This window comes from Rhizobium sp. 10N427 (genome assembly GCF_056394605.1).
Genome location: NZ_JBFTID010000012.1, coordinates 1 through 56,779, shown reverse-complemented (window position 1 = coordinate 56,779; position 56,779 = coordinate 1). Strand labels below are relative to the sequence as shown.

At 61.8% G+C, this 56,779-nt stretch carries 51 protein-coding genes (1 of these 51 cut by a window edge); 31 read left to right on the top strand and 20 right to left on the bottom strand.

The window, feature by feature from the left end:
• On the top strand, positions 1-1,299 hold the 3' portion of the coding sequence (locus AC1DIJ_RS22275) for a DUF1254 domain-containing protein (RefSeq protein ID WP_112389974.1). The gene continues 108 nt to the left of window position 1, outside the view; the window shows 1,299 of its 1,407 coding nt (coding positions 109-1,407); its start codon lies off the left edge, out of view; its stop codon occupies positions 1,297-1,299.
• A 35-nt stretch (positions 1,300-1,334) separates the two neighbouring features.
• On the opposite strand, the gene AC1DIJ_RS22270 is transcribed toward AC1DIJ_RS22275, so the two are convergent.
• Both AC1DIJ_RS22270 and AC1DIJ_RS22265 read right to left on the bottom strand, forming a co-directional pair.
• Positions 1,335-2,639, bottom strand: a complete 1,305-nt coding sequence (locus AC1DIJ_RS22270; protein ID WP_112389973.1) for an aspartate aminotransferase family protein — start codon at positions 2,637-2,639, stop codon at positions 1,335-1,337.
• Positions 2,636-3,688 carry a phosphotransferase gene (locus AC1DIJ_RS22265; RefSeq protein ID WP_148194323.1) on the bottom strand — a complete coding sequence of 351 codons (1,053 nt, stop codon included), beginning with the start codon at positions 3,686-3,688 and terminating at the stop codon, positions 2,636-2,638. The genes AC1DIJ_RS22270 and AC1DIJ_RS22265 overlap by 4 nt, the downstream gene beginning before the upstream one ends.
• 110 nt (positions 3,689-3,798) lie before the next feature.
• Between AC1DIJ_RS22265 and AC1DIJ_RS22260 the strand changes: the two genes are divergently transcribed.
• A complete protein-coding gene (locus AC1DIJ_RS22260) occupies positions 3,799-5,016 on the top strand; it encodes an ROK family transcriptional regulator (RefSeq protein WP_112389971.1) in 1,218 nt (405 codons plus the stop codon).
• 2 nt (positions 5,017-5,018) lie between these two features.
• Here AC1DIJ_RS22260 and AC1DIJ_RS22255 read toward each other — a convergent pair whose 3' ends face one another.
• The gene (locus AC1DIJ_RS22255; protein ID WP_112389970.1) at positions 5,019-6,044 is read right to left on the bottom strand and encodes an SIS domain-containing protein; all 1,026 of its coding nucleotides are present in this window, start codon (positions 6,042-6,044) and stop codon (positions 5,019-5,021) included.
• Between the two features lie 28 nt (positions 6,045-6,072).
• Positions 6,073-6,963 carry an N-acetylglucosamine kinase gene (locus AC1DIJ_RS22250; RefSeq protein ID WP_112389969.1) on the bottom strand — a complete coding sequence of 297 codons (891 nt, stop codon included), beginning with the start codon at positions 6,961-6,963 and terminating at the stop codon, positions 6,073-6,075.
• 139 nt (positions 6,964-7,102) lie between these two features.
• On the opposite strand from AC1DIJ_RS22250, the gene AC1DIJ_RS22245 reads away from it, so the two are divergent.
• The 7 genes from AC1DIJ_RS22245 to AC1DIJ_RS22215 all read left to right on the top strand — a co-directional run bounded on the left by AC1DIJ_RS22245 (position 7,103) and on the right by AC1DIJ_RS22215 (position 14,190).
• Positions 7,103-8,353, top strand: coding sequence for an extracellular solute-binding protein (locus AC1DIJ_RS22245; RefSeq protein ID WP_112389968.1), 1,251 nt, complete (start codon positions 7,103-7,105; stop codon positions 8,351-8,353).
• Between the two features lies 1 nt (position 8,354).
• Positions 8,355-9,290: a carbohydrate ABC transporter permease gene (locus tag AC1DIJ_RS22240; RefSeq protein ID WP_112389967.1), complete on the top strand. Its 936-nt coding sequence runs from the start codon at positions 8,355-8,357 to the stop codon at positions 9,288-9,290.
• Positions 9,291-9,319: 29 nt separating this feature from the next.
• Complete coding sequence (locus AC1DIJ_RS22235; protein ID WP_112389966.1) at positions 9,320-10,150, top strand: carbohydrate ABC transporter permease; 831 nt, start codon at positions 9,320-9,322, stop codon at positions 10,148-10,150.
• A 20-nt stretch (positions 10,151-10,170) separates the two neighbouring features.
• On the top strand, positions 10,171-11,223 hold the full coding sequence (locus tag AC1DIJ_RS22230) for an ABC transporter ATP-binding protein (RefSeq protein WP_477831554.1): 1,053 nt from the start codon (positions 10,171-10,173) through the stop codon (positions 11,221-11,223).
• Between the two features lie 9 nt (positions 11,224-11,232).
• Positions 11,233-11,997, top strand: coding sequence for an SDR family NAD(P)-dependent oxidoreductase (locus AC1DIJ_RS22225; protein WP_112389964.1), 765 nt, complete (start codon positions 11,233-11,235; stop codon positions 11,995-11,997).
• 112 nt (positions 11,998-12,109) lie between these two features.
• Positions 12,110-13,114: a GlxA family transcriptional regulator gene (locus tag AC1DIJ_RS22220; protein ID WP_112390083.1), complete on the top strand. Its 1,005-nt coding sequence runs from the start codon at positions 12,110-12,112 to the stop codon at positions 13,112-13,114.
• A gap of 113 nt (positions 13,115-13,227) precedes the next feature.
• A complete protein-coding gene (locus tag AC1DIJ_RS22215; RefSeq protein ID WP_112389963.1) occupies positions 13,228-14,190 on the top strand; it encodes a GGDEF domain-containing protein in 963 nt (320 codons plus the stop codon).
• A gap of 4 nt (positions 14,191-14,194) precedes the next feature.
• On the opposite strand, the gene AC1DIJ_RS22210 is transcribed toward AC1DIJ_RS22215, so the two are convergent.
• Positions 14,195-15,208 carry a LacI family DNA-binding transcriptional regulator gene (locus tag AC1DIJ_RS22210; protein ID WP_112389962.1) on the bottom strand — a complete coding sequence of 338 codons (1,014 nt, stop codon included), beginning with the start codon at positions 15,206-15,208 and terminating at the stop codon, positions 14,195-14,197.
• Positions 15,209-15,429: 221 nt separating this feature from the next.
• Here AC1DIJ_RS22210 and AC1DIJ_RS22205 point away from each other — a divergent pair, with 221 nt between their 5' ends.
• From AC1DIJ_RS22205 to AC1DIJ_RS22185, 5 genes are all read left to right on the top strand, one after another.
• Entirely contained in the window at positions 15,430-16,569 is a 1,140-nt protein-coding gene (locus AC1DIJ_RS22205) for a sugar ABC transporter substrate-binding protein (RefSeq protein WP_112389961.1), read from the top strand.
• Between the two features lie 78 nt (positions 16,570-16,647).
• Positions 16,648-18,186 (top strand): sugar ABC transporter ATP-binding protein, encoded by a 1,539-nt coding sequence (locus AC1DIJ_RS22200; protein WP_112389960.1) that lies wholly within the window; start codon positions 16,648-16,650, stop codon positions 18,184-18,186.
• Positions 18,183-19,178, top strand: coding sequence for an ABC transporter permease (locus AC1DIJ_RS22195; RefSeq protein WP_112389959.1), 996 nt, complete (start codon positions 18,183-18,185; stop codon positions 19,176-19,178). Before AC1DIJ_RS22200 ends, AC1DIJ_RS22195 begins: the two co-directional genes overlap by 4 nt.
• Positions 19,175-20,158, top strand: coding sequence for an ABC transporter permease (locus AC1DIJ_RS22190; RefSeq protein WP_112389958.1), 984 nt, complete (start codon positions 19,175-19,177; stop codon positions 20,156-20,158). Before AC1DIJ_RS22195 ends, AC1DIJ_RS22190 begins: the two co-directional genes overlap by 4 nt.
• Positions 20,159-20,533: 375 nt before the next feature.
• The gene (locus AC1DIJ_RS22185; RefSeq protein ID WP_112389957.1) at positions 20,534-20,890 is read left to right on the top strand and encodes a hypothetical protein; all 357 of its coding nucleotides are present in this window, start codon (positions 20,534-20,536) and stop codon (positions 20,888-20,890) included.
• Here AC1DIJ_RS22185 and AC1DIJ_RS22180 read toward each other — a convergent pair.
• Positions 20,874-21,425, bottom strand: coding sequence for a ribonuclease H family protein (locus tag AC1DIJ_RS22180; RefSeq protein WP_112389956.1), 552 nt, complete (start codon positions 21,423-21,425; stop codon positions 20,874-20,876). The genes AC1DIJ_RS22185 and AC1DIJ_RS22180 overlap by 17 nt on opposite strands.
• A 139-nt stretch (positions 21,426-21,564) precedes the next feature.
• Here AC1DIJ_RS22180 and AC1DIJ_RS22175 point away from each other — a divergent pair, with 139 nt between their 5' ends.
• The 4 genes from AC1DIJ_RS22175 (at position 21,565) to AC1DIJ_RS22160 (ending at position 27,966) form a co-directional block, all read left to right on the top strand.
• Complete coding sequence (locus tag AC1DIJ_RS22175; protein WP_405049668.1) at positions 21,565-21,834, top strand: hypothetical protein; 270 nt, start codon at positions 21,565-21,567, stop codon at positions 21,832-21,834.
• A gap of 152 nt (positions 21,835-21,986) precedes the next feature.
• Positions 21,987-24,959 (top strand): autotransporter outer membrane beta-barrel domain-containing protein, encoded by a 2,973-nt coding sequence (locus tag AC1DIJ_RS22170; RefSeq protein WP_112389955.1) that lies wholly within the window; start codon positions 21,987-21,989, stop codon positions 24,957-24,959.
• Between the two features lie 116 nt (positions 24,960-25,075).
• Positions 25,076-25,897, top strand: a complete 822-nt coding sequence (locus AC1DIJ_RS22165; protein ID WP_112389954.1) for a bifunctional allantoicase/(S)-ureidoglycine aminohydrolase — start codon at positions 25,076-25,078, stop codon at positions 25,895-25,897.
• A 74-nt stretch (positions 25,898-25,971) separates the two neighbouring features.
• Positions 25,972-27,966 carry an ABC transporter ATP-binding protein/permease gene (locus AC1DIJ_RS22160; RefSeq protein ID WP_112389953.1) on the top strand — a complete coding sequence of 665 codons (1,995 nt, stop codon included), beginning with the start codon at positions 25,972-25,974 and terminating at the stop codon, positions 27,964-27,966.
• 63 nt (positions 27,967-28,029) lie between these two features.
• Here the strand turns inward: AC1DIJ_RS22160 and AC1DIJ_RS22155 are convergent, their stop codons facing one another.
• From AC1DIJ_RS22155 to AC1DIJ_RS22135, 5 genes are all read right to left on the bottom strand, one after another.
• The gene (locus AC1DIJ_RS22155) at positions 28,030-29,424 is read right to left on the bottom strand and encodes an amidohydrolase family protein (RefSeq protein ID WP_112389952.1); all 1,395 of its coding nucleotides are present in this window, start codon (positions 29,422-29,424) and stop codon (positions 28,030-28,032) included.
• Between the two features lie 107 nt (positions 29,425-29,531).
• On the bottom strand, positions 29,532-30,392 hold the full coding sequence (locus AC1DIJ_RS22150) for a LysR family transcriptional regulator (RefSeq protein WP_112389951.1): 861 nt from the start codon (positions 30,390-30,392) through the stop codon (positions 29,532-29,534).
• A gap of 69 nt (positions 30,393-30,461) precedes the next feature.
• On the bottom strand, positions 30,462-30,746 hold the full coding sequence (locus tag AC1DIJ_RS22145; RefSeq protein ID WP_112389950.1) for a hypothetical protein: 285 nt from the start codon (positions 30,744-30,746) through the stop codon (positions 30,462-30,464).
• A 76-nt stretch (positions 30,747-30,822) separates the two neighbouring features.
• The gene (locus tag AC1DIJ_RS22140; RefSeq protein WP_112389949.1) at positions 30,823-32,649 is read right to left on the bottom strand and encodes a bifunctional diguanylate cyclase/phosphodiesterase; all 1,827 of its coding nucleotides are present in this window, start codon (positions 32,647-32,649) and stop codon (positions 30,823-30,825) included.
• Between the two features lie 164 nt (positions 32,650-32,813).
• Entirely contained in the window at positions 32,814-33,836 is a 1,023-nt protein-coding gene (locus AC1DIJ_RS22135) for an NADP-dependent oxidoreductase (RefSeq protein WP_112389948.1), read from the bottom strand.
• A gap of 174 nt (positions 33,837-34,010) precedes the next feature.
• Here AC1DIJ_RS22135 and AC1DIJ_RS22130 point away from each other — a divergent pair, with 174 nt between their 5' ends.
• From AC1DIJ_RS22130 to AC1DIJ_RS22080, 11 genes are all read left to right on the top strand, one after another.
• Positions 34,011-35,003 (top strand): MsnO8 family LLM class oxidoreductase, encoded by a 993-nt coding sequence (locus AC1DIJ_RS22130; RefSeq protein WP_112389947.1) that lies wholly within the window; start codon positions 34,011-34,013, stop codon positions 35,001-35,003.
• A gap of 20 nt (positions 35,004-35,023) precedes the next feature.
• The gene (locus tag AC1DIJ_RS22125; protein WP_112389946.1) at positions 35,024-36,373 is read left to right on the top strand and encodes an LLM class flavin-dependent oxidoreductase; all 1,350 of its coding nucleotides are present in this window, start codon (positions 35,024-35,026) and stop codon (positions 36,371-36,373) included.
• 18 nt (positions 36,374-36,391) lie between these two features.
• Complete coding sequence (locus AC1DIJ_RS22120) at positions 36,392-37,591, top strand: M20 aminoacylase family protein (RefSeq protein ID WP_112389945.1); 1,200 nt, start codon at positions 36,392-36,394, stop codon at positions 37,589-37,591.
• Positions 37,592-37,598: 7 nt separating this feature from the next.
• Positions 37,599-38,144: a GNAT family N-acetyltransferase gene (locus AC1DIJ_RS22115; protein ID WP_112389944.1), complete on the top strand. Its 546-nt coding sequence runs from the start codon at positions 37,599-37,601 to the stop codon at positions 38,142-38,144.
• An 18-nt stretch (positions 38,145-38,162) separates the two neighbouring features.
• Positions 38,163-39,941, top strand: a complete 1,779-nt coding sequence (locus tag AC1DIJ_RS22110) for an amino acid ABC transporter permease/ATP-binding protein (protein ID WP_112389943.1) — start codon at positions 38,163-38,165, stop codon at positions 39,939-39,941.
• Between the two features lie 89 nt (positions 39,942-40,030).
• A complete protein-coding gene (locus tag AC1DIJ_RS22105) occupies positions 40,031-40,975 on the top strand; it encodes an ABC transporter substrate-binding protein (protein WP_112389942.1) in 945 nt (314 codons plus the stop codon).
• Positions 40,976-41,045: 70 nt separating this feature from the next.
• Complete coding sequence (locus AC1DIJ_RS22100; RefSeq protein ID WP_405049669.1) at positions 41,046-41,978, top strand: ABC transporter substrate-binding protein; 933 nt, start codon at positions 41,046-41,048, stop codon at positions 41,976-41,978.
• Between the two features lie 9 nt (positions 41,979-41,987).
• A complete protein-coding gene (locus AC1DIJ_RS22095) occupies positions 41,988-43,061 on the top strand; it encodes an LLM class flavin-dependent oxidoreductase (protein WP_112389940.1) in 1,074 nt (357 codons plus the stop codon).
• A gap of 2 nt (positions 43,062-43,063) precedes the next feature.
• Complete coding sequence (locus tag AC1DIJ_RS22090) at positions 43,064-43,660, top strand: 2-hydroxychromene-2-carboxylate isomerase (RefSeq protein ID WP_112389939.1); 597 nt, start codon at positions 43,064-43,066, stop codon at positions 43,658-43,660.
• Between the two features lie 141 nt (positions 43,661-43,801).
• Positions 43,802-45,121 carry an LLM class flavin-dependent oxidoreductase gene (locus tag AC1DIJ_RS22085; protein ID WP_477831553.1) on the top strand — a complete coding sequence of 440 codons (1,320 nt, stop codon included), beginning with the start codon at positions 43,802-43,804 and terminating at the stop codon, positions 45,119-45,121.
• A 79-nt stretch (positions 45,122-45,200) separates the two neighbouring features.
• Positions 45,201-46,589: an FAD/NAD(P)-binding protein gene (locus tag AC1DIJ_RS22080; RefSeq protein WP_112389937.1), complete on the top strand. Its 1,389-nt coding sequence runs from the start codon at positions 45,201-45,203 to the stop codon at positions 46,587-46,589.
• Here AC1DIJ_RS22080 and AC1DIJ_RS22075 read toward each other — a convergent pair.
• From AC1DIJ_RS22075 to AC1DIJ_RS22065, 3 genes are read right to left on the bottom strand one after another with little or no spacing between them, the layout of a single operon-like run.
• Positions 46,575-47,066 carry an Lrp/AsnC family transcriptional regulator gene (locus AC1DIJ_RS22075; RefSeq protein WP_112389936.1) on the bottom strand — a complete coding sequence of 164 codons (492 nt, stop codon included), beginning with the start codon at positions 47,064-47,066 and terminating at the stop codon, positions 46,575-46,577. The two genes, AC1DIJ_RS22080 and AC1DIJ_RS22075, sit on opposite strands and share 15 nt — an antisense overlap.
• Positions 47,067-47,111: 45 nt before the next feature.
• On the bottom strand, positions 47,112-48,182 hold the full coding sequence (locus AC1DIJ_RS22070) for an LLM class flavin-dependent oxidoreductase (RefSeq protein ID WP_112389935.1): 1,071 nt from the start codon (positions 48,180-48,182) through the stop codon (positions 47,112-47,114).
• A 55-nt stretch (positions 48,183-48,237) separates the two neighbouring features.
• Positions 48,238-49,083, bottom strand: a complete 846-nt coding sequence (locus tag AC1DIJ_RS22065) for an NADPH-dependent oxidoreductase (protein WP_112389934.1) — start codon at positions 49,081-49,083, stop codon at positions 48,238-48,240.
• 152 nt (positions 49,084-49,235) lie between these two features.
• Between AC1DIJ_RS22065 and AC1DIJ_RS22060 the strand changes: the two genes are divergently transcribed.
• Positions 49,236-49,454, top strand: a complete 219-nt coding sequence (locus AC1DIJ_RS22060) for a hypothetical protein (RefSeq protein WP_148194322.1) — start codon at positions 49,236-49,238, stop codon at positions 49,452-49,454.
• 25 nt (positions 49,455-49,479) lie between these two features.
• The gene (locus AC1DIJ_RS22055; RefSeq protein ID WP_112389933.1) at positions 49,480-50,376 is read left to right on the top strand and encodes a fructose bisphosphate aldolase; all 897 of its coding nucleotides are present in this window, start codon (positions 49,480-49,482) and stop codon (positions 50,374-50,376) included.
• A gap of 68 nt (positions 50,377-50,444) precedes the next feature.
• Here the strand turns inward: AC1DIJ_RS22055 and AC1DIJ_RS22050 are convergent, their stop codons facing one another.
• From AC1DIJ_RS22050 to AC1DIJ_RS22025, 6 genes are all read right to left on the bottom strand, one after another.
• On the bottom strand, positions 50,445-51,266 hold the full coding sequence (locus tag AC1DIJ_RS22050; RefSeq protein WP_112389932.1) for a carbohydrate ABC transporter permease: 822 nt from the start codon (positions 51,264-51,266) through the stop codon (positions 50,445-50,447).
• A complete protein-coding gene (locus tag AC1DIJ_RS22045) occupies positions 51,263-52,135 on the bottom strand; it encodes a carbohydrate ABC transporter permease (protein ID WP_112389931.1) in 873 nt (290 codons plus the stop codon). The genes AC1DIJ_RS22050 and AC1DIJ_RS22045 overlap by 4 nt, the downstream gene beginning before the upstream one ends.
• Positions 52,136-52,188: 53 nt before the next feature.
• Positions 52,189-53,514: an extracellular solute-binding protein gene (locus AC1DIJ_RS22040; RefSeq protein ID WP_112389930.1), complete on the bottom strand. Its 1,326-nt coding sequence runs from the start codon at positions 53,512-53,514 to the stop codon at positions 52,189-52,191.
• Positions 53,515-53,557: 43 nt separating this feature from the next.
• Positions 53,558-55,102 (bottom strand): putative N-acetylmannosamine-6-phosphate 2-epimerase, encoded by a 1,545-nt coding sequence (locus tag AC1DIJ_RS22035; protein WP_112389929.1) that lies wholly within the window; start codon positions 55,100-55,102, stop codon positions 53,558-53,560.
• 46 nt (positions 55,103-55,148) lie between these two features.
• Positions 55,149-55,898: a GntR family transcriptional regulator gene (locus AC1DIJ_RS22030; RefSeq protein WP_477831552.1), complete on the bottom strand. Its 750-nt coding sequence runs from the start codon at positions 55,896-55,898 to the stop codon at positions 55,149-55,151.
• A gap of 134 nt (positions 55,899-56,032) precedes the next feature.
• Positions 56,033-56,386, bottom strand: coding sequence for a hypothetical protein (locus tag AC1DIJ_RS22025; RefSeq protein ID WP_112389927.1), 354 nt, complete (start codon positions 56,384-56,386; stop codon positions 56,033-56,035).
• Positions 56,387-56,779 lie beyond the last annotated feature (393 nt).

Sequence of the window (56,779 nt, the reverse complement as noted above, 5' to 3'; positions counted from 1 at the left end):
GTCCAGGCCGTCGTCTGGGGCATGCCTGCCGTCAACTACGATCTGATGCGGCAGGAGATGCTGAACAAGACACCGGGCAAGGTCGGCCAGGTCATCTATTGGGGCGAACCGCTCGACTGGAAGAACCAGACGCTGACGCCAAATCCCGATGCGCTTTACTTCATGGCGTTCTTCGACACGAAAGACGGGCCTTTCGTTCTCGATCTTCCTGCAGCAGAGGCGAAGGGTTCCTTCAACGGCAATATTGTTACGGTTTGGCAGCAGCCGCTTGAAGATGCCGGTCTGCTCGGCGCGGACAAGGGAAAGGGCGGAAAATTCCTCATCCTACCGCCTGATTACAAGGAAACACCGCCTGACGGATACATCCCGCTGAAATCCAATGTCTACGGCGGCTATATACTGTTCCGCTCCAATATGGCGAGCCATGACACCGCCGATGTTGAGGCCTCCATCGAATATGGAAAAAAGATGAAGGTCTATCCGCTCTCGGCAGCGGCCAATCCCCCTCAGACCGTGTTCAGCGATGTGAAGGACATCGTTTTCGATTCGACGATCCAATGGGACGCGCGCTTCTTCGACAATCTCAATCGTGTCGTCCAGGAGGAGCCGTGGATCGCGCGTGACCGGGTCATGATCGATCAGCTGAAGTCGCTCGGCATCGAGAAAGGCAAGCCCTTCAAACCGGATAGTCACGTCAAATCGTTGCTGGCAAAGGCCATGAAGGAAGCGCAAGCCCTGCTTCAAGCAAAGTACGATGACGGTTTTGCGCCGTTTTTCAGCGAGACCAGCCGTTGGACCTTTCCAGGCTATGCCGACGTCGTCACGGCCGCCCAAAGGGATTTCGACGAGGCGGATTCCTATCCTGTCGATCATCGCGGGGTGATCTACACGATGGCCTATATCGGCATCAAAAGACTGGGCGCCGGTCAGTTCTACTCGATCTCCATCCGCGACAAGGACGGCCGCGCCTTCGACGGGCGCCACACCTACAAACTGAACGCGCCGGCAAATGTGCCTGTTCAGCAATATTGGTCGGTGACCGCCTATGACCGCAAAACCCATGCGCTGATCAAGAACGTTTCGCGCGCCAGCCGATCCTCGCAGATTCCGGATCTCGCAAAGAATGCCGATGGTTCCATCGATCTGTATTTCGGGCCAAGGCCGCCGAAGGGCAAGGATGCCAATTGGGTCCCCACCGATCCGAAAAGGCACTTTGAATTGATGTTCCGCGCCTATGGGCCAACCAAGGATTTCTTCGACAAGAAATGGGTACTGTCCGATGCCGTCAGACTTCAGTAGGCCGCCGCCCGACCTTCTTGCCGTAGCGGGCCCGTTCACATCGCGCCTAGCGTCTGCTCCAATGCGTCCAGAAACTGATCGGCGTGATCACGGGCAAAGACCAGCGGCGGGCGGATCTTCAGAACGTTGGCGTCAGGGCCGCTGGCGCTAATCAGAACCTGTCTCTCCCGGAGACCGTTGACGATGCGCGCTGCAAGCGATGCCGACGGCCTGCCGTTCTCGACGATATCGGCCCCGATGAAGAGCCCTGCACCGCGGATATCGCCGATCCCCGGAAAGCGGGTCTTCAACGCTTCGAGTCCGTGCAGGAAATGGGTGCCGACGTCGCGGGTATGGGCAATGAGATCCTGCTCCTCAATGAAGCGTAACACGGCCATGCCTGCGGCGGCGGCGACAGGATTTCCGCCGAACGTGTTGAAGTAGCGCGAGTTCTTGCCGAATTCGGCGATCACCTCGGGTCTGGCGATCAGTCCGGCGACGGGATAGCCGTTACCCATCGGCTTGCCCGTCGTGACCAGATCGGGCACGAAGCCGTGGCGCTGGAATCCCCACATCGCCTCGCCTGTTCGCCCGAAGCCAGGTTGCACTTCATCGGCAACGAAAATGCCGCCTGCCGTCCGGATCGCCTCGACGGCCGGCTTGAGGAAGCCGGCATGGCCTGGGATGACGCCGTCGCTGGAAAAGATCGTATCGACGATCAGCATCGCCGGCTTGATGCCGTGGCGTGTGAGATCGGCAATTGCGGCCTTCACGCCGTCGGCAAAGGCGGCTTCCATCTGTTCAGGCGGAAGCGAAGGATCGGGTGCGGCGACGGTGCGCACATGCGCTCCGAGATCGACATTGGGGCCGAGCGAGGGTGAGAAGGCGGCAACTGTTGCCGTGACGCCGTGATAGGCATGCGCCGTTACGATGATGCCGGTTCCGCCGGTATAGCTGCGGGCGATCCGCACGGCCAGATCGTTGGCCTCGCTGCCGGTGCAGGTGAACATGACCTGGCTGAGTTCATCCGGGCATGTCGCGGTGAGAGCCTCGGCGTAGTCGAGGATGTTTTCGTGCAGGTAGCGCGTATGCGTGTTCAGCGTTTCGGCCTGGCGGGCGATCGCCTCCAGCACCGCCGGATTGCCGTGGCCGATGGAGGCAACGTTGTTATAGGCGTCGAGATAGGCGCGTCCTTCTGCGTCGTAGAGCCAGACGCCTTCGCCGCGTACGAAATGCAGGGGCCGCTCATAGAACAGCCGGTAGGCCGGTCCGAGTACGCGTTCGCGCCGCTTGATCATCGATTGCTCGGCAGCGCTCAGGCGCTCGAAATCGCCGGCTCCGAATGCGTTGGCCATGGTCATGCTGAGTCTCCGATAGTCTGCCGGAAGAAGGCGGCAAGCGCTTCGTCGCTATGATCCGCCAGGCAAATGAGCCCGGCAAGGGCTGCCGGGTGGTTGCGCAGGATGTAGTCGCGGTTTTCAGGGTAGAGGCTGGCACGCCATTCCGGGATGAGAACGGTCATCGCCAGCCGCGTCCGCAGAAGACAGGGCAGTGCCGAAAGCTCGTCTGCGGAGAGCGGGCGGACCGCATGATAGGCCTGAAGCATCGCAACGATAGCCTCCATTCCGTCGTCACCGCCCGCCTGATAGGACAGCGCCACGGCGAGATCGTTGACCAGCGGCGCCTCGACGAGATCGCCGAAGTCGATGACCCCGGTGATCTCCGCAGGGTCGTCTGCCGCTACGAGAATGTTGTGCGGATTGAAATCGTTGTGGATCACTTGCCGTGGGAGCCCGGAAAATCCATTGGAAGCGAGACGCTCGAAGCCGTCGAGCGCTGAAACGACGAGGCTGCGCCGCTCTTCGCCAACGTGAGAGGTGAGGGGCCGCAAAGCGGCGGCGTTGCAGATGTCCCAAAGCAGGTTCTGCAGCAGCGGCTCAGGTCTGAAATCCGCCAGAGCCTGAGCGAGTCGCGCCAGGCTGCGCCCCAGCGCTTGTATCTGCGGCACGGAGCGCGGTGCCTTGTAGAGCTGAACGCCATCCAGAAATGTCAGCATGCGTACGAAGCGCTGGTCGCTTCCGAAACCCAGCTTGAGGAGAAAATTGCCGTTATAGGCCGGGATCGGCTTGGGAAGGGGAAGCGCCAGCGGTTTGCGCTCGAGGTGGCGCAAGGCATCGGTCTGGAAGGTCAGCACATCGGCGCGCTCGGCCGTATTGGCGATCTTCAGGATCGCGCGCTGGCCATGCGTGGCCTGGATCAGGAAGGTCTCGTCGCGTTCGCTTGAGAGTACCGAAGCGCGGCCGGCGATGCAGAAATACTGGGCAGCAATGGCTTCGACGCGCGCAAGCGGCGTCCTCTCCAGTTTTGCCGTCAGGGCGTCGTTGGTATCGGGCTCGGAGGTTTGGGTCATCAAGCTGGCCTTTATTGACACCGGGTCACGGACGATGTTTGAAATTCGATGCTGCGCGATTTGAACGATGCGTTGCACGCAACCGGCCAATGCCGGATGAAAGAGAAGCAATGCCGCCAGCCACCATTCCGCCGCTTACCGAAAGCTCCCGCTCCGTTCTGCGCGTCGTTGCGTCTTCCGGCCCGATCACCCGGCCGCGGCTCGGCGCGATGCTCAATCTGTCCAAGCCGACAATGACCGCAGTGATGAACGAGCTCGGCGCATTGGGACTGGTGGCCCCGATCGGTTCGCAGCAGGGGGCAATGGGCCGTTCGGCCACGGTTTATGCCCTGGGGCCGGAAGCCGGATATGTGCTCGGGATCGATGTCGGTGTCGCGCAGGTGCGCGCTGTCGCGCAGGGGCTCGACGGAACGCCGCTCGCAACCGCCGAACTGAAAATCGCCAAGCAGCAGCGCGCCACGACGGAAGAGGTGGCGGAGATCGTCGATGAGGCGGCGCGAACTGCGATCCTGGCGGTCGGCAAGCGCAGCAAGAACCTGCGCAGCATCGCTGTCGCCGTTCCACGCATCGTCTCGCGCAACCGGCTGGGGCTGAGCCGCCGCAAGGGGCCGGAAGCCGTCTTGCAGCGGTTGCGGCAATCCGTCGAAGCGCCGATCCTGCTGGAGAACAACGTCAACTGCGCGGCCTTCGGCGAGCTTCGCGACGGCGCGGCGCAGGGCCGCGAGATCTTTCTGTTTCTGCAGATCGGCGTGCGCATCGGCCTCGGCATCGTCATCGGCGGCAAGCTCTTCCGCGGCTTCAATGGCGCCGCGGGTGAGGCTGGCCGCCTGCCGTTTCCGTGGTCGGCCGGACATGTGCCGGAGCGCGAGGGCCTGGAACATCATTTGGGCTCCGATGCGCTGATGGAACGTTGCATCGCCGGATGGCCCGCCACCGCCGGGGAACCCCCGGCGACGGCACGCGAACTCTTCGACCGGGCGCATGCAGGCGAAAAGGAAGCGGTCCTCTGGGTCAACAGACATGGGGCCGATATCGGGAGAATGGTCGCTGGCTGCATCGGCTTCTTTGATCCGGGTCTCGTTGTTCTGGGCGGCGGCGTCGGTCAGAATCCGCTGATGCTCGATGAGGTCCGTCATGTTGCCCGCGACCTGACCTGGGCGACGGAGATTGCGGTGAGCAGCCTCGGCGTCAATGGCACCGTGCTCGGGGCTACCCGGCTTGCCGCCGACTATGCGCTGGCCGATATTCTCGGCGAAGCGCCGGATGCGACGCTGGTGCTGCCCGCCGGCCCGGCCTCGGACGAGGGGCCGGAAGCGTCTTTCGGCTGATCCTACACTTCCGTCGGCGACCACGGTTTCAGCTTGGTATCGGTTTGGCGATAGCGGAAGGTGATGTTCGTCAGCCCGGCGGCGTCCTGCATGTCGCCTGTTATCATCTGCAGGGCGACGATCTCGATGATCGCATCGGCGATCGGGTGGTTGAGGCCGGGCACGGCGATCACCACCAGATTGTCACGCTGGGCAATGTCGTGGCGGTTGGTGATCAGAACAGAGGGGCAGCCGAAGCCCGCCATGTCCTCGGCGATCTTCGTCTCCCGGCCGTTGCCGAAGGCGATGACACCGGTTCTCCGATCCTGCGATTCCATCGGCCCATGCAGATAGTTCATTGTGTCCCATCCGGCGGCGGGAATACGCACCGCCTCGCGGATCAACATCGCACCTTCGCCGGCATTGGCATAGCCGGTCCCTCCGCCGACGAGATCGATCGAACTGCAGGCACCGAGCATCTTTGCGGCTTCGGACGCTTGCCCCGCGGCGGATTGCAATGTCTTCGAAACAGCGGCTGGCAGGCGGTTCCACTCGGGAGAAGAGCGTCCGCCCGCCAGCCTCTCGCAGAGCAGCCCGATGGCGAGCAGCATGCCGGTATAGCCCGTTGAGCTCGCGCCATTGTCGGAACCGGACCCCGTCGGAAGGACGGCGCCGGTGAGTTCGGCAAGCGGGTTCTCGCTGCCTCTGCAGATCGCAATCTTCGGCGTGGAAGGCCGGAGCCGCATCACGTCTGAGATTTCACGGCTCTGACCCGATGCCGACAGGGCCACGAAGGCGCCGGCGGCGCTATCTAGCGCTTCGTAGAGATCGGTCGGGCAATAGGGAAAGGATGGGATGCCCAGCGCGCGAAGGTAAACGGCGCCCGCCATGGCGGCCTGATAGCTGGCGCCGATACCGGCAAAGCCTACTGTCTTGCCGGCGAATCCGCTGATATCGAGCCTGGCGAGCGCCTCGCGCACGACGCTCAGGCCTTCCGCCAGGCTTTCCGGCTGGCGGGCAACCGCGTTTCTGTAACCAATGCGTTCCATTTCCGCTTCCTCTGTCTATCCAATCGGTTCAGCCGAGCAGGCGGCGCGCGAGCGCCAGCGCGCCGTTGACCGGGGCTGCGCGCAGCAGGGTGATTTCGCTCTTCGGAGAGACTTCCGCCATCGCCCGGCGAAAGGCCTCGAACAGGCTCGGCTGCTCGACAACGACACCGCCGCCGATGACGACGTGACTGGCGTCCGCACCGCGGCTGATCAGAATGCCGACAAGGCGGGCGAGGGCGGCGGCACCGTCCTCGATCACCCTCGATGCGAGTGGCGATTTCTGCGAGGCAGCGTCGAATACGGCATCGGCATAGCTGCCCCAGACGGCCGCGCCGCGCGTCTCGTTGAGCAGGCGGCCGATCTTCGTCGCATCGTCGGTCTGCAGCTTCGACATCAGACCGGCGACAAGCGGATCACCGCTCTCGCCGAGATCGATCGACTTGCGGATCGCCCGGGCGGCTTCCCTGACGAGCGCTGCGGCACTGCCTTCGTCGCCGAGGATCCAGCCCCAACCACCGGCAACCAGCATCTCGCCTTCGCCGTTGCGTGCAACGGCAATCGACCCGGTGCCGGAGACGACCCCGATACCTGCCTCGAAGCCTGCTGCGGGAACCAGCAGTTCGGAATCGTTGACGACCTTGATCTTGCCGGTGAGGTGAGCGCCGAGGTCGCTTTCCATCTGCGTGCAATGTGGACCGGTATCGCAGCCATGGGCACCGACAGCGATAGCGGCAGGTTCTGCCTTCGCCGTTCCCGTGATCAGCGCTGCGAGTACGGCAGCATCGGCGGGCCGGTCCCATGTTCGCCAGTCCGAGGTGGGCACAACCGTATCAGCAACCACATTGCCGTCTTCGCTGACGAGCAGATGCGTCTTTGTGCCGCCGATATCGATGCCTGCGATCAGGCCGCTTTTCGCCATAGAATATATGCCTTCTGCATGAAGTTCGGTGGGCTAAAAAATATAGTTAGGCAGCTTTACAAACTATCTAGCCAAAAGGCAAGAACTATGATTTGTTAATGATCGTGAACACGCCCTAGAAAACGAAAAGGGGAGCGTAATGAGAGTGAGATCGATAGCAGGGCTGCTGACCGCAGCGACAATTGCCTGGGGGCTTTCCGCTCCCTTCACCTATGCCACGGACATTTCCTTCTGGACCTGGCGCCAGGAAGACAAGGCGGCCTACAACGAGCTGTTTGCCGACTTCACCAAGGAAAATCCGGATATCCACGTGAAGTTCGAATCCTTCCCGGATGAGAACTATCCGACGATCGTCTCGACGGCGCTGGCCGGCGGCAAGGGCGGCGATGTCATTCACACGCATGCCTATGGCTGGCTCGAGCAGTTCGTGAAGTCAGGCTATTTCGTCAAGCAGGACAGCTCCAACATGCCCTCGCTGGCAAACATGTCGGCCGATGCGCTCCTGTCGGGCACATACCGTGCAGACGGCCAGGTCTATTCGCTGCCCTTCGCCTCGCAGACCCTCGGCCTCTTCATCAACAAGGATGTCTTCGAAAAGGCCGGTCTCAAGGCGCCCACCACCTGGGATGAGTTCATTACCGTTTCCAAGGCGCTGAAGGAAAAGGGCGTCATTCCGCTCGCCAACGGCCTTGGCACCAGCTGGTTCAACGAAATGTTCGTTGCCTCCTTCACCGGCCCGCTGCTCGGCCAGGATTTCGTCTCCGACCTGAAGACCGGCAAGGCGACTTTCAAGGATCCGCGCTACATCGCGGCGCTCAACAAGCTGCTCGAGCTGCGCGACTACATGTCGCCAGGCTTCGAAGGCATCGATTACGATACCGCGGGCCAGCTCTTCGTCAGCGGCCGTGCGGCCATGCTTGCCGGCGGCAGCTTCGACATCTCCACCTACAAGGGCGAAAACCCGCAGATCAACATGGACTTCATTGCACCGCCGGCTGCAAAGGCAGGCGATGTTCCCCAGGCAACGAAGTTCTATGACGGCGGCTATGCGGTCAACGCAGCATCGCCGAACAAGGAAGCCGCTCTCAAGCTGGTCGCCTGGATGGGCACCAAGGAATTCGGCGACAAGTTCACCGCGCTCCTCGGCAACATCTCGCCGATCAAGGGCGTCGTCGTAAAGGACCCGCTGCTGGCAGAAGTCGCCAAGCTCAACGAGACCGCGATGCCGCACATCAACGTCGTCTATTTCCGCTTCCAGAAGCCCACGGGTTCCGAGTTGCTGCAGAACGACATTACGAAGATGATGTCCGGCAGCATGACGCCCGATCAGCTTGGCGCCGATCTGACCGATGGTCTCGCCAAGTGGTACAAGCCTTTCCAGGGGAAATGACATGAACAAGGACCGGCGCCGCACGACGACTTTTCTGCCGCAGCGCCGGTCCTTGTGGATCTGCTTCCTGCTCTTCCCGGCGATGGCCGTGATGACGCTCTTCGTCGTCTGGCCATTGCTCTCCGCCCTCCGTTTTGCCTTTTATGATTTTAACGGCCTGCTGCCGTCGAACTTCATCGGCCTGGAGAACTTCCGAAAGGTCCTCTTCGAGGAGCCCTATAGCGACTGGACGTTCAATGCCTTCTGGCACAATGTTATCGTCTTCGTCTCTCTGATGGTCTTCGAAAACGGCACCGCTTTCCTCATCGCCTTCGGGCTGTTGAAGGGATTGCCCGGCCACCGCATCCACCAGGTCATCGTGTTTCTTCCTGTGGTGCTGTCTTCCGTTATCGTCGGCTTTCTCTGGAAGCTCTTCCTGCATCCGCTGTTCGGTATCGTCAACGGCGCGCTGGCGCTGATCCACATCCAGGGACCGGCATGGCTCGGCAATGAAAATACCGCACTCGGGAGCATCATCTTCGCCAATATCTGGCATTGGCTGGGTTTCCCGACGCTGGTGCTGCTGGCCGGCATGCAGCGGATTTCCGCCGAGGTGATCGAGGCGGCGCGGCTCGATGGAGCCGGCGACTATGTGCTCCTCCGCCGCATCATCTGGCCGCTGATCGCCCCCAGCGTCACGATCGTCTGCATCCTGACCTTCATCGGCAGCTTCAACTGGTTCGAAATCCCTTATGTCATGGCGGGGCTGACAGGATCGCCCGGCGGATCGACCGATGTGCTCGGCCTCTATTTCTATCGCACGGCCTTCGGCAGCGTCACCAACGGTATCCAGGATTTCGGCCAGGGCAGCGCGCTCGCCGTCCTGATGTTCCTCTTCGTCGCCGGCTTCTCCTTCGTGGCGCTGCGCTTCCTGCGCCGCCGTGAAATCCAGCTCTAGGCCGCCCTTTGCCAGTTTCGGGAAACGACATGAAGAATTCCAACGAGTGGATCAAGAACGGCTTCATTCAGGCAGTGCTGGTGCTGAACGCACTCATCATGCTCTACCCGCTTGTCGTCATGGTACTTTCCTCATTCAAGAAGAATGCAGAGATCTTCACCTCGCCCTTTGCCCTGCCGCAGAGCTTCGGCTTCGACAATCTGCAGAAGGTCTGGGATCAGACGAATTTCATTCGCTACATGCTGAATTCCTTCGGAGTCACGGCGGCCTCGATCATCCTGATCCTGACCTTTGGCACGATGGCGGCCTATGCGATCGCCCGCTATGAATTCCGCCTCGGCAGCGCTGTGCTGATGTTCTTCATCAGCGGCATGACGGTGCCATTGAAGCTGGCGATCATCCCGCTCTTCATCCAGCTCGATACGCTGCATCTGGTCGATACCTATGCCGGCCTCGTCCTCGTCTATGTCGCCATGGGCCTGCCGTCGGCGGTGTTCATCATGACGGGTTTCCTGCGCACGCTGCCGCGCGAGCTGGAAGAGTCCGCGCGTATCGATGGCGCCAGTGAATTGCGGATCATGCTGAAGATCATGCTACCGCTCGCGCGCCCAGCCATGGTGATCGTGGCAATCCAGAATGCGGTGCCGATCTGGAACGACTTCTTCTTCCCGCTGATCCTGATCACCTCGGACAATCTGAAGACATTGCCACAGGGCCTGACTGTTTTCATCGGCGAGTTCACCACAGATTGGGGCGTGATGTTCACCGGCCTGACGCTGGCCGCATTGCCGATCACGCTTCTCTACATCGTGCTTTCCAAGCAATTCATCGCCGGCATCACCCAAGGCGCCGTCAAGTAATTCCAGGAGATTGGACCCGAATGAGCTCCGTGCAAATCCGCAGCGTCAGCAAGAGCTACGCCCAGACCAGCGTTATCAAGGATGTATCCGTCGATATTCCGGACGGCGAGTTCGTCATCCTCGTCGGTCCCTCCGGCTGCGGAAAGTCGACGCTTCTGCGGATGATCGCCGGACTTGAGGATATCAGCGGCGGCGAGATCGCCATCGGCGGCAACGTCATCAACGACGTCGCACCGAAATCCCGGGACATCGCCATGGTGTTTCAGAACTATGCGCTCTATCCGCATATGACGATCCGGGAAAATATGGAATTCGCACTTCAGCTGAAGAAGGTGCCGAAGGCCGAGATTGATGGCAAAGTGATGCGCGCCGCCGAAATCCTCGGGCTTCAGGATCTATTGGCACGCTATCCGCGCCAGCTCTCCGGCGGCCAGCGCCAGCGCGTCGCCATGGGCCGCGCCATCGTTCGCGATCCCAAGGTGTTCCTGTTCGACGAGCCGCTTTCGAACCTCGATGCCAAGCTCCGTGTCCAGATGCGCGCCGAAATCAAGGCGCTGCACCAGCGCTTGAAAACCACCACAGTCTACGTCACCCATGATCAGGTCGAGGCGATGACCATGGCGGACCGCATCGTCGTCATGCGCGCCGGCATCGTCGAGCAGGCCGGAACGCCGCTGGAGCTCTACGACAATCCCGCCAACATCTTCGTGGCGCAGTTTATCGGCTCTCCGGCGATGAATATCATCGAGGGGACGGTTGTTAGAGGGGCGTTCGAGAGCCTCGACGGCATCAGCTTTCCCCTGCCTGCGAATGCGCCAGCCGAGGAAAGCAGGATCCACTATGGCATCCGGCCGGAGCATATCGTCCTGTCGGACAAGGGCGTGGCCGGTATCGTCCATCTCGTCGAGCCGACCGGCGCCAGCACCGAGGTGATCGTCAGCGTCGGCAAGCATCAGGTCGTCGTCCAGGCACATGAGCGGCTGGTCGTGCAGCCCGGTCAGCAGGTCCATCTGGCCTACGATCCTGCAAAGGTCTGCCTGTTCGACGAGGGCGAGCAGCGCATCCGGATCTAGGAGCAGACCATGAGCAGCAGGAAAACTGTCATCATCACCGGTGCCGGATCCGGTATCGGCGCGGCAACGGCGATCGCCTTTGCCCGCAGCGGCTACGACGTTGCCGTCAACTACAGCCGCAACAGGACAGGCGCGGAAGACGTGGTCCGCCAATGCCTGGAAGCGGGAGCCGACGCGATCGCCATCCCCGGTGATATTGCCGGGGATGCGGATTGCCGACGGATCGCGGACGAGACGATCCGCCGCTTCGGCAGGATCGACGCGCTCGTCAACAATGCCGGCGTCACGCGCCAGGCCCCAGCCGGAGATCTCAATGCATCCAACGCTGCAGATTTCGAAGCGATCTTCCGCGTCAATGTCAGCGGCACCTATCAGATGATCCGCGCCGCCGTCCCCTATCTACAGAAGGCGCCGCTGGGGTCGATCGTCAACGTCTCGTCGGACTCGGCCATCTCGGGCTCTGGTTCGTCGCTGGCCTATGCAGCCTCGAAAGGGGCCGTCAACACGATGACCCGCGGCCTTGCGCGGACGCTGGCGCCGCATATCCGCGTCAACGCCGTCTGCCCCGGGTTCGTCGATACTTCCTGGGCGCTCTCCTGGCTCAGCGAAGATGCCTACCGTGAGTTCAAGGCCGGGCTGATTGCCGCAGCACCGCTGAAGAGCATTCCTGAGGCATCGGATATTGCCGATGCGATCCTCTGGCTGTCGGACCGCGCCTCGCGGATGACCGGGCAGTGCCTTGTCATCGATGGCGGGGCGAGCCTCGTAGAGTAAGTTCGGCAGATCAGACGCCGCGGACAGTCTGCGTGAATGTCGCCAACACTTGTGCACGCAATGCTGTTTCCGCATATGCTCGCGACAAACTTGCTGCCGGATGGATCTGCATATGCGTGGCGACAGAGCCAACTCACTGAAGTTGAAGATCGGCTTCCTGCTGGCGCGAAATTTTACGCTGAGCGCCTTTTCCCTGTTCGTCGATACGCTGCGGCTGGGCAGCGATCAGCGCGACAATTCCGGGAGAATTGCCTGCGATTGGTTGGTCATGAGTGTCGACAAGCATTTCGTGACGTCGAGCTCGGGCGTACCCGTGCCACCAAACGCGTCGCTGAAACCACCCGCCGAGTTCGACTATATCGTGGTCGTCGGCGGCCGGATCAACGAGAAGATCGAGGCGCTCGACAGCGCCGCTGTCTCCTATGTCGTCAATGCCGCGCATGCGGGTGTGCCGGTGATCGGCCTCTGCACCGGCAGTTTCATTCTGGCGGAGGCGGGTCTTCTCCAGGGAAAGAAGGCCTGTGTCAGCTGGCTGCACCATGGCGAGTTTCGCGAGCGCTTCCCGGACATCTCCGTGACGTCGCACGAGCTGTTCGTCGAGGACGGAAACGTCATCACCTGTGCGGGCGGCAGCAGCGCGGCGGATCTGGCGGCGTTTCTGCTCAACCGGCATGTCGGAGAGTTCGCCGAGAAGAACGCGCTCGAAATCCTGCAGATCGCTAGACGGCGGGATGCCAACGAGATGCAGCCCCGAAATCCGATCGGGCAGGGCAGTATCGACGATGCGAGGGTCGAAAAGGCGCTTCTGACGATGGAGCAGCATATCGAAGATCTGCTCGATATCGAGGATATCGCATCGCAGAGCGGGCTATCGCGCCGCCAGCTCGAGCGCTCGTTCCGGGCGGCGGTCGGCACTTCTCCGGCCTCCGCCTACCTGATCGTCCGGCTGGACGCGGCGATGCGCCTGGTGAAAACCACGAAGATTCCGCTCGCCGAGATCGCCATTCGCGCCGGCTTTCAGAATTCCTCGCATTTCATCAGAAAGTTCAGGGAGCGTTTCGAGGCACCTCCGGCCACCGTCCGGAAAAATATCAAGCTGCGCGGACTGAGCGGCTGAGACTGCGGCAATAAAGCCTGAGAAACAGAGTGTATCTTCGATGGCTGATAAACCGCCCGTCAATAAATCCATGTCAGATTTCCGTCATCCCATAGCCGGGATGGAGGAACATGATGCCGTCGTCGTCCCCGGTCAGGAAACGATCAAGCCGAACGGACACCGTTGAGGTCGATCGCATCGATCTCGCGAGCGACGTCTATCATCTCAAAAAGGTCTTCGACAGCTGCTCCAAGGCTGCCCGCATCGGCGCCTGGGAATGCAGTCTTGCCGATGAGCGCCTGTGGTGGACCGACATGGTCTACGAGCTCTTCGATGTCGATCCGGGAACACCTTTGGTGCGCGATGAGATCGTCACCATGTATTCCGCCGAGACGCTCAGCGAATTGAAGCGGCTTCGCAGTGCCGCGATCGAGCAGCTCGGCAGCTTTTCGCTCGACGCCGAGGTGATCACCCGAAAGGGAAATCGCCGCTGGATCAGGATCACGGCGCGGGTCGAATCCGAAAACGGCAAGGCGGTGCGGATCTTCGGGCTGAAGCAGGACGTGACGCTCGAGATCATGATGCTGAAGGAAATCCGCCATCGTGCCGATTTCGATCATCTGACGGGACTGGCGAACCGCTTCAGGTTCCATGAGCGCCTCGATACCCTCGTCGGGTCCGGGCTGGCGACCGACTGCGCGCTGCTGCTGGTTGATCTCGACGGCTTCAAACGCGTCAACGACAGCCTCGGCCACCGAGTCGGCGATTCCTGCCTGATCGAGGCGGCGCGCCGGCTGAATTTTGCCGCCGAAGGTGCTGATCTCGTATCCCGAATTGGCGGCGACGAATTCGCGGTCATTTACAGGAGCGCCTCGATCCAGCAGGTGGAGACCGCGGCAAACCGCATCGTCGCCGCCATGCAGTGGAATGCGGGGGACGATATCGCGCTCGGCGCTTCGATAGGCGTCGCATGGGCCGGATCGGGATCGACCTCGGCTTCGCTCTACGAGGAAGCGGACCGGGCGATGTACCGCGCCAAGGCGTCGGGACGAAACCGCTTCGTCGTTCATCAGCCGCCCAGTCTCGACGCCGCCTGATCGCCTAAGATCGCTGTCCGCCCGTGCTCTCGCGCACGATCAGCTTGAAGCCGAGATCGATCTGCTCGGCGCCATGGGCGGTGCTGGCGTTGACGGCCGCCAGAACTTTTTCAGCGGCGAGCCTGCCGGTCTCGTAGCGTCTCGATGCGATGGACGATAGCGAAGGGGAGGCGCAGGCGGCAAATTCCAGGTCGTGGAAGCCGATGATCGAGATGTCGCTCGGAATCCGGATATTGTGTTTCCGACACTCCTGCATGGCGCCAAGCGCAAGGTTGTCGTCGGTGCAGAAGATCGCCTCGGGAATGTTGCCGCGTTCGAACATCTCGGCGCAAAGTGCCGAGCCAAGCGCGATGGAGCTGTGGCGGGGTTTCTGCGTCACGAGCTCCAGGCTCTGATAGTCCGCCTCCTTCATCGCCAGATGGTATCCATCGAAACGCGACTGGGAACGATGATCGAGATTGCCGCTGAGGAATGCAATGCGCTGGAAACCGCGCTCGATGAGGTGGCGTGTCGCCGCCCAGCCGGCCTTCTCCTGCGACATGCCGATATTGATATCGATGGGATCGTCGGAGAGCTCGAATGTCTCGACGACGGGCATATTGGCATGAGCAAGCAGCTGCCGCGCATGTGCCGTGTGGTGAATGCCGGCCATGATGATCGCCTCGACCCGCTGGCCGAGCAGCGCCTTGACGGCATTTTCCTCCTCGAGTTCCGAATAGCGGCTATTGACGACAATGACCTGAAAGCCGGCGCCGACGAGCACTTCATGCAAGGCAAACAGATACTCGGCAAAGATCACGTTGTAGAGCGTCGGCACGATGACGCCGATCGCGTGAGTACGGGCAGAGGCGAGCCGGCTTGCGGCGATATTCGGCACGTAGCCGAGCTCCTTCACCGCGGCGTTGACACGCATGCGCAGGCCCTCGGAGACGGCATCGGGCTTGCGCAGTACCCGTGACACGGTAATCGGGCTGACGCCCGCAAGACTTGCAACATCGTCCAATGTCACGCGTCGCATGAAGTAATTCTCCGGTATGATATATTTCTCTATGCGAAGTCAGAATATCTATAGTTATGCCATAGTTGACAGCGCTAGCAAATAGAATTTGACAGCGCTGTCAACTATGTTACCTTTTTGCCGTTCCGGATATGGATGGGAATGGAGCCTTCCGGATCAAGCATGCCAATCAGATCATACTGGAGAGGCGGCTTCGATCCGCCTCGTGGAGGAGGACATTCATGCCCAAGTCGTTGAAAGCGAAGTCCATCCGGCTCGCTGGCCTTGCCGCGCCCATGCTGGCTCTTTTGTGCAGTGCTGCCTATGCGGAGCCGAAAGTCGTCTCCGGCCCGGCCGCCGATCCGCAATGCATGACGCCATGGGCGTCCGATACGCAATTCCTGCAGTTCCCCAAGAAAGAAGGCCCGTACCGCATCGCGCTGGCGAACGGCTATATCGCCAATACCTGGCGCATTCAGATGGTGCAGACGGCGAAGGCGTATGCCGCGCAGCCTGACGTCAAGGCAAAGCTCAAGGAGTTCAAGGTCGTCTCCACCGGCGAGGACGTGCCGGCACAGATATCGGCGATCAACAACTTCATTGACGCCGGATATGACGCCGTCGTCGTCGATGCGCAGAACCCGACAGCCTTTGGCCCGGTCATCAAGCGCGCCAAGGAGGCCGGTGTCGTCTTGGTTGCCTTCGACAACACGCTCGACAGCAAGGACGCGATCAACGTCAACGTCGACCAGAAAGGTCTCGGGGTCATCTGGGGCGATTGGCTGGTCAAGCATATGCCTCAGGGCGGCAAGGTTCTCGAAGTTCGCGGCGTAGCCGGCACATCCGTCGATACCGACCGCCACGATGGCATCAAGGAAACGCTCGCCGCATCCGGCAAGAAGTTTGACGTGACCGAAGTCGTCGGCAAATGGGACGACGGCGTCGCGCAGAAGGCCACGGCCGACGCAATTGCCACCAACGGCCCGTTCGACGGGATTACCGCCCAGGGCGGTGATACCGGCGTCGTCCAGGCGATGATCGATGCCAAGCATCCCTTCGTGCCGTTTGGTGGCGAGACCGAAAACGGCTTCCGCAAGCTCTGCGCTGCCCATGCCGGCGATGGCCTGAAATGCACGTCGGCCGGCACTGGCCCGGCCCAGGTTGCCGTCGCCATCAAGACGGCGATTGCTGCTCTTGAGGGGCAGGTGATCCCGCAGGCGATCAAGCTGCCGACGGCGCTCGTGTCCGATCCTGATTTCAAGGAAGGCCAGGATTACTATCCGAAGGAATCCGACAATTTCTTCGTCGGCAATGCCTTCCCCACCTGCGGCATCAATTTCACCGCCCAGGAAATCATGGGGCAGAGCAAGGAAAACCAGTAAGCGGTCCAATTTGCCATATTGACTGCGGGCGTTCGCGCCCGCAGCCTTGCTGTTGCTGCGACCGCGGGAGGTGGACGCATGAATTTGCCTGAACCGTTTTTCCGGATGGACGGCGTATCGAAGCGATATGGCGGTGTGATCGCGCTGAAGGATGCGAGCATCGCTATCCGGCCCGGCGCCATCCATGCCGTGCTTGGCGAAAACGGAGCTGGAAAATCGACGCTGATCAAGATCATGGCAGGTGCCGTCGCGCCCGATGAAGGGCGCATACTGCTCGATGGCGGCGAGGTCTCCTTCGCCAGTCCGGCTGCAGCAACGGCTGCCGGTATTGTCTGCGTCTTTCAGGAGCTGTCGCTGATCCCGGACCTGTCGGTTGCCGACAATATCGTCATCAGTAACCCGCCCTTACGCTTCGGCCTGATTGACCGGCGCCGGCAAAGGGCGATAGCCGAAGAAGCGTTGGCACGCGCCGGCGCATCCGACATTCATCCTTCGTCGCTGGTCAAGGACCTGCCGCTGTCGCGCCGCCAGATGGTGGAGATTGCCAAGGCGCTGGCCCGCAAGCCCAGGCTGATGATCCTGGACGAAGCGACGTCGGCCTTGACCCAATCCGATGTCGAGAAGGTTTTCGGCGTGTTGAAGCGGTTGCGTTCGGAAGGCATGGCACTCGTTTACATCTCCCATCGCATGCACGAGATCGCAGCGCTCGCCGACGATTGCACGGTGTTTCGCAATGGCCGCAGCATCGAATCGTATCCCGCCGGCACCAAGACCGATCAGCAGGTGGTCGAATTGATGATCGGCCGCGAATACACCAATGTCTTTCCACCGAAGCCTGCAAAACCGGCCGATCGCGCCCCGGTGCTCTCCTGCCGCGGGCTTTCCTGGGGAGACAGGTTGTCAAATATCAGCTTCGACATTCGCCCCGGCGAGATCATCGGCTTCGGCGGGTTGGACGGGCAGGGGCAGCGCGAACTGCTGCTGGCGCTGTTCGGCGTGCTTCGCGACACCAAGGGCAGTATCGAGGTTGCCGGTCAGCCGGTGGCATTGAGGAGCCCGAAACAGGCAAAGTCGGGCGGCACGTCGATTGCGCTGATCCCTGAGGATCGCAAGACGGAAGGGCTGATGCTGCCGATGACCGTGCGCGAAAACCTGTCGATTGCCGCACTCGGCAGCGTCTCCAGGCATGGCGTCATCGATCGCAGTGCCGAGCAGGCGAGGATCGACGAACTCCTGAAGCTCCTTGCAATCAAGGCCGCAACGATCGACATGCCGGTGGGGGCCCTGTCCGGCGGCAACCAGCAGAAGGTGGTCATCGCCAAATGGCTGATGAACCGCCCGAAGATCACCCTGCTCAACGATCCGACGCGCGGCATCGACGTCGGCACCAAGCAGGAAATCTACGCGCTGTTGCGCAAGCTTGCCGATGATGGCGCGGCAATCATCTTCTACTCGACCGACTACGATGAGCTGATCGGCTGCTGCGACCGTGTTCTGGTCATGTATGACGGCAGAGTCATCCGCTCGCTCGAAGGTGAAGAGATCAACGAGCATGAACTGATCGCCAGCGCACTCAACATCAATCCGCAGGCCGTCGAACAAAGGATCGGGCAATGAGCGCGAAGTCTCCAAGCGACTGGCGGTTCTGGTATGTTCAGCACAAGGGCACGCTGCTTGCCGCGGCGCTGTTCCTCGTCATGTTCGTGATCTATGTCAGCAACCATCCCGCGGGCTTCACGCCGAATGTCGTTCAGACGGCGTCGAACAAGGCAACGCTGCTTGCTTTTGTCGCCATGGCGCAGTGTTTCGTGGTCATCACCGCGGGCATCGACCTTTCGGCCGGCATGATCCTGATCCTTTGCAATTGCCTTGCGTCGTGGCTCGTGGTCGGCACACCGCTGCAAACAGGTCTTGGCATTGTCGCGGTGCTGCTGACCGGCCTTGCCTGCGGCCTGCTCAATGGCCTGATCATCATTTTCGGCAGGCTGCAGCCGATCGTCACGACGATCGCGACGAGTGCCATCTTCTTCGGCCTCGCCTTGCTGCTGCGGCCGACTCCGGGAGGATCGGTGAACGAGGATCTGGCCGATGCCTTCACCTCCAAGCTGTTCGGCATTTTCCCAACCAGCCTGATTGTCCTGGCATTGACGATCCTGATCATCTGGGTACCGTTCAGCCGGTCGGTGCTTGGCCGCGCGGCCTATGCCGCGGGTTCGTCCGAAAACGCCGCCTATATGTCGGGCATGCCGATCAAGCGGGCCAAGCTGGCAGCCTATGCGCTGGCCGGGCTCTTATCGGCGATCGGCGGCCTATACCTGACCTTTTTCTCCTATACCGGCGAGGCGGCGTTTGCGAGCGGCAACGCCTATACGCTCTATTCGATTGCCGCCGTGGTGCTTGGCGGCGTGTCGCTGGCCGGCGGCAAGGGCAGCGCCATCGGCGCGGTGTTCGGCGCCCTGGCTTTCCGCACCATCGGCGACCTGTTGTTCGTCTTCGACCTCGATCCGCTTTGGCAGCCCCTTTTCCAGGGGATCGTGCTGATGGCGGCGATCAGCATCGGCTGCATCGGGCTTGCCCGCGTTCGCAACCGGCTGGAGTGGTTCCAATGAGTGAGGATGCATCCTACATGCGCCAGTCGATCATTCCGGTCCGTCTTCGCAGCGTCGATCCGGCCGTCGCCATCGCCTTCGGCTGCATCATTCTGCTGCTGCTCGGCGGCTCGATCTACTCATCGAATTTCCTGTCTCCCGACTACTTGCTGCAGCAGCTGAAGGTCGCCTCGTTTCTTGGGGTGATCGCGACGGGAATGATGATGGTGATTCTGCTCGGCCAGATCGACCTCTCGGTGCCATGGGTGGTGACGGCGGGCGCGATGATGGCCTGTGCGGCAACGGCCTATGGTACGGCGGGCTCGATCGTTGCGATCCCCTTCGGTATCCTCTGTGGTGCGGCAATCGGCGCCTTCAACGGTGCAGCGGTTGCCTATCTGCGTATTCCATCGATGATCATCACGCTCGCGACCAATGCCGTCGTCCAGGGTCTGATGGTCGTCTATACCGGCGGTTTCGCGCCGCAGGACGCGGCCTCTCCAGCGATGCGCTTTCTTGCTACCGGCTACCTCATTCCGGCCATTCCAAACGGCGTGCTCGTCTGGCTCGTCACCGGCATTCTCACCGTTTTCCTCTTGACGCGGACGACATTTGGCCGCTCGCTCTACGCCATAGGCAACCGTGAACGGGCCGCCTACATGTCCGGCATCGATACCCGCCGGATCACGCTCCTCGCCTTTGTCATATCGGGTGCACTGAGCGCGCTCGGCGGCGTGCTGCTTGCCGGATATGCGTCGAAGGCCTCGCAATCGATGGGAGATGCCTATCTGCTGCCGTCGATTGCCGCTGTCGTTCTTGGCGGCACCCATGTACTGGGCGGCAAGGGCTCATATCTCGGGACGGTTGCAGGCGTGATCCTGATTACCCTGTTGCAATCGATCCTCTCCGTCATGCAGATCGAGGAAGCCGGACGGCAGCTGATTTACGGCGCGGTCATCGTCTGCATGCTGCTGCTCTATGGACGCCAGAAGCTTGCCTGATACAGCGCGGGCCGCGATCCTAGCCGAATTTGGTATCAAACCGTGCTTGCAAATCCATGCAGGCGGAATAGACTAACCCCATGACATCGCTCAGACAGTGACCACGGATGTACTGGCACGAGGCTGAAGCGATAAAGAAAGGTCGGTGCGATTGTTCGCCCGGCCTTTTCTTTTGGACGCGAGTGATCCGCATCTCAGATGGCCGACCGCCGACAGGTGGTGAGCAGGCATCTGAAACAGGTCGCGGCAGACTCAAAAATGCCATGTTGAATGGCAAGACCGGATACAGGCGCGCTCGACTCATCCTTGCGCCTCGTTGCGGTGACGATTGCGTGCAATCGGCGCCAGGCCCCATCAACGCTCAGAAAGTCACTGATGTCCAAAAAATCCTCCGGCGGGTTGTTCGCCGCTGCTGCCGTCGCAATTACCATGCTTTCGGCACCCGGCGCGTATGCTGCCGAGTCTCTGGCGCGCGTGGTTGCCGACGGCAATCCCTGGGAAATGTATGTCGTCAAGCGCCGGGTATCGAATATCCTGGTTTTCAAACCGGATGGCGGCGGAACGATCAGCGACAGCATGGTCAGCATTCACCCGACCTGGAAAGCCGTGGCGGACGGGATCTGCATCAGGACCGAGCCGCAGGCTGCGGAAAAATGCCTGATGCTGAAGCGGACCAAGGAGGGCATCGAGGCGTCTCAAGGCGGCAAGGCGGTCTTCATATTGAAGCGCTGATATTGTCGCCCGTCTTCGCCAGACGCGCTTGTGTCGCCAGCGCGTCGGCGCGAACATTGCCAGCGATGCCGGAATGCGCCTTGCACCAGTTGACGGTGATCTGGTCGTTCTGCTGAAGCTCGATATCGAGGGATTGCCACAGCGCGCGATCGGCAATCGCCCGCTTCCTGCGGCGGCTGTCAGGCTCGATCCTCTTCCAGCCGTTGCTTCTCCAGATGAAACGCCATCGATTGCAGCCCTCCAGCACATAGCGGGAGTCGGTCAGAATGACGGCCTGCCGGTTAGCGGCATGGGCGTTGAGCCATCGAGCGGCGTTCAGGATTGCGGTCAGTTCGACTGCATTATTCCCTGGCGCAGCCGGGAAGCGCCCGGCGCTTGCAAGCACCTCGACCTCATCCGCATAGACGACGAAGGCCCATCCCGCGTGGGCAGCACCTGGCTCGAAGGAGCCATCCGTGAAGATGATCAGCGGTTGGTGGCTCCGGGGAATATCCAGCTGGCTGTTCTCCGGTCCGCTTATAAGCTTCGTCGTCATGGCTGCCAGCCTTGATGCCTTTCCGGGAAGTGGTCAACTGGCTGCTGTCGAGGGAAGCGCCGGTTGACACCGGCCAGCACGACACCTAGCTACGTTTGAAAGTGTCCCGAACATGCGCCGGATGGCGCAGGAGATTAAAGTGGCGAAAAAGGCCAAGGAACCGAAGCTTGAACATTCGGAGCTGTCAGGTGAATTCACGGAAGATGGTGTCACCGTGCTTGTGGACATTTTCCGGACCCAGGGCAGCCAGGAAGACTGGACGATGGAAGTCGTGACCCAGTCGGAAGACCTGATCCGCTGGGACGAACCGTTCGAGACCGACCGCGATGCGTTCGACGAATTCCTGGCGACCATCGCCCGCGACGGGATCGCGTCCTTCCTCGATGACTCGGAGCCGGCCGTCCACTAGCGAGCCGGTTTCAGCGTTTCCCGTCCGGTCGATCAGGATTCGGCAAAGGGCTTTCAACCCAACGATGTAAGACTTCATTAACCAGGCTCGGATAGGAATTGTTAACCGTCCCGCCGGCGAATGGCGGGTGCTTGCTAGCGTCGGCCGACCTGATGAAACCACTGCTTCCGGCATTCTCCCGCCGTCTAGGCCTGTTCACGGCGCTGGCTTCCGTGGTGCTGCCTGTGCACGGCCTTGCCCAATCGGCGTGGTCGGGCAGCTCGGACAATGAATTCAGTAATAGTTCGAACTGGACGCCTGCCGCGCCCGGCGCAGCCGACACCGCTGTCGTCAACACCGGATCTCCGCAGGTCACAAATGGCGTTTCTGTTGGAACGCTCGATGTCGGCGGCGGCAATGTCACCATTACCAATACGGGCGTGCTGAATACGACGAACGGCACCACGATCAGCTCGGGTAGCGTCAGCATCAATGCGGGCGGCATACTGAACTCGAATGTCAGCCTGGATGGCGGCGCGCTTTCCGTCGATGGCGACCTCAACGGCCGCCTGATGCTCAACAATGGCAATGTGACGGTCAACGGCACGCTCGACAGCGCCGTGGTCGGAACGGCGACCGCATTGACCAACAATGGCGGGATGGATGCCGTCGATGTTTCCGCGGGCGGGACGTTCGTCAACAACAATGGCGCCATCACCCAGACGGTCACCAATGCCGGGACGGCTTCCAACGCCGGGACGATCGGCACTCTGACGAATACGGCGGGCAATTTCACCAACAACACCGGCGGCACGGTGACCGGGAAAACCACGGTTTCCGGCGGCACGGTCACCAACAATTTCGTCATCACCGACGCGGACGTTGCCGCCGTTGCCGCCTTCGTCAACAACAATGGAGCCACGGCCGGTGCGATCCGGAATTCCGGCGCGCTCACCAACGCCGGAACGATCGGCTCCGTTCAGAACGACGCCGGGTCGTTCACCAACAATTTCGGCGGCGTCGTTACCGGCGGCACCAACGTCTCGGGCGGCACGGTGACAAACAATGCCACCCTTCACAACGTCAATGTCGGTGCAGATGGCATGTTCACAAATGCCAGCGGCGCGGCGGCCGGCGCCGTCACCAATGCCGGTAACACATCGAATGCCGGTACGATCGATGCCCTGACCAACACCGGCGGCGCTTTCACCAACAATGCCGGCGGGACGGTGACGGGTAAGACGACTGTTACAGGCGGGGCTGTCACCAACAATTTTGTCATCACCGATGCGGATGTCGCTGCGGTCGCCGCCTTCGTCAACAACAGCGGCGCAACTGCCGGTGCGATCAAGAATTCCGGCACCGTGACCAATGCGGGCACGGTCGCCTCGCTTCAGAACGACGGCGGCACGTTCACGAACAACGGCGGTGGTGCAGTCACGGGGGCGACGACCGTCAACGGCGGCAGCGTCGTCAACAACGCAACGCTCGATGACGTCGCTGTTGGGGCAGCAGGCAGTTTCACCAACAATAGCGGGGCGGTCGCGGGCGCCGTCACGAACGCTGGCAACGCCTCTAACGACGGCACCATCGCGTCACTCGTCAACAGCGGAGGCACGTTTGCCAACACTGGGACGATCAGCGGGCCGGCAACGGTGTCCGGCGGCTCGCTGGTCAATGACGGAACGATATCCGGCGCGGTCGATATTTTCGGCGGCGGCCTTTTGTCCGGCAGCGGCGTCGTCGGTGGCCTGACGGTGAATTCGGGTGGCATCCTTTCGCCTGGCCCGGGGATTGCAACGCTTGCGGTAACGGGGGGGCTGACGTTTCGCGCGGGCTCGACCTATCAGGTGGATATCGACGCCAGTGGTGCTGCCGACAAGGTGGACGCGACAGGCGCCGTCGATATCCAGGGCGGCACGCTGGATATAAGGGCGGCGAGCGGCAATTACGGGCTGGCAACCAATTACACGATCCTCAGCGCCGGCAACATCACCGGCACCTTCGATGACGTCACGAGCAACTTCGCCTTCCTGTCGCCGACGTTGACCTACGGCACGACCGCTACCGACATGCAGCTGGATCGCAACAGTGTGCAGTTCGCCGATGTCGCGGAGACGGCGAACGGCCGTTCCACAGCGGCTGCTGTCGAGGCCCTGGGTTCGGGAAATGGTGTCTATGACGCCGTTCTGCCGCTGGATATCAGCACCGCCAACAGCGCCTTCTCACAGCTAAGCGGCGAGGTTCACGCTTCGCTCAAAAGCGCTTTGCTGTGGGAAAGCCGCTTTGCCCGCGATGCAATTATCGAGGAAGTGGCATCGCGCACCGATCAGCAGCACGACCAGGCAACATTCTGGAGCGCTGGCTTCCTGTCTTCAAACAGCTGGCAGGGCGATGGCAACGCCGCCGGTCTCGACACCACGACATCAGGCATCATCGCAGGTGGGGACGTGCCGGTTTCGGATCACTGGCGTCTCGGCGGGATGGCCGGTTACAGCCACGATGCCCTCGATCAGGCGGATACGGATTCATATCACGGCGGTCTTTATGCCGCGGGCGATTTCGGACCCCTCGACCTCGTCGGTGGGGCCATCTATTCTCACAACGACGCATCGACCCAGCGCGACATCGCCTTCGGCACCTTTGCTGATCAGCTGACCGCCGGCTATGCCAGCGCCACGAGCCAGGTCTTCGCCGGCATCTCCTGGACGCAGGAGCTGGATGCCATCAAGCTGCAGCCCTTCGCCAACCTTGCCTACGTCAATCTGGATAGCGATGGCTTCCGCGAGAGCGGCGGTGCGGCGGCCTTGTCGGCTACGGACGGCAACGACGCGATCGTCGCCTCGACGATCGGCTTTCGCTGGTCGGCCGACTGGCCGCAGGGCGATCTTCCAGTCAAGGTCTCCGGCATGTTCGGCTGGCGGCATCTCGCCGGCGACCTGACGCCGTATTCGAGCCTGGCCTTTGCAGGCGGCTCGCCGTTCGTCATCGAAGGGGTCGAGATGCCCCAGGATTCCCTGCTGGTGAGGCTCGGCCTCTCCGCAGCACTCACCAAATCCACCTGGCTGACGCTCAGCTATTCCGGCGAGTTCGGCAAGGGCCTGCAATCCAGTACGGCACAGGCGAGACTGGTTGCGAATTTCTAGGAGGGGCCGCACCTCCTGATGCGCCCGATAAAATCCGCCGGATTGCAAAACCGGTCTTGAGCCGCCGCGTGCCGAAGACTACCGTCCGAACCGTCGAAAACGCTGAGAGAATGACCATGGCAAACCGCTCGTATTACTCCCCTCCCGGTGGCCTTCCGCCGCAGACCGATCTCCTCTCCGGCAAGGCGGTTTTTACCACGGCATATGCGGTCATCCCGCGGGGCGTGATGACGGATATCGTCACCAGCTATCTGCCACACTGGTCAAAGACCCGTGCCTGGATCATCGCGCGGCCGATGACCGGTTTTTCCGAGACCTTCTCTCAATATATCATGGAAGTGGCGCCCGGCGGCGGCAGCACCAAGCCGGAAGGTGAGCCACGGGCCGAGACGGCTATCTTCGTCGTGTCGGGGACATTGGCGATCGGACACGAAGGACGCGTCCATCAGCTTCGCGCCGGATCCTTCGCCTATCTGCCTGCCGGCAGTGCATGGACGCTGCAAAATGACGGCGCGGAGCTTGCGACTTTCCACTGGATCAGAAAGGCATTCCAGCCTGTCGAGGGGCTGGAGGCGCCGCCCGCCATCTTCACCCATGAGGACCAGCACGAACCGGGCGCGATGCCCGGCACGGACGGCAAATGGGCGACGACGCGCTTCATCGATCCCGCCGACATCCGCTACGACATGCATGTGACCATCGTCACCTTCGAACCGGGCGCCGTGATCCCCTTCATGGAAACCCATGTCATGGAGCATGGTCTCTATGTTCTCGAAGGCCGGGCCGTCTACCGCCTCAATCAGGATTGGGTGGAAGTCGAGGCCGGCGATTTCATGTGGCTGCGCGCATTTTGCCCGCAGGCCTGCTATGCAGGCGGCCCCGGCCGCTTCCGCTACCTGCTCTACAAGGACGTCAACCGGCACGCACCGCTGTTCTAGAGGACGTCTTGCGGGCGCGACCCAAATTGTCCGGCCGGCGTGAAACCTTTTGATTTTTGCGCCGTTGTCGGCTCATGACCGAAGCAGAACTGAAACCGAAATCGGTCGACGGTGCCAAACCGGATGGCGCCGCGAAATCGCCTCAGGGCGTGGGGCCGGTTGTCGAGGCTCCACCGCCGCCGGATGCCGTTGAACCCGATCCGGGACTGACGCCGGAAGAAGCCGAGCATGCGCGCAAGCGCTATCTGCTGCGGCGGTTCTGGATCAGCGCCCGCGGCTATTGGGGCCGTCACGGCGACCGATCGTCATGGCCGTGCTCCATCGGCCTCTTGGCGATGATCATCCTCAATGTCGGCCTCCAGTACGGGATCAACCTCTGGAACCGGCATATTTTCGACGCGATCGAGACGCGCGATGCAGGCACCATCTATTATCTGAGCGCGGTATTCCTGCCGCTGGTGCTTGCAAGTGTCGCACTCGTCACGGCGCAGGTCTCCGTTCGCATGATGATGCAGCGGCGTTGGCGCTCTTGGCTGACATCGGCCGTCATCCAGCGCTGGCTGGCGAATGGCCGTTATTACCAACTGAACCTGATCGGCGGCGATCACGCAAATCCGGAAGCCCGCATTTCCGAGGATCTGCGGATCGCGACGGAATCGCCGGTCGATTTCGTTGCCGGCGTGCTCGTGGCATTTCTGTCCGCCTCGACCTTCATCGTGGTGCTGTGGACCATCGGCGGTGCGCTGACGCTTCCGGTTGCAGGCTCGACGGTCACCATACCGGGCTTTCTGGTCATTGCCGCCGTGCTCTATGCAGGCATCACCTCCACGTCGATCGCCATTATCGGACGCAGTTTCGTTGCCGTCTCCGAGGTCAAGAACCAGGCAGAGGCCGAGTTTCGCTATCTGCTGACGCATGTGCGGGAAAACGGGGAAAGCATCGCTTTGCTCGGCGGCGAAGAAGAGGAGCGTAACGACGTCGACCGCACCTTCGGAAAGGTTCTAAAGCAATGGGCACTGCTTGCGGGCCAGCATATGCGTACGACACTGGTATCGCAGGGATCGAGCCTCATCGCACCTGTCGTTCCTATCCTGCTATGCGCTCCGAAGTTTCTCGACGGCAGCATGACGCTTGGCGAGGTGATGCAGGCGGCCTCGGCCTTCACCATCGTGCAGGCGGCATTCGGCTGGCTGGTCGACAACTATCCGCGGCTGGCGGACTGGAATGCCAGTGCCCGGCGTATCGCCTCGCTGATGATGTCGCTGGACGGCCTTGAGCGCGCCGAGAACAACGATTCGATCGGCCGCATCCAGCGCGGGGAGACGGAAGGGGATGCCATTTTGAGCCTGAACGAGCTTTCGGTATCGCTCGATGACGGGACGTCCGTCGTTAAGGAAACCCAGGTCGATATCGAACCCGGCGAGCGCGTTCTGATTGCCGGGGAATCCGGCTCGGGCAAGAGCACGCTCGTCAGGGCGATTGCGGGCCTCTGGCCGTGGGGGCGCGGCAGCGTCAATTTTCGCGCCGGCAGCCGGTTGTTCATGTTGCCGCAGCGGCCCTACATCCCCTCCGGGACGCTGCGCAGGGCAACGGCCTATCCCCGTGCCGCCGATGACTGGACGGTGGAGGAAGTATTGGCGGCACTGGAGGCGGTCGGGCTCGGCTATCTCGGTGAGAAGATCGAGGAAGACGCGCCCTGGGACCAGACGTTGTCGGGTGGCGAGAAGCAGAGGCTGGCCATCGCGCGCCTGCTGCTGCACAATCCCGATATCATCGTGCTGGACGAGGCAACGTCGGCTCTGGACGAGAAAAGCCAGGAGCAGATGATGGAAACCGTGATCCGCGAATTGCCGAAAGTCACCATCGTCAGCGTCGCGCATCGGGTCGAGCTGGAAGCATTTCACAGCCGCAAGATCACCCTGGAACGCCGCGACGGCGGCGCCAAGCTTGTCAGCGATATCGATCTGATCCCGCGGAAGAAGAGGCCGAAATCGCTGCTGCGGCGCAGCGCCTCGGCGCTGCTCAACACGAAGCGACACTCCGGCCACAAGAACGGCGGCCGGAACTAAACTTGCTGGAGCAAGCCATGACGCGCTGCGGCTATCTGCGGGCAGCGCGTCATGCATCGATTATCAGGATGACGCCTTGGCGACGCCGCCGGAAACGAGGCGTCCTTTGTGGAACGTTGCGCTGCGCGGCGACACGCGGGCGACGGCCTCTGCGGAGCAGCTGGCGCTGGCAAGCGTGAAGCCCGCTTCGTCGCCGATCTTCGGCCAGGCGCGATTGCCATCGGCGTCGAGTGGCAGGATGCCGCCGGTCGAAATGGCAAGCGACCGCGACAGGTGATACTCGTCGGAACCACGATAGAGCTGGGCGTAGAGATAGGCCTTTTCCAGCATGTCTCCGCTGCCGAATGGCGACCAGTGATCGATGACGCTGTCGGTGCCGGTCATGACGAAGACGCCGGCCTTACTGAGTTGGGGCAAGGGCATCGTCAATCCGCCGATCGGCACTGTGGAGGCGATGGTCATGCCGTTCGCCGCCAGCCGCGCGGCGGTTTCGTCAAGCGCTTCCGGGGAAAGCGTCGTCAGCGCGAAGGCATGGCTGATGGTCACCTTGTCTTTCAGCACAGGGTTCTTCTCGACAGTGTCGATCATGTAGTCGATCGCGGCGACACCGGCCGGGCTCGTCTCATGCAGGTGGATATCAACGCCCTTGCCGCTGTCGATCGCAATCTGGAACATCGCATCGAGCGACTTTTCCATGGCGCTGTCGACATTCGTCGGGTCGAGACCGCCAACATAGGCGGCGCCCATCTGCATCGCCTCTCGCATGAGGCCATCGACCTTCGAGTGCAGCAGGCCGTGCTGGGGGAAGGCAACGATCTCGCAATCGAAGCTGTCCTTGTGCTTTTCCAGCGCGAGTTTCAGGTGTTCCAGGCTCTTCAGGCCGCTGACCGGATCGATGTTGCAGTGGCTGCGGGCGACCGTGCTACCCTTGGATTGGATCAGCGCAATCAGACCCTCGGCCCGCTGCTCGGATGTCGGCAGCAATTGCGGCAGCAGTTTTTCCTCAAGCGCGATCATGTCCATGATCGTCTTGCCCTGACGGGGCAGAGGCGCCTTCCACGGACCGCCGTAGAAGGTCTTGTCGAGATGGATATGCATGTCGCGCATCTTCGGCAGCGCCAGCTGGCCGCTGGCCTGATAGACAGGGACGCCAGATGGAAGCGTAGTGCCGGCTGCGTGCAGCGCGGCGATCTTGCCGTCCTTGATTTCAAGCGTATTCAGCGACGTGCGGGTTCCGGTGACGATATCGCCGTCGCGTTCGAAACCGTCTTCGAGGCGAACATCCGTCAGCAGGTAGTGGTTATCGGTGATGGCTGTGACATCGGCTTCGCTGGCGCAATCGGCAGCTGCGGCCTCGCGGCTCATGCCGCCTGTCAGGCCCGCAAGCGCTGCGGCTGTCGTCACCTGTCCGGTTCGGCTCAGGAAGGCTCTGCGGCTTTGCGATACGGCATTGTGCATGATCGTCTCCTCATCGTCGTGCATGAAATGGATGAGGCCATTTTAGGAAATGACGCGGCGCGATGGCAGCGACATATGACAATGGTGACTATTCGATTTGCGAATGATCAGTGGTGCTTCAGGCCGCAAAAGGAAATGAGACGCTCGGCGAGATCGAGGGCGAGCGGCGAGGCGGTGTCGCGGTAAAACAGCGCGAGCTCGAAATTCTCGATCGGCGGCAGACCCTCGGCGGTACCCAGCACGCGATGCCCCTGAAGCCGGCAGCTTGCCGGCAGGAGGCTGACGCCAAGGCCAGCGGCAGAGGCTGCGGCAAGCGCCGCGAGCCCGCCGCTGCTATAGCCGACGCGCCACCTGAGGCCGAGGCCTTCAAGCGTCTCGCACAGTTCTTCGCGGTAAAGGCCGTTGACAGGAAAGACGGCGATCGGCACCGGGGATTGTTCGATCGCCGGATACTTTTCGCTGTCGAACCAGAGCAGCGGCTCGGCGCGCGCGGCCCGGGGCAGATGCACGCGCACCTGCTTGACGAGCACAAGATCCAGCTCTTCCAGCAGATAGGCCCGGTGCAGCTCGCGGCTGAGGCCGCTTGAGACATCCAGCCGCAGATGCGGATGCTCGCGCTTGAATTCGGCGAGAAGGTCGATGGTCGGTACGGTCAGATCCTCCGGCATGCCGAGCCGCAAGACGCCATCTCTCCATGGCCCCGTCAGCGCGTCATGCGCCTCTTCGTTGAGCGCGATGATGCGGCGCGCATAGCTCAGCAGCTTGATGCCTTCTTCGGTCAGCCGCACCTCATGCGACGTCCGCTCGAGCAGCGCTTTTCCCAGCAGCTCCTCCAGCCGCCGGATCTGCTGGCTGATGGTCGATTGCGACAGCGAGACGCGATCGGCGGCGCGGGTGAAACTGCTGGTCTCGCAAACCGCGACAAAGCTGATCAGCAATTGCGGGCTGAACATCGGATAGCGTGTCATTTTCTCGCTGTCTCAACCATCGCCGACTCCTATCTGCCGGCAATTATTTACGGGAATGCCGGGCTCGGGTCAGTGCAGGCGGGATCCGGCAGGCCGCCGGTTGACCGCAAGCCTGAGAACGCTGATCAAACGCGCGGCCGATCTCATGACTTCGAATGCGATATCAGGGTCGCCGCCGGCGATATCGTCGGCCAGGCGCCGCAGCGTCTGCGACACATCGGTGATGAGTGCACCCATCTGGGCGCGGTCTTCGTCCCGGAGGCCGGCAAGCAGGCTGAGGAGCGTATCGGCAAAGTTCAGCAACGCCGTGGTCGCCTGCGCCGGGGTGAGTGTCGAATGAGATATCTGCGTCATGGGCTCGCTTTCACGGGTTAGGTGTCGCGAGCTAGAGCGATTTCAAGGTTGTAACGTGACGAAGGCGCCCCCTGCTTCAAAGTGCCCGGCTAAGGCGGTCGTGGCGCAGTGGAGGCCGGTTGTTCTCACCGGCGTCGTCGGGCTTTTGACCCCTGGTTCTCAGGAGTTCGGTGGCGGCATCAAACCCGACAGCGCGGGAATAGACGAAACCCTGGCCGAGAATGCATCCCATGGCGAGAAGATGCGATGCCTGCTCTTCGGTCTCGATACCCTCGGCAACGACCTTGATGCCAAGTCTGTGAGCGATGCCGATCAGTCCTTCGACGATGGCGGCACCCGGTTCTTCGCTGATCAGGCGATCGACGAAGGACTTGTCGATCTTGATGATATCGACGGGGACGGTCAGCAGGTGGGTGAGCGAGGCATAACCGGTGCCGAAGTCGTCGAGCGCGACGCGCAAGCCCTGTTCCCGAAGCGCCCGGATCTCGTCGCCGACCGTGTGGTCGCGGGGGCCGAGATAGACGGATTCCGTCACCTCCAGGATCACATGGTCCAGCGGCACGCCTTTGCCGATGAGATGTTCGTCCAGTTTCGCTCGGAGATTGCCGGTATGAAAATCGGCAGCCGAAAGGTTGATCCCGACATGCTGAAGGGGGAGGCCGAGATCAAGCCACCGGCGCATGTCCGATGTCACCATGTCGAGCATCCGTTCGGTCAGTTGCAAGGCGATCTCGCCGTCCAGCATCGCCTCATGGAAATGGGCCGCCGCGACCGTCTCGCCGGCCGGCGTGCGCATACGGCACAGCGCTTCGAAGCCGACGACCTCGCCTGTGTCCAGCCGGACGATTGGCTGGTAATGCGCTTCGATACGCCGCTCCGCCAGCGCGATACCAACATCGCGAATGGCCCGGAAACGCCGCGTCAGCGCGGTGCCCATGCCGGGATAATAGGCGGTGAACTGGCCGCGGTGCCGGGACTTGCCGTGATAAAGCGCGACATCGGCATTCTGGCGGGGATCACCATCTCCGGCAACGGCGCCGCCCGCCGTCATCGATGGGAAGACCACATGCTTGTCGCACTGGGCGGGCCGCTTGACGGCGCGAAGGATGGCATCGCCACAGGCTGCCAGCTCCTCCATGCCGCCGCCATCGAGGATCACGGCGAACTCATCGCCACCCAGCCTGAAAGTCCGCTCCGGCGGAACGACCGATGCGATGCGCCTGGCGACCGTCCGGATCAGCGCATCGCCTGCACCATGCCCGAAGGTGTCGTTGACCAGTTTGAGATTGTCGATATCGGCAAGCAGCAGACCGAAGGTGCGGTTGGCGGTCTGGAGTTCTTCCAGCACTTCGTTGAACCGTGCGCGGTTGGCTTCGCCGGTCAGCGCGTCCGTGTAGGTCAGACGTTCGCGCTCGCGGACCCTTTCATCGCGCTCGATGGCGATGGCGCAGAGATGCGTGCAGGTTTCGATGATTTCCTTGTCTCCATCGTCAGGACGCCGGCACTCCTGAAAATAAAGAGCGAAGGTTGCGATGACCCGGCCTGCGCTGATCACTGGGGTGGACCAGCATGCCAGAAGACCGAGCGGCAGAGCCAGATCGCGATAGGCCGCCCATCGGCCATCGGTTGCGATATCTGTGACGATAACAGGGACACCGTAGAAGGCGGCCGTGCCGCACGACCCGGCAGCCGGTCCGACCTCCAGATTGTCGAGAGCCTGGCTATAGGAATGGGGCAGGGACGGGGCTGCGAGCGGATGGAGTCTGCCGTTTTCAACCCGAAGAACAGAGCATTTGACCTCCGGAAGCCTGATCTCAACCAGCAGGCAAAGCGCCTCCAGCGTTGCCGCAAGCGGCTCGCCCTTGGCAATGCGTTCCAGAACCTTGTTTTGCAATTCGAGCATGTCATCGCCACGGGGTTAGCAAAACCTAAAGTAGGCGGATGAACGATCAAATCTCGTTTCAGGAATAGCTAAAATTGACGCGATTGCTGGATTTTTGGCAGCGCGTGGACGATCGCACAGGTTCTATCGGCCATGGACCGCAGCCCGAGGCTTTCGCCGGCCAATCATTCGCTCACACGCACGATCAGTTTCCCGAAATTCTTGCCTTGCAGCAGGCCGATGAAAGCCTGGGGCGCATTGTCCAGACCATCGACGATATCCTCACGGAATTTCAGGCGGCCGTCCGCCAGCCATCCGGATGCCTCTTCAAGAAAATCCGGCCGCTGCGCGGCGAACTCGCGCTGAATAAAGCCGCGCACGGTCAGGCTCTTGCGCAAAACGGCGCGCATGAAGCCGGGAAGGCGGTCGAATCCCTCCGCCGCCTCATTGTTGTAATGCGCAATCAGCCCGCAGACGGGCACGCGTGCGAAGTCGTTCAGAAGCGGGAAGACCGCTTCCCAGACATGGCCGCCGACATTCTCGAAATAGACGTCGATTCCATCCGGGCAGGCCAAGAGGAGCTGAGCGGTAAAGTCCTTCGCGCGGTGATCGATGGCAACGTCGAAGCCGAGCGCGCCGCTGACATAGGCACATTTCTCGGCCCCACCGGCAATGCCGACGACCCGGGCTCCGCGTATCCTGGCGATCTGGCCAACCACCGCACCGACAGCGCCGCTGGCGGCAGCGACGACGACGGTCTCGCCTTGCTGTGGCTTGCCGATGTTGCGCAGGCCGGCATAGGCGGTGAAGCCGGGCATGCCGAGAACGCCGAGCGCGGTTGTCAGCGGCGCCTGCTGCGGATCGAGCTTGCGCAGCCCCTCACCGTTTGACGTCGCATAGGTCTGCCAGCCCGAATGCGACAGGACGAGATCGCCGGGCGCGAAATCGCTGTTTCGGCTGCGGATGACGCGGGCAACGGTACCGCCCTCCATGACCTGCCCGATGCCGACGGGCGCGGCATAGGATTTGGCGTCATCCATGCGTCCGCGCATATAGGGATCGAGCGACAGGAAGAGGATCTGCAGCAGCACTTCACCTTCCGCCGCGGCGGGGACCGGCTGCCGCTCGATCTGGAAATTCTCCGGTACGGGCGATCCTTTCGGCCGTGACGCCAGGGTGATCCTTACGTTTTCCAGTGCTTCGGGCATGACAATCCTTTCCATGATGAAGACGGTGTTTCGCGCAGGCCGACGCTAACGCCGTCATGCGCGAGCGGCACGGTCGATTTTTCCCTTCTTTCAACTCCAAAGAGAAAGCGGTTCCTTACGATGGCAATTATCTACTGATTTTATAGACAATATAGAAATAAATGAGGCGTCGTGATGACATATCTTCTCAGCCTGCTCGACAAGGCCCCGATCGAAGAGGGCGCCAATGCCGCCGAAGCGCTCGTGGCGGCCGTCAAGCTTGCGACCGCCGCTGAAGAGCTCGGCTATCACCGTTTCTGGGTGGCAGAGCACCACAGCATGAGCAATCTGGCAAGCTCGGCGCCTGAGGTCCTGATCGCCCATCTTCTGGCAAGGACGCGCTCGATCCGCATCGGCTCCGGTGGAGTGATGCTGCAGCACTATAGCGCCTACAAGGTTGCCGAGACCTTCAACGTTCTCTCGTCTCTTGCGCCGGGGCGTGTCGATCTCGGCGTCGGAAAAGCGCCGGGCGGCTTTCCATATTCGACGCGCGCGCTGCAGGTCGCGATCGATCCGGCGCTGAAGCCGAGCTTTGCCGACCAGCTCTCGGACCTGAACGCTTACCTCGCTTTTGAGACGCGTGAAGACCGCGCCGCTGCAACGCCGATCCCGCCGGTCAAGCCCGAACGCTTTCTGCTGGGCGCCAGTGTCGAAAGCGCGCTTCTCGCGGCCGAGAAAGGCTGGCGGCTGGTTTTCGCCGGGCATCTGAACGGCGATCCCGACAATCTCAAGCGTACCTTTGATGCTTACGCCCAGGCAACCGGAGGGGATGTTCCGATCCTCGCGCTCGCCGCCTTTGCCGCCGAGAATGCCGAACGGGCCCGCCAGCGGGTCGGCGATCTGCGGATCGTCAAGCTGTTCCTGCCGAACGGTCAGACCGTGAATGTCGGCAATGAGGAGCAGGCCGCAGAATATGCCAGACAGGCAGGCGTCGCCGAATTCAGGACCGAGGAGAAGATCCCAAGTGTCCTGCATGGAACGGCACGCCAGGTGCGCGACGCGCTCGACGGCCTCCACTCCCAATATGGCGTCCAGGAATTCGTGCTCGACACGCCGGCTCTGACGCCGAGCGAACGTCTGGCGTCGATCGAGCTCCTCGCCAAAGAACGCCTTTCACTCGCTGCCTAACTGCGCTCCGGAGACACATCATGGCTCAGAAACACGTCACTTTCGGTATCATGTTGCAAGGCCCGGGCGGCCACATGAACGCTTGGAAGCATCCGAGCGGCCCGGCCGATGCATCGACCAATCTTCAGTTCTTCATCGATACGGCGCGCAAGGCCGAAAACGTGGGCATCGCCTTCGCCTTCGTTGCCGACGGCCTCTATATCAACGAGCAGTCAATCCCGCATTTTCTGAACCGTTTCGAACCTCTGACGATCCTGTCGGCGCTGGCCGCCTCGACGTCGAAGATCGGTCTCGTCGGTACGGTCTCGACCTCCTATAGCGACCCCTTCACCATCGCCCGCCAGTTCGCGTCGCTCGATCTCATCAGCGGCGGCCGCGCCGGCTGGAATGCCGTGACCTCGCCGCTCGAAGGATCCGGGCGCAACTACGGGCGCGAGCATCCCGAGCATGAGCTAAGATACGAGATCGCCGAGGAATATATCGACGCGACCAAGGGGCTATGGGATTCCTGGGATGACGATGCCTTCATCCGCGACCGCGACAGCGGGCAATATGCCGACTTCGAAAAGATGCACCGGCTCGATCACAAGGGGCGGTTCTTCCGCATCGAAGGGCCGCTCAACATCCGCCGCTCGAAGCAGGGGCAGCCGGTCGTCTTCCAGGCGGGCGCCTCGGATTCCGGCATAAAGCTTGCCGGAAAGCACGCCGACGCTGTCTTCACCAATGGCGGCCCGATCGAGGAGCCAAAGACCTTCTACAAGCAGCTCAAGCAGAGCGCCATCGCTCAGGGCCGCAGCGCCAGGGAAATCGGTATCTATCCCGGCATCGGCCCGATCGTTGGGGCGACGGCGGAGGAGGCGGAAGCCAAGTATCAGGCAATCCGGGGTCTTGTTACCATCGAGGAGGCCCTGCGCTATCTCGGCCGGTTCTTCGATCACCACGATTTCAGCGTGTATCCGCTGGATGAACAATTCCCGGAACTCGGCGATATCGGCCGCAACAATTTCCGCGCCACGACCGACCGGATCAAGAAGACGGCGCGTGAGAACGGCCTGACACTGCGCGAGGTGGCGCTCGATGCGGCAACGCCGCGCACGGCCTTCATCGGAACCGCCGATCATATCGCCGACGAGATCATCCGCTGGATCGACGAGGAGGCTGCCGACGGCTTCATTCTCGGCTTCCCCGTGATCGCTGAAGGCTTTGACGACTTCGCGCATCACGTCCTGCCCATCCTGCAGCGCCGCGGCTATTTCGATCCGAAGCTGAAGGGCGAAACGCTTCGCGATCATCTGGGACTGCCCTTCCGCACCAGCCGCTATGCCGAAAGCGACGGCGATGCAGACCAGCGAAAGGCCGCCAGCGCCTGAGCGCTGGGGAAACCTCTGATGAACGCAAGAGCTCAAACACCTCTAAAGCATGATCGTGTGGAACTGGGCATTGCCTCATTCCTTAACGAATTCATCGAGCTGCGCCGTGATCTTCACCAATATCCGGAGCTGGCCTTTCGGGAACATCGGACCAGCAAGCTCATCGCCTCGCGTCTTGCCTCATGGGGCTATGACGTCGAACACGGCATTGCCGGAACCGGCATCGTTGCGACGTTGAGGAAGGGAAGCGGTGGCAAAAAGCTTGCCATTCGCGCCGATATGGATGCGCTGCCGATCGAGGAGGCGACGGGCCTTGCCTATTCGAGCAGCAATCCCGGTGTCATGCATGCCTGCGGACATGATGGGCACACAACCATCCTGCTGGCCGCCGCGCGCTATCTCGCCGAGAGTGGCCGCTTCGATGGCACGCTCCGGCTGATCTTCCAGCCGGCCGAGGAGATTGGCGCTGGGGCGCGCAAGATGATCGCCGAAGGTCTGTTCGATCGCTTTCCTGTCGATGCGATCTTCGGGCTCCACAATTGGCCTGGCGTTCCCGCGGGGCATTTCGGCTTCGTCGCGAATGCGGCCATGGCATCGGTCGACCAGGCGGTGATCAGGATCGTCGGCAAGGGTGGCCATGGTGCCGAGCCGCATCGCGGCGTCGATCCGGTGCTCGCATCCGCGTCCCTCATCACGGCACTGCAGAGCGTCGTCTCGCGCAATGTCGATCCGCAGGACATGGCGGTGGTCACCGTCGGGTCGATCCATGGCGGATCGGCCTCTAACGTCATCCCCGAAAGCGTCGAGCTGAAGCTTACCATGCGCGCCTATAGCGAGAGCGTTCGCGAAAGGCTGGAGACCCGCATTCCGGCATTGGCTCGCGCACAGGCGGAGAGCTTCGGCGCGACGGCTGAAGTTGATTACCGGCGCGGTTTCCCGGCGCTCATCAACCATCCCGATGAAACGGCATTCGCGAAAAGCGTGGCACTGAAGGCATTCGACCGCAGCCTGACCGAGGACGATTTCCGTCCGCGAACGGCCAGCGAAGACTTCGCCTTCATGCTGAAGGAAAAGCCGGGAAGCTATCTCTTCATCGGCAACGGCGAGAGCGCGCCGCTGCACAGCGCCCACTATGATTTCAATGACGCCATCATAGCGCCTGCTGCCCGTTACTGGGTGCAGCTCGCCGAAACCTTCCTCTCCGAAGACAACGGGTAACGACGACATGAGCGACACGTTTCTCTACACAACGCCATTGGATCCGCAGGCCAAACCGCTGATCGACGAGCTCATTCATGAATATGACAGCCGCTACGGCAGCTACTTTGATGAGAAGGGTGCGGCGGCCGAGCTCAACCGCTATCCGCCGGAAGCCTTCGCGCCGCCGGACGGGAACTTCGTGCTCTTGATCCGCGATGGCGTGACGATCGGCGGCGGCGCCTTCAAGCGCTACGACGAGCGGACCGCTGAGTTCAAGCGCATCTGGACCCGCTCCGACCTGCGCCGCCAGGGGCTGGCGCGAAAGGTTCTCGTCGAGCTTGAGCTGCAGGCGGCTCGCCAGGGCTACTGGCGCGTCTATCTGACGACCGGGTTCAGACAGCCGGAAGCCGTCGGTCTCTATCTGAGCAACGGCTACACGGCGCTGTTCGACATCAATGTCGATCCCGAATTCTACAAGACGCTGCCTTTCGAAAAGGCGATCGCTTCAGGCGTCATGGCGCCGGCGGCGGATATCGACGCAACGCCGCTTCGTGCGGTCGCCAATCTTTGATTTGAGAAGGAGCAGGGCATGGCGCTGACCAGCGAATTTGCGGGTATCGCAAAGCACGAGCACAGAGCGGCGGAAACCTCCGACTATGCGCGCTACAGGATCGTTCCGGCGCGCCACCCAGCGCGTTTTGCGGGCACGGTCTTTGCCGCCGTCGTCATCGCGGCCATCATCTATTCGACATCCACGAACCCGCGCTGGGGCTGGAATGTCTTTGCCGAATGGCTCTTCGCAGAACCCGTGCTGGCCGGCCTCGGCCGCACCCTGCTTCTGACGGCGCTCGCCACCATCTCCGGCTCCATCCTCGGAACGGCGCTCGCGCTGGCGCGTGTTTCCCGGTCGCCGCTGCTGTCCGGTCTCTCCTGGGGCTATATCTGGCTGCTGCGCTCGATCCCCGTCATCGTCCTGCTGCTGGTTCTCAATAACCTCGGCTATCTCTATGAAACCATTACGATCGGCATTCCCTTTACCGACACGGTCTTTGCGAGTTATCCGACGACGCAGCTTCTGACGCCGTTTGCCGCAGCCTTTCTCGGGTTGACGCTGAACCAGTCGGCTTTCTTCGCTGAAATCGTGCGTGGCGGCATTCTCTCGGTGGACCAGGGGCAGCTCGAGGCCGCAGCCTCGCTCGGCCTCTCGCATCGCCGCCAGGCCTTCCGCATCATCTTGCCCCAGGCCATGCGCTCGATCCTGCCGACAGGCTTCAACGAGGTGATCGGTCTCGCGAAGGCCACCTCGATGGTCTACGTGCTCGCTCTGCCGGAACTCTTCTACACGGTGCAGGTCATCTACCGGCGCAATCTGGAAGTCATTCCGCTGCTGATGGTCGCGACCGCATGGTATCTGGTCATCATGACCGTGCTGTCGATCGCTCAGCACTACATCGAACGGCATTATTCGAAGGGCGCCCTGCGCAATCCGAAGCCCTTACCCTTCCAGGCCTTCTTCTCGCGCTTCACCCACCAGCCGGCGGCCGCTGAGTTTGCATCTGACACGACGGTTGCCCATGCGGGGTTTGCCGATGCCGCGGTTCTGCGCGCCGGCGGGGCAATCAGCATCCAGAAAATTTCGAAAAGCTTCGGCTCGCTGAAGGTGCTTGATGGTATCGACCTCAATCTGCCAGCTGGCAGCGTGACAGCGATTCTCGGACCCTCCGGTTCCGGCAAATCGACGTTGCTGCGCTCGATTAATCATCTGGAGCGCGTCGATGCGGGCTTCATTGCCGTCGACGGTGAACTCGTCGGCTACGAGCAGAAGGGCAATCTGCTTTATGAGCTGAAGGAAAAGGAGATCCTGAGGCGGCGCGCCGATATCGGCATGGTGTTCCAGAGCTTCAATCTCTTCCCGCATCTGACCGTGCTTGAGAATCTGATCGAGGCGCCGATCCAGGTGCGCGGTGCCAAGCGCGAGGAAGCCGTTCAGCTTGCTCAGGAGCTGCTCGCCCGGGTCGGGCTTGCCGACAAGATCAATGCCTATCCCCGCCAGCTCTCGGGCGGTCAGCAACAGCGCGTGGCGATTGCCCGGGCGCTGGCACTCCGGCCCAAGGTTCTGCTGTTCGACGAGCCGACATCGGCGCTCGATCCGGAACTGGTCGGCGAAGTGCTCGATGTCATCAAGGAGCTTGCCCGGACGGGGACGACGCTTGTGGTGGTGACGCACGAGGTCGGCTTTGCCCGCGAGATTGCCGATACCGTCGTCTTCATGGACGGCGGCCGAATCCTCGAATCCGGCCCACCGTCGAAGATCTTCACCCGGGCCGAACATTCCCGCACCAGAGAGTTTCTCGCCAAGGTGCTCTGAGCTTTCCGCAGGAAACGAAACTCCGGCCGCGACGGGCGTCCGGATCGCATGCCAACACCCACAATCTAAAGAAGAAATGGAGTAGGGACATGACATTCAGAAATAGTGCAATCCGCCTGCTAGCCGGCGCCGTTGCAGCGGCGACCCTGGGGATCGGCTCTGCACAGGCTGCCGAGAAGTTCAACTTGAGCCCGGATACCTCGAACCGCATCCGCGCCGAAAAGGACGAAGCCGCGATCAAGGCGATCTCCCCGTCCTTCAAGTTCGTCCAGAAGGGCAAGTTCACCGTCGCCATCAACCCGTGGGATCCGCCGGTCGCGACCTACGCAACGGATGCGAAGACCGTCGTCGGTACCGATCCCGAGATTGCCCAGCTTCTCGCCGATTCCTTCGGCCTCGAGCTCGATCTCGTCCCTGTCGCCTGGGAGGACTGGCCGCTCGGCGTCTCCTCCGGCAAATATGATGCCGTCATCTCCAATGTCACGGTGACGGAGGAACGCAAGGAGAAGTTCGACTTCTCCACCTACCGCAATGACGTGCTCGGCTTCTACGTGAAGGCCGACAGCAAGATCAGCGCGATAAAGGAGCCGAAGGATGTCGCCGGCCTGAAGGTCATCACCGGTGCTGGTACCAACCAGGAGAAGATCATCCTCGAATGGGATCGTGAAAACGTCGCTGCTGGCCTGAAGCCGATCGAGGTTCAGTATTACGACGACCGCGCCGCTGCCGACCTCGCGATCCAGTCCGGCCGCGCCGATGTGGAGTTCAACCCGAACGCCACGCTTGCCTACAGCGCCTCCATCAAGGGCTCGACCAAGCTGGTCGGCACCGTCAGCGGTGGCTGGCCAGTTGCGGCCGAGATCGCCGTGACGACGAAGAAGGGTGCCGGTCTGGCCGATGCGGTGACACTCGCTCTCAACGACCTGATCAAGGACGGTAAGTACGGCGAGGTGCTGAAGCGCTGGAACCTGACATCCGAGGCGACGGCGGAATCGAAGACCAACCCGCCAGGCCTGCCGAAGAGCGGTTCCTAAGGCTGGTTGAGCGGACCGGCGCGAGGGATGCGAGCCGGTCCGCACGTTTGATTTCAGGAGATTTGAAATGATGTCTATTGCTTCCTGGCGCCCGGCGCTGCTCTTGAGCGCAATGATGCTGTCCGGCTTCGCCACTGCGCATGCCGGTGACGAATTCGATCTGAGCCCCGAGCAGCCGGCGCGCGTTCATGCGGCGAAGAACGAGGCCGCGATCGCCTCGATCCCGAAGAACTTTTCCTTCGTGACACCGGGCAAATTTACCGTCGCGATCAGCCCCGGCGGACCGCCACTCGCGACTTATGCCACCGATGCGAAGACGGTTGTCGGCGCCGATCCGGAATATGCCGGTGCCATTGCCGAAAGCCTCGGGCTGGAGCTGGAGATCGTTCCGGTTGCCTGGATCGACTGGCCGCTCGGCCTGGTCTCCGGAAAATATGATGCGGTGATTTCCAACGTCGGGGTTACCGAGCAGCGCAAGGAGAAGTTCGATTTCTCCACCTACCGCAAGGGGCTGCATGGCTTCTTCGTCAAGGGCGACAGCGCCATCACCTCCATAAAGGAGCCGAAGGACGCTGCGGGTCTCCGGATCATCGTTGGTGCCGGCACCAACCAGGAGCGGATCCTGCTCAAATGGAGCGACGAGGACACCGCTGCCGGTCTGAAGCCGATCGAACTTCTCTATTTCGATGATGAGGCGGCAAGTCTGCTGGCGCTGCAATCCGGCCGGGCAGACGTCATCGTTCAGCCACATGCGCAGCTCGTCTTCATCGCGGCGCGCGACAAGAACATCAAGCGGGTGGGAACGCTGAGCGCCGGCTGGCCTGATCGCTCCGATGTCGCGATCACCACGCGCAAGGGCAGCGGCATCGCCGATACGCTTACGATCGCGACGAACGGTCTGATCAAGGATGGCACCTATGCCAAGATCCTCGATCACTGGCATCTGTCGGAGGAAGCATTGCCCGCATCCGAGACGAACCCGCCCGGCTTGCCGAAATTCTGAGTTCCAGAGATGACCAGCAATTCCATCGCGATAAAACATGTCGGTTTCCTGACACCCGGAAACTACCCCGAAGACGATCCCAATCGCGGGCTCGAAGAGACCCTTCAGCTTCTCAAGCATGGCGAAGAGCTCGGTTTCAACAGCGCCTGGGTCAGGCAGAGACACCTGGAGCCGGGCATCTCCTCGGCGACCGCCTTTCTCGCTGCGGCCACCCAGCGCACCAGCCGGATAGAGCTCGGCACGGCCGTCATCCCGATCGGCTACGAAAGTCCCTACCGGCTGGCCGAAGATCTCTCGACCGTCGATGTCCTCTCCAGGGGGCGGCTCAATGTCGGCCTGAGCGCCGGACGGCCGCTTCATGCCGATCTGATCGGGCCTCTTGCCTTCGACGGTGACTGGGAAAGCCACGATTTCTCGCATGCCCGCGTATTGAGGTTCGCTGACAATCTGAAGGGCAGCTATCTCGGGGACGAAGAGACGCGGATCAAGACGCCGTTCGGTCCGCAGCGTCCGCGGCTCAACCCCCATGCGAAGGGACTGATCGACCGCATCTGGTATGGTGGAGGGTCGCTGCGCTCGGCTGCCTGGGCGGCGCAGAACGGCTTCAACCTTCTGATCGGCAATGTGACGACGGGCGAGGAGACCGATGCGTTCTTCGTCGCTCAGGGACGGCAGCTTGAGCGTTACAAGACGTCCGGCGGCGCCGGCCGACGGGTGGCGCTCGGAAGGGTCATCGTTCCCTTCGACAGCGCCAGCGCGGCGACGCGAAAGCGCTACGCCGCCTATGCCGCGGGCCGTCACGAGCGGACGCTCTCGCCGCAAGGGGAACGGCGGACCCTCTTTGCCCGCGATCTCGTCGGGACCGCGGACCAAATTCTGGAGGCGCTGCACGCCGATCCGATCCTGCCGCATGTTCAGGAATTCCGTCTCGAACTTCCCTATGAATTCATCGACGAGGATTACCGGCAGATCCTACACGACTTCGTGACGCTGATCGGTCCCGAACTCGGTTGGCGCGCCCCTGCGCTTCAGCCATTATCGCCGCGCGCCGGTGACGTGAGATCTTTGAAATCAGGATATTAGCAATGACCAAGTCCCTCGAATATTTCTTCTCCATCGGTTCTCCCTGGTCCTATATCGGCCTCGATGCCTTCACCGATATCGCCAGGCGGCATGAGGTCGAGATCGAGCCCTTCCTGACCACTGTCATCGAAGAAAACGGCGGCATCTTCTCGCGCAACCGGCCGGAAATCCGCCGCGCCTACTGGATGAGAGACCTGAAACGCTGGGCAAAGGTACGCGGCAAGACGATCTGGCTGGACAAGCGCCCGGAACTCGGCGATCCCACGCCTGCCTCCTTTCTGGTGATTGCTGCCTATCTCGACGGCAAGGACTGGGTCGGCGTCACCCGCGCCCTGCAGGCGGCCTATTGGGCCGACGCACGCGATATCGGCAAGCCTGAGGTCCGCGCCGAAGTGGTCACCAGAGCAGGCTTTGACGGCGAGGCACTGTTGAAGCGCCAAGGCGATGACGACGTTCAGAAGAAATGGAGCCGCGACCGGGAGCGCGCCCGAAACAGCGGCGTCTTCGGCTTCCCGACATTCATCTATGACGGCGAGACCTATTGGGGTCAGGACAATTTGCCGTTCCTGGAAAGGCATTTCGAGGGCGACAGACCCTGACGGCGGGCGTTCTGAGCGCATTTGCGTTGCCATCCGATAGAAGGGGAAGCGGTGCGAAACGCCTCTTGAACCGGCCTCGTGCCGTCGCCAAATTCCTCTAGCCGCAACCCGTTCGGCCGCCCGCAATCATGGTCAGGTTCATTGACTGAGAAACAGCTTCACCTCGGCGCCTTCATGCGCCCCGTCAGCCTCCACACCGGCGCCTGGCGCTATCCCGGCTCCTATCCGGACGCCAATTTCAACTTCGGGCATATCGTCTCCTTCGCCCAGAAGCTCGAGGCCGCGAAGTTCGATGCGTTTTTCATGGCCGACCACCTCGCGGTCTTGAACATGCCGGATGAGGCGTTGAAACGCAGTCACACGGTGACGTCCTTCGAGCCTTTCACCTTGCTCTCGGCGCTTGCGGCGCTGACGAGCCGCATCGGCCTTGTCGCCACCGCCTCGACGACATTCGACGAGCCCTATCACGTGGCGCGGCGCTTCGCCTCGCTCGATCATATCAGCGGTGGCCGCGCCGGCTGGAACATTGTCACGACGGCCAATCCCGATGCTGCCCTCAATTTTGGTCTTGAGGAGCACGTAGCCCACGGTGAGCGCTATGAACGCGCCCGTGAGTTCTACGATGTCGTTACCGGCTTGTGGGACAGTTTCGAGGACGATGCCTTCATTCGCGACGTCAAAAGCGGCGAATATTTCGATCTCGCCAAAATGCATGTCCTCAATCACAAAGGCCCCGAACTTTCGGTGCGAGGCCCGCTCAACATCGCCCGGCCGCCGCAGGGCTGGCCTGTGATCGTCCAGGCCGGACAATCCGAGCCCGGCCGCCAGCTTGCCGCTGAGACCGCCGAAGTGGTTTTCTGCGCGCCGCGCGATCTTGCCACCGGACAGGCGCTCTATGCCGATATCAAAGGGCGGATGGCCACGCTTGGGCGCGACCCGGGGCACCTGAAGATCCTGCCGGCGGCATTTGTGGTGATCGCGGACACGATCGAAGAGGCGAAGGCCAAGCGCGCGGACCTCGACAGCCTGGTTCACTACGACAGCGCGATCGCCTCGCTTTCTATCGCACTTGGTCATGACGCGTCGAAATTCGATCCCGACCAGCCGCTTCCTGATGTGCCTGAAACCAATGCCAGCAAGAGCGGCCGCGAGCAGGTGATCAGGCTCGCCCGCCAGGAGCAGCTGACCGTTCGCCAGCTGGCGCAGCGCTATGGCGGCTATTCGGGCCTCGCCTTTGTCGGAACGCCGGCGACAATCGCAGACGAGATGGCGGAATGGTTGCAAAGCCGCGGATCCGACGGTTTTAACGTCGTCTTCCCCTATCTGCCGCAGGGGCTCGATGACGTTGTCGATCGCCTTGTTCCCGAGCTGCAGCGCCGCGGGCTATTCCGCTCGGAATATGAAGGCGCTACGCTGCGCGATCATCTCGGGCTGCCGCGGCCGAAAAGCCGTTACCTTTGACCCTGGGCGGTCTGCGCCCAATTCTACCGGAACCCGATCTGCACCGGATGCGTTTGCTCTTGGCATTTGAGGGATTTGAATGATCTACGACGCGGTACTGGTGGGGTCCGGTTTTTCGGCCATAGCAACGCTCTGCAACCTCATCGAACTTCTTCCCGTAACGGCGACGGTTGCCGTTATCGGCGATGATCCGGGTTTTGGCCGCGGAACGGCCTATCGCTCGGAACTCTATCTTCACCGGTTGAACGTGCCTGCGGGCCGCATGAGCCTGTTTCCCGACAGGCCGGACGGGTTCGTCGAATGGCTTGCGGAGCGAAAGCGGCCTCTCCGGGAAGGCGACTTTGCCTCCCGTCAGGACTATGGCCTCTATGTTCGCGACAGTCTTGCAGCCCTGCTGCGCAGCAAGCGCTCGCGATGCAAGGTCGATTTCATCAGGGCCAAGGCGACGGGTTGCGTCGAGCGCTACAATGCCACGCTCGGCTTTCTGCTCGACAATGGCGGCGAGATCGCCGGGCGCAACGTCGTGCTGTGTCTTGGTGTCGGCAATGCGCCGCTGCCGGTGAAGATTTCCGGCTTGTCCGGCGAGGCGAAGGACAGGGTGATCGAGAATCCGTGGCGGCTGTCCTGGCTGAGGCGGGTCGGCCTTAATGACCGTGTGTGCATACTCGGCTCCGGGCTGACGATGATCGACCAGGTTCTGGCCCTCCACGCCCGCGGTTTTCGCGGCAAGATCGACGTTCTATCAAGGCGCGGCCTCGTTCCGCACGGCCACGCGAAAACGCCGGAGCCGCCGGCCGATTTCGATCCCGCGACCCTGCCTGCAACGATGAGCGCGCTTCTCCATCGTCTGCGCAGGGAAGCCCGGGTTGCTGGTGATTGGCGCTCGGTCATGGACCGGTTGCGCCCACACACCCAGGCCCTGTGGGCACGCTTGCCGGCCTCCGAGCGCAGTCGTTTCCTCCGTCACGCGCTGCCATGGTGGAACATTCACCGTCATCGCGTGGCGCCCGATGTCCACACCCGGTTCCAACAGTTGCTGACGAGCGGCCAGGTCGCTGTCCATGCCGGTTTTCTGTCGGGTGTCGCCGGGCGCGAAGGCGGGCTCGCCATCAGCTATCGACCGAAGGGGGCGCGGGACATCGAGAGCCTCGACACCGGTTGGCTGATCAATTGTACGGGCGTCGAGAGGGCAGGGATCTCGCATTCTCCCCTTCTTGCGGAGATGAGGCGTCAGGGCCTCATCAAGGCCGATCCGCGGGGGCTCGGCATCGCCGTCGACCACGGTTCGAAGGTGATCGGGGACGTCGCCGTCAATGCGCAAGTCTATGCTGTCGGCGCGCTGACGGCCGGGCAGTTCTGGGAAATCACCGCCGTTCCCGATATTCGCGTCCAGGCACGCGCAGTTGCGTCCGAAGTCGTCGCGGCAGTCGCATCTCCTGCTGCGGTCGCCCACTCAGCGCCCGCGTGATGCCTTCGGATTGGCAACCGGCAGGTAGGACAATGGAAGCTCGGTGGTGAATTTCAGTTCCTGCATGGCAAAGCGCGAGCTGACATCGCCGATCTCGACCTTGGCCACCAGCCGCTTGTAGAAGGCGTCATAGCCCGCCACATCGGGCACGACGACGCGCATCAGATAATCGACATCGCCGCTCATGCGGTAGAATTCGACCACTTCCGGGAAACTCGCCACGACCTCGGAAAACCGGCGCAGCCACTCGGGAGAATGGCTCCTGACGCGAATGGAGACAAAGACCGTCACCGCAGCGTTGATCTTCGCCGCATCGAGAAGCGCCACCCGGCGGCGGATGATCTTTTCTTCCTCGAGCTTCTGCACCCGGCGCCAGCAGGGCGTGGTCGATATGCCGACGGCCTTTGCAAGCTCGGGGCCGGGAATGTCCGCATTGTTCTGCAGTTGCGCCAAAATCTTGCGGTCGACTCTATCCATATTGTCCTCTGGCTTGCCGGTTCGCCGTTCGCAGTTTGACTGCCTCTACCGCCTCAGCAGCGGCAGAAGCTTGTCTCCCTGCCGCCTGATCTCTCCGAGATAAGGCGTGTCCGACAGCACGAAATGCGTGATGCCGAGCGCCTCGTATTTGCGCAGCGAGGCTGCGACGTCTTCGGCTGAGCCGACGAGCCAGGTCGTGCCCGCGCCGCCGCCGCCAAATTTGCCCGGCGCGGTGTAGAGATTGTCGTCGAGCACATCGCCACGTTCATGGAGCTCCAGCAGGCGGCGCTGGCCGACGGCGACGGTGCGGCGATGGTCCTGCCAGTTGCCGCCCTGGCCGGCCGCCATTTCGGCAACCTTCTTTTCGGCGTCGGCCCAGGCTTCCTCCCGCGTATCCCTGACGAGGGTCGTGATCCTCAGGCCGAATTCCAGCGGTGCGAGATCGCGGTCGAGGTCGCGGCTCAGCGCCTTCAGCCTTTCGATGCGCTCCTTCACGCCGTCGAGCGGCTCTCCCCAGAAAAGCTGGACGTCGGCCTCGGTGGCCGCCACTTTCTCGGCGGCCTCGGAGGCGCCGCCGAAATAGAGCTTGGGATGGCGGCGCCCGGCGCGCTCTGCAATGCGCGGCTGAACGGTGGAGCCTTCGACGCTGAAATGCTCGCCTGCAGCGGTGACGTTCTCTTCGGTCCACAGGCGGCGGACGAGGCGCATGAATTCCTTCGTGCGGGCATAGCGGTGCGCCTGATCGCCCTCGCTGTCGCCGTAGGCCGCAAGATTGTCCTGGCCGGAGACGATGTTGACGCGGACGCGCCCGCTGCTCAGGTGGTCGAGCGTGGCCGCAGCCGAGGCGAAATTCGCCGGGCGCCAATAGCCGGGGCGAATGGCGATCAGCGGCTCGAAGGTTGCCGTGCGTGCCGTCAGCGCGGCTGCGACGGTGAACGTGTCGGGCCGCCCCCAGCCAGTACCGATCAGCGCACCCTTCCAACCATGATCTTCAAGCGCGCGGGCGTGTTCCGTCAGCGTCTCCAAACTGTTGTGATTGACGGTCGCGCTGTCGCCGCGGTGGCCGGCTGTGACATCGTTGGGGATGTACCAGAGGAATTCGGAACTATCGGTCATGCGTCTGCCTGCTTGTCGATCTAAGTGATTGTATCGGATGGCCGGGCGGCGCGGCTTATTTGAGCGGAAAGCCGAGCTTGCGAATAACGCTCTTCAGCACGTGCCTGCCATTGAGCGCAGCGACAGTGCCGATGCGCTTTCCGACCTGCTCGGTCCAGTCGATCCTCGGCATGGACTGTTCCGCCTGGAATGTTGAGAGCGCCTGATTGTAGTCGCCAAGAAAGGCACGATGCGCGGACGGATCGTAGCGGTTGCGATGAACGACCGCCGGCTGGGCGAGACGTGGTTTGACATCCGCAGGACGGGCGGGATCGGGATAGCCGACGGTCAGCCCGAAAACGGGGAACACCCCGTCAGGCAGCCCCAGGGCCTGCGATACCGCGTCCGGGTCGTTGCGGATGGCGCCGATATAACAGGTGCCGAAGCCAAGGGATTCCAAAGCGACGACGGCATTTTGTGCCGCAAGGGCGGCATCGATGACCCCGAGCAGAAAGCTTTCCACATAGTCGAGACCTTCGGCAGGGCCGCCCTGTTCCTCGGCGATGCTGCGCGGCCGGGCAAGATCGGCAAGCCAGACCAGGAGAAGTGGCGCTTGCGTAATCTGCCGCTGATTGCCGGCGACGGCGTTCAGCCTGTCCTTGATATCCTTGTCCTCGACGGCAATCACGCTCCAGGCCTGCAGGTTCGAAGAGCTGGCCGCCGACTGCGCCGCCGCCACAGCGATATCGATGACATCAGCCGGGACGGCCTGCGGACGATAGTCGCGGACGCTGCGGTGGGACAGGATTGCCTCGAGCGCTTCGTTCCACGGGCCCGACAGCGTCTGTCCGTTACGATAGCGGCTGGCGGCCAGTGCAGTCAGCCTGTTGTGATCCGGCGTGACAGGCGCGGACAAAGTCATTCACATCTCCTCGGGCGGTGCAGCGATGGCACGGACTGCCGGGACCATGCCCGCTCGGGCGCGGGCTTTCCAATTACAAAAGTTCCTTCAACGCTCCCGAAATAGAATATAATTTCTATAGATTATTTTTCGATCAACCTGATCTGATCGCGATGAGCACGCATGACGGCATTGGCGATGCGCTGGGGGATCTGATCGAGACCGGACGCGCCGCTTCGCGTCATCCGGCATTCCGTATCGGCGCGATCGTTTATCATCTTTTCGAGAGATATGATTGCACTCGCTGCGAAATATGCGACGTTGTCTCATTGGGACGGTTCGGCCGTCTCGATGACAATAGCCGTTTGAAATCGAGCAAAAAGCGCGCGTGAAACGCAGCGCGATGGGGAGAGAACAATGGCAGATGCAGAAATGATGTCGCAGATGACCGGCAAGGCAGGTTTCATCGCCGCTCTCGACCAGAGCGGCGGATCGACGCCTGGCGCCCTGCGTCTCTACGGCATTGCCGACAGCGATTATGGCAGCGAGGAGGAGATGTTCCGCCTCATGCACGAGATGCGCGTCCGGATCATGACCGCTCCCGCCTTCTCCGGCGATAAGGTGATCGGCGCTATCCTCTTCGAGAAGACCATGGATGGGGAAGCCAGAGGAAAGGCGGTTCCTTCGTTTCTCTGGGAGGAGCGGGGCTTGGTGCCGTTTCTCAAGGTCGACAAGGGCCTTGCTGCCGAAGAAAACGGTGTGCAGGTGATGAAGCCTATGCCTGATCTGGATGCGCTGCTTGATCGCGCCGTGAAGAAGGGGATCTTCGGGACGAAGATGCGCTCGGTGATCGCCAACGCCGACCGCGCCGGCATCGCCGCCGTCGTCAAGCAGCAATTCGCGATCGGCCGGCAGATCCTCGGCTATGGCCTGGTGCCGATTATCGAGCCTGAGGTCTCTATCAAGAGCCCGACCAAGCAGGAAGCCGAAGCTATTCTCCTCGAGGAAATCAGCCGCGAGCTGGATGCGCTGCCGTCCGGCGAGCGGGTCATGATCAAGCTGACCATCCCGACGGTTGCGGATATCTACAAGCCGCTCATCGACCACAAGTCCGTTGCCCGGGTCGTGGCGCTTTCGGGCGGATACAGCCGTGCCGACGCCTGCGAAAAGCTCAGCCACAACCACGGCATGATCGCCAGCTTCTCTCGCGCCCTGACGGAGGATCTACGGGTGACGATGAGCGACGCGGAGTTCGATTCCAGTCTCGCCAGGACCATCGACCAGATCTACACAGCGAGCGCCACGAAAATCTAGGCGCCTGCAGCAAATCTTGGCACGGGCTGCGCTGCTTCAAAAAGGAGCGGCGCAGATCCGCCGTTAATCTATCCCTTCACAGCGCCTGCAGTCATCGAGCCGGAGATTTGCCGGTACATGAGAAGGCCGAGCAAGGCGGGCGGAAGCGCGCCGAGCGCCATGACGGCCGAGGCCACGCCCCATTGCACGCCGCCGCCGCTGGCGGCGAAGAAAAAGGAGGCGCCGACCGTCATCGGCACGGCCTTGTTGGTCGTCAGCATCAGGCCGAACAGGAATTCGTTCCAGGCGGTGATGAACCCGAAGATGAATGCGGTGACGAGCGCTGGACGGATCACCGGCGTGATGACGCTGACCATCGCCTGAAGCGACGAAGCGCCGTCGATCCGTGCAGCCTCGTCGAGTTCCAGCGGCACGTCATTGATGGCGTTGACCAGCATGACGAGCGCAAGCGGGATGTTGACGATCGTCAGGATCAGGCCAAGGCCGATCTGGGTGTCGAGGAGACCCAGCCACTGATACATCATGTAAAGCGGGATCGCGAAGATGATTAGCGGAACGGCGCGCAGGTTGATCACCAGCGGCATCAGCACCCGCCGCCCCACCTCGCTGCGGGCAATCGCATAGGCTGCAGGCAGGCAGAGAAGGATCGCAAGCCCGGTTCCGAGCACAGCGGCGATCGTGCTGTTCAGCAGGTAGGAATAGATGTTGAAGCGATCCGTCTGCGTCAGGATGCTTGCATAGTTCGCAAGCGTTGGCTCGCTGATCCACAGGCCGGCATTGCTGGAAAGCTCGCGGGCGTTCTTGAACGAGGTGACGAGGGTTACGATGATCGGGAAGTTCATCGCCGCCGCGGCAATGGCGAAGACGGTCCAGCGAAGAGCGTTGATCATGTTGCTTTCCTCCGGCGCCCGGCGAGCCAGTTCAGGCCGTGAAGCACGGCAAGCGACGCGACGAAGAGCACGACCGAAGCGGCCACGGCCTTGCCGATCGAGCCATCCTTGAAGAAGGACTGATAGATATAGATGGACAGCGACGTGGTGGAGCCGCCGGCGCCGCTTCCGGTCAGCGCGTAGACATTGTCGAACACGCGGAAACCGTCGATGAAACGGATGAAGAAGGCGATGACCAGCGTCGGCATCATCAGCGGCAGGTCGATCCACCACAGGATACGCCAGGCCGATGCACCGTCGAGCGCAGCTGCCTCGCGGACATCGAGCGGAATGGCCGAATATGCGACGTAGAAGAGCAGAAAGGCGAATGGCGTCCACTGCAGCGTTTCGATGACGACAAGCGTCTTGAAGGCATTGTTGACGTCGAGAAAGGCAGGGCTGTCGCCGAACCACAGAAAAAGATAGTAGGGCACCGGTCCAGCGAATTCATGCAGCACGAGCCGGTACATCAGGCCGATCATCGCAGGCGCGACCATTAGAGGCAGCATCAGCGGGGCCATCAGAGCCGAGCGCTTCGCCAGCAGCGGCGCGAGGAAGATCGCCAGAAACAGGCCGATCACACATTCTGCAATTGCCGTCAGCATGCCGAAGCGGAAGGAAAAGAAGGTCGCCTGCCAGAAGCCGCGATCCTGGATGACTGCAAGATAGTTCCCGAAGCCCGTGATCGTGGGGCTGCGCAGATTCTGGAAGCTGACGGTCGAGACCGAATAGACCAGGTTGACGAGGGCCGGAAAGCCCAGGAAGAGCAGCAGGAAGCCGATCAGCGGCGCCAGATAAGCCCTGCCTTCGGCACGTGATACGATAGCCATTGCGGTCCGCCGGATGGGAGGGATGCCGGGCTCACCCGGCATCCGGTACAAGGTTACTTCTTGAGGAGATCCTGCATGCCGGCCTTTGTATGGGCAAGCGCATCCTCAAGGCTCTGCTGGCCCGACCAGTAGCCGGTGAATTCCCTGGCCTGCAGCTCATAGACGGAGAGTGCATTGGCCGAGGTGGCGCCGTTCATGACATAGCCGTATTTGCTGGCGAATTTGCCAAGCTTGACGAGATCGGGCCGCTCCGAAGCGATCTTCGCCACGACCTCGGGCGTCAATGCCGGCGAACCGCCGCCGCGGGCATAGGTCAACGCCGCATCTTCGGTTGCCAGCCATTTCAGGAACTTGACGGCGCCTTCCTTGTTCTTGGCATTCTTGTTGAGGCCAAGACCAAGGCCGTGGATATGATCGGCGCGGCCGTTCGGGCCGGCCGGCGGCGCGACGATGCCGGTAACGCCGGCCACAGCCGGAGACTTCTCGGCATTGGTCAGGTCGGCGGCCGCGGCGTTCCACTGCAGCGCAGTGGCTGCCTGACCGGCGGCAAAGGCGGCGTTGGTTTCCGGATATTCGTAGCTTAGCGAATCCTTCGGCGAGGCACCGGCATCATAGAGCGTCTTGTAGAGCTGCAATCCGGTCTTGTAGGCGTCGGAATCGACCGTCACATTGCCGCTGGCATCCATCCAGTCTCCACCATAGGATCGCGGCAGGGACTGGAAGACCATCATGTTGAAGAGCAGGTTCTTCATCTGCAGCACGGTGCCATAGCGAACCGGGCTATCGGGATTGGCCTGCTTCGAGAAGTAGAGTGCGGTCGCCGCCCAGTCGTCCCAGGTCCAGCTGTCTGGATCCTTCGGCTGCAGATCCTTGCCGAGAACCTTCTTGGCGAGCTCGGAATAGGTCTTCTTCGCCGCATCGTCCTTTAGCAGCGCGTCGATCAGGTCCTTGCGGTAGTACATGAAGTGAAGCGAAAGGTCGGTCGGCACGCCATACTGCTTGCCGTCGAACTGCATCGTCTTGAGAACGGAATCACCGAAGACCTTGGCGGCATCCGGTCCGAGATCGACCGGCTCCATGTAGGGCGCGTAACGGCCGATCGAATAGGTGGCGACGAGGTTGATGTCGAAGGCGCTCGAACCGGCTGCCATATCGGCCTGCAGCTTGTCGTAGAAGCCATCGCGGTTGAAGAACAGCAGTTCGACCTTGTCGGCATCGGCAGCGGTCTTGTTATAGGCGTCGACGGTCCCGCGCAGCGCCGTTTCTTCCGATCCGCCGGGCCATCCGAGCACGGTCACCGTTGCATTGGCGAGACCTGGCAGGGCGGCACTCGCAAGAAGCGCGGCGAGAGCCGGAGCGATTATCTTTTGCAGTTTCATCGTTGTTCCCTTTCTTTGTTTTGGTTTGTTCATTCGGTGGTCTTCAGCGGTGCTGCCGCGCAAGGTCGGCAACGCCGATAATGCCTGCGTGACTGCCGAGTTCAGCGGCGGCGAGCTCGGGCCTGATCCTTGATCTGAGGTCAGCGACGTGACCGCGCACCCGATCGAGATAGCCGGGAGCGAGGCCAATGCCGCCGCCGATCACAATGCGCCGGGGGTCGAACATCAGCTTGATATCCCGGCAGAGCAGCGCGACCTGGGCGGCGGATTCTTCGACGATGGCTGTCGCCCATGCCGATCCGGCCGCGGCTTCGGTAAAGACCGTGACGGCGTCCGCCTCATGTCCGGCGCGCTTCGCCTGTCCGGCGATCCAGAGGCCCGAGGTCGTATCTTCAAGAGGCTCGGCCCCATGCGAGGCGATGCGGGTCAAGCCGAAATGACCGGCAAGGCCCGGCAGAAGCTTGCCATTGGCGACGATACCGCCGCCGATGCCGGTGGAGATAGTCAGGAAGACGATATCCTCTCCCTTGCCCGCACCGAACTGGTACTCCCCCCAGGCGGCCGCCTGGGCATCGTTAATGGCTGAAACCGGCGTGCCGAGCCGGGCGGCGGAGAGTTCAATCAGCGGATAATTGTCCGGAATTCCGAGCGTCACCGGGTTCATCGCCGACCAGCAGCCATCCTCGACGAAACCGGTGACGGCAATGCCTGCATGCGAGAATTGGCCGCGCCATCCGTCAATCTCGGCGGCAATGGCGTCAAGCCAGGCGTCGGGTCCTTGATCGCGCAGCGTCGGGACCACGCGTTGGTCTATAACCTCTCGGCCCTGGACCAGAGCTGCGATGGTCTTGGTGCCGCCGATGTCGATGGCAAGCACTGGCCTGCTATTAGCCTCGCGAGCGGAAAATGCGGCCGCTACGGCCTCATGGAACCAAGCTGTCGCATGTTCCGTGCGGGTGATCGCCGAGCCGACCACGACGGCAAGGGCGCCGGCGGCAGCGGCCTGTTCAGCCTGTTCCGGCGTGCGGATGCGGCCCTCCGCGATCACGAAGGGGGTGAGTGCGCGCATGGCAGCAATCAGCGCGATATCGGGTTCGATTGGCTCCGGTCCGCCGACATAGCCCGACAGGGTCGTCCCGACGAAATCGACACCGGCGGCGAGCGCCCGTCTGGCATCCTCGAGCGAGGAACAGTCGGCCATCGTCAGCTTGCCCCTGGTCTTGGCCGCAGCAATCAGGGCATCGATCGAAGCGGGGCGGATACGGTCCGTGGCGTCGAACGCGATGATATCGGCACCGGCATCGGCAAGCGCCTCCACATCGGCAACGAAGGGCGTGATGCGCACCGGGCTGCCATCGAGATCGCGCTTGACGATGCCGATAATCGGCACGGCGACATGCGGGCGGGCAGCCTTCACATAATCGACGGATTCGATGCGCACTGCCGCAGCACCCGCGGCTGCAGCCGCATTTGCAAAACCGATGACGAACCGGGCATCATCCATCGGGCCATCGGGAACCGGCTGGCAGGAAACGATGAGGCTGTTCTTGAGGTCTTCGCGCTGCACGGGATGCTCCATCTCGGGCATCACGATATCTTTAAAATACCAGATGGCAACCAGTTTATAACTGGTATTATCGCTGCAATTCGAAGACGAAGTCGTAGACCTCGCCCTTGTACCGCGTCTCGCAGAGCTCGACGATCTGGCCGTCTGCCAGGAAGCACCGGCGCTCGGTGACAAGAAGGGGCGCGCCGGGATCGCAATTCAGGTGAACTGCGTCGTCGGCTGACGCGGCACGCGACCGCATGCGCTGGACCGCGCGCTCGGGCATGAAACCACGGTCCTGGAGAACGGTATAGAGCGATTGGTCGATCAGGTCGGGGGAGGGAACGAAGCGCACCGGGACGACCGACGTTTCCACAGCGATCGGAAGTCCGTTAGCCGTTCGAACCCGTTTCATCCGGATGACATTGGCGTTTCCGGYAATGCCGAGCGCCATCATCTCGGTGGAGGACGCACGGCTGATCTGCTTCGATATCCAAATACATCCAGGCACTTGCCCGCGGGCGCTGATGTCTTCCGAGAAGCTCGTCAGCGTCGACATCGACTTTTCGACACGCGATCCGATTTCCGTCTTCGAGCCGTGCCGGCGGCTGAGCAGTCCTTCCTGTTCGAGAAGGGAGAGGGCTTTGCGGACGGTAACCCGTGAGAGCGACAGGGAACCGGCAATCACACGTTCGCCGGGCAGCACGCTCCCGGATTGAAAGGCCTGGGTCTGGATGGCCTGTTCGATCGCCAGCTTCAGCCGCTTGTACAAGGGAATATCGAGGGGGATTTGCGCCAGAGATTTCTCGATGGCGGTGACGACCTGGCTCTCGGGCATAAAAATTCCGCCAACTTCCCTGTAAAAAATCCTCTGGACTTATACTGGTATTATCTTCCGGGCACGAAGGAATGGCAAGAGCGCATTGGCGGCAGGGGAGAGCTGACGCCGCGAAGGGAGTCAGCTCGGTTATGTTAACGGCGGAGAGCCGGGCAGCCGCGCGCATTGGCAAAGCTGATTTCATCCGGGCCGCGGCGCGTCCAGCCCTGAACGACCACGCGGCGCGGCGTGATGTCGACGACATGCGCGCGCCGGAAACCAAAGTCCCGGGCGCGGTCTTCAGCCAGGCGTGGATCGCAGCCACGCGACGGGCGGCCATAGCCGGGTGGCGGCGGGGGCGGCCTGTTCCAATCCTGTTGGGGAGCGAAGCGCGGAGGGGGTGCCCGGCCGTATTCGTCGTAATACTGCGCCGAGGCGAAGCCGGCCGTTGAAATGAAAGCGCTCACCGCAAGCAGTGCGCCAAGGGCAATTTTGGTGCGTTTGATCATGAATGGGTCTCGAATCCTGTCTTTTGCGCAGGCACGATAAAACGGCATTCGTGGCGAACTCATGGCTGGGATTGGGTGAGCGAAACGTGGGCTTGACTCAAAGCCTCTGCGGTGGCCGCTTCGAGCGACATTGCTGGGACGTCGCCGCTAACAGCGCATTATACCCTCTTGTCATCGACAGGCCCGTCATTGTCTTGGATGCTGACCTTGCAATTAGATAGTCGACCGCTAGTTCCATAAGATAGATTATGCGATTTTGATGTGTAGCGGCATTTTAGAGATGCGACATATAGGCTAGTTAGAGATGCGACAGTCGTCGCCTCTTGGGATGCTAGCTGAACGTCAGCATTGGGAAGCAAGACAAGCGACGTGCATCGTGGTCGAGGCCATTTA

Excerpts from the sequence above, each read along its gene's own strand:
- AC1DIJ_RS22235 (WP_112389966.1), top strand. The coding sequence starts at position 9,320 with ATGAAGAATTCCAACGAGTGGATCAAGAACGGCTTCATTCAGGCAGTG.
- AC1DIJ_RS22195 (WP_112389959.1), top strand. The coding sequence starts at position 18,183 with ATGAGCGCGAAGTCTCCAAGCGACTGGCGGTTCTGGTATGTTCAGCAC.
- AC1DIJ_RS22125 (WP_112389946.1), top strand. The coding sequence starts at position 35,024 with ATGGCTCAGAAACACGTCACTTTCGGTATCATGTTGCAAGGCCCGGGC.
- AC1DIJ_RS22130 (WP_112389947.1), top strand. The coding sequence starts at position 34,011 with ATGACATATCTTCTCAGCCTGCTCGACAAGGCCCCGATCGAAGAGGGC.
- AC1DIJ_RS22250 (WP_112389969.1), bottom strand. The coding sequence starts at position 6,963 with ATGGCGAAAAGCGGCCTGATCGCAGGCATCGATATCGGCGGCACAAAG.
- AC1DIJ_RS22205 (WP_112389961.1), top strand. The coding sequence starts at position 15,430 with ATGCCCAAGTCGTTGAAAGCGAAGTCCATCCGGCTCGCTGGCCTTGCC.
- AC1DIJ_RS22170 (WP_112389955.1), top strand. The coding sequence starts at position 21,987 with ATGAAACCACTGCTTCCGGCATTCTCCCGCCGTCTAGGCCTGTTCACG.
- AC1DIJ_RS22100 (WP_405049669.1), top strand. The coding sequence starts at position 41,046 with ATGTCTATTGCTTCCTGGCGCCCGGCGCTGCTCTTGAGCGCAATGATG.
- AC1DIJ_RS22230 (WP_477831554.1), top strand. The coding sequence starts at position 10,171 with ATGAGCTCCGTGCAAATCCGCAGCGTCAGCAAGAGCTACGCCCAGACC.
- AC1DIJ_RS22255 (WP_112389970.1), bottom strand. The coding sequence starts at position 6,044 with ATGGAACGCATTGGTTACAGAAACGCGGTTGCCCGCCAGCCGGAAAGC.
- AC1DIJ_RS22025 (WP_112389927.1), bottom strand. The coding sequence starts at position 56,386 with ATGATCAAACGCACCAAAATTGCCCTTGGCGCACTGCTTGCGGTGAGC.
- AC1DIJ_RS22040 (WP_112389930.1), bottom strand. The coding sequence starts at position 53,514 with ATGAAACTGCAAAAGATAATCGCTCCGGCTCTCGCCGCGCTTCTTGCG.
- AC1DIJ_RS22150 (WP_112389951.1), bottom strand. The coding sequence starts at position 30,392 with ATGACACGCTATCCGATGTTCAGCCCGCAATTGCTGATCAGCTTTGTC.
- AC1DIJ_RS22220 (WP_112390083.1), top strand. The coding sequence starts at position 12,110 with ATGCGTGGCGACAGAGCCAACTCACTGAAGTTGAAGATCGGCTTCCTG.
- AC1DIJ_RS22210 (WP_112389962.1), bottom strand. The coding sequence starts at position 15,208 with ATGCGACGCGTGACATTGGACGATGTTGCAAGTCTTGCGGGCGTCAGC.
- AC1DIJ_RS22155 (WP_112389952.1), bottom strand. The coding sequence starts at position 29,424 with ATGCACAATGCCGTATCGCAAAGCCGCAGAGCCTTCCTGAGCCGAACC.
- AC1DIJ_RS22110 (WP_112389943.1), top strand. The coding sequence starts at position 38,163 with ATGGCGCTGACCAGCGAATTTGCGGGTATCGCAAAGCACGAGCACAGA.
- AC1DIJ_RS22185 (WP_112389957.1), top strand. The coding sequence starts at position 20,534 with ATGTCCAAAAAATCCTCCGGCGGGTTGTTCGCCGCTGCTGCCGTCGCA.
- AC1DIJ_RS22080 (WP_112389937.1), top strand. The coding sequence starts at position 45,201 with ATGATCTACGACGCGGTACTGGTGGGGTCCGGTTTTTCGGCCATAGCA.
- AC1DIJ_RS22035 (WP_112389929.1), bottom strand. The coding sequence starts at position 55,102 with ATGCCCGAGATGGAGCATCCCGTGCAGCGCGAAGACCTCAAGAACAGC.
- AC1DIJ_RS22200 (WP_112389960.1), top strand. The coding sequence starts at position 16,648 with ATGAATTTGCCTGAACCGTTTTTCCGGATGGACGGCGTATCGAAGCGA.
- AC1DIJ_RS22095 (WP_112389940.1), top strand. The coding sequence starts at position 41,988 with ATGACCAGCAATTCCATCGCGATAAAACATGTCGGTTTCCTGACACCC.
- AC1DIJ_RS22045 (WP_112389931.1), bottom strand. The coding sequence starts at position 52,135 with ATGGCTATCGTATCACGTGCCGAAGGCAGGGCTTATCTGGCGCCGCTG.
- AC1DIJ_RS22120 (WP_112389945.1), top strand. The coding sequence starts at position 36,392 with ATGAACGCAAGAGCTCAAACACCTCTAAAGCATGATCGTGTGGAACTG.
- AC1DIJ_RS22140 (WP_112389949.1), bottom strand. The coding sequence starts at position 32,649 with ATGCTCGAATTGCAAAACAAGGTTCTGGAACGCATTGCCAAGGGCGAG.
- AC1DIJ_RS22160 (WP_112389953.1), top strand. The coding sequence starts at position 25,972 with ATGACCGAAGCAGAACTGAAACCGAAATCGGTCGACGGTGCCAAACCG.
- AC1DIJ_RS22105 (WP_112389942.1), top strand. The coding sequence starts at position 40,031 with ATGACATTCAGAAATAGTGCAATCCGCCTGCTAGCCGGCGCCGTTGCA.
- AC1DIJ_RS22245 (WP_112389968.1), top strand. The coding sequence starts at position 7,103 with ATGAGAGTGAGATCGATAGCAGGGCTGCTGACCGCAGCGACAATTGCC.
- AC1DIJ_RS22115 (WP_112389944.1), top strand. The coding sequence starts at position 37,599 with ATGAGCGACACGTTTCTCTACACAACGCCATTGGATCCGCAGGCCAAA.
- AC1DIJ_RS22135 (WP_112389948.1), bottom strand. The coding sequence starts at position 33,836 with ATGCCCGAAGCACTGGAAAACGTAAGGATCACCCTGGCGTCACGGCCG.
- AC1DIJ_RS22190 (WP_112389958.1), top strand. The coding sequence starts at position 19,175 with ATGAGTGAGGATGCATCCTACATGCGCCAGTCGATCATTCCGGTCCGT.
- AC1DIJ_RS22070 (WP_112389935.1), bottom strand. The coding sequence starts at position 48,182 with ATGACCGATAGTTCCGAATTCCTCTGGTACATCCCCAACGATGTCACA.
- AC1DIJ_RS22065 (WP_112389934.1), bottom strand. The coding sequence starts at position 49,083 with ATGACTTTGTCCGCGCCTGTCACGCCGGATCACAACAGGCTGACTGCA.
- AC1DIJ_RS22060 (WP_148194322.1), top strand. The coding sequence starts at position 49,236 with ATGAGCACGCATGACGGCATTGGCGATGCGCTGGGGGATCTGATCGAG.
- AC1DIJ_RS22165 (WP_112389954.1), top strand. The coding sequence starts at position 25,076 with ATGGCAAACCGCTCGTATTACTCCCCTCCCGGTGGCCTTCCGCCGCAG.
- AC1DIJ_RS22215 (WP_112389963.1), top strand. The coding sequence starts at position 13,228 with ATGCCGTCGTCGTCCCCGGTCAGGAAACGATCAAGCCGAACGGACACC.
- AC1DIJ_RS22055 (WP_112389933.1), top strand. The coding sequence starts at position 49,480 with ATGGCAGATGCAGAAATGATGTCGCAGATGACCGGCAAGGCAGGTTTC.
- AC1DIJ_RS22260 (WP_112389971.1), top strand. The coding sequence starts at position 3,799 with ATGCCGCCAGCCACCATTCCGCCGCTTACCGAAAGCTCCCGCTCCGTT.
- AC1DIJ_RS22075 (WP_112389936.1), bottom strand. The coding sequence starts at position 47,066 with ATGGATAGAGTCGACCGCAAGATTTTGGCGCAACTGCAGAACAATGCG.
- AC1DIJ_RS22240 (WP_112389967.1), top strand. The coding sequence starts at position 8,355 with ATGAACAAGGACCGGCGCCGCACGACGACTTTTCTGCCGCAGCGCCGG.
- AC1DIJ_RS22225 (WP_112389964.1), top strand. The coding sequence starts at position 11,233 with ATGAGCAGCAGGAAAACTGTCATCATCACCGGTGCCGGATCCGGTATC.
- AC1DIJ_RS22145 (WP_112389950.1), bottom strand. The coding sequence starts at position 30,746 with ATGACGCAGATATCTCATTCGACACTCACCCCGGCGCAGGCGACCACG.
- AC1DIJ_RS22265 (WP_148194323.1), bottom strand. The coding sequence starts at position 3,688 with ATGACCCAAACCTCCGAGCCCGATACCAACGACGCCCTGACGGCAAAA.
- AC1DIJ_RS22180 (WP_112389956.1), bottom strand. The coding sequence starts at position 21,425 with ATGACGACGAAGCTTATAAGCGGACCGGAGAACAGCCAGCTGGATATT.
- AC1DIJ_RS22090 (WP_112389939.1), top strand. The coding sequence starts at position 43,064 with ATGACCAAGTCCCTCGAATATTTCTTCTCCATCGGTTCTCCCTGGTCC.
- AC1DIJ_RS22270 (WP_112389973.1), bottom strand. The coding sequence starts at position 2,639 with ATGACCATGGCCAACGCATTCGGAGCCGGCGATTTCGAGCGCCTGAGC.
- AC1DIJ_RS22050 (WP_112389932.1), bottom strand. The coding sequence starts at position 51,266 with ATGATCAACGCTCTTCGCTGGACCGTCTTCGCCATTGCCGCGGCGGCG.